Below are 57671 nucleotides of genomic sequence, written 5' to 3' on the forward strand. Positions count from 1 at the left end.
GATAAACCACAATAGGACCATTTTCTGTAATTGCAGTTGCAGTACTACAACAATCGCATACTCTGGCATCTAATTCTGTTTCTTTTGTGATTACCCCTTCTGCAGTGACAAAAGCATTTCGCAAGGTCATTTGATTTTTATAACGATCTTTATTTTTTGTATTTCTTCCATCTAGCCAGCTTACAGAAAAACCATCATTGTATGGTTTACTGGAAACAAAACCATGCTCTGCTGCAATGCCATCGGTATTCAAAAGTATATTTGAATTTCTAGAACGCTTTCGCGAAAGCGTATCAAAAACACTCAACTTGATATCGTAATCGTAAGTTCCTTCAGCAGATTTTTCTAAAATATTAGCAAGTACTTTGTCTCCATTCACAGAAAGTGACGGAAAATCTGCCCAGTTTATAAACCAGTTTGTACCGGAAGTAACGGTTTTTGGTATACTCCACGTATCATTTTCAAACCATGCATATTTTAAAATAGAAAGGCTGTCCTCCTCCTCAACCCAAGACATATGCAATTTATCTTTTGTGCTATAAAGTCTAGGTAGGTGAGAAACTCCTTGTTGAGGAAGTGCGATAGATCTTAAAAAAAACTTAGATTCCTTTTGATGCGTCAAAGACGCATTTGTTTTTGATGATTGGTTACAAGAAAAAAGCAGCCCTGTTATAACTAATGAGATGATCTGTATACGCACAATCTATAAATTTGATATATTGAATTCAAATTTAAGAAAAGAAATACCTAATTATTTACTTTGAGAATGAGCAGCCCTTTTTGCATGTAACGGCTGTGGTTTTTCTAACGTTGTCACAGGTGTTGCATAAAGGTCAAAATCTTCTGCCTCTGTAATAATTACTTTTGTGTAATCGCCTATTTTTAAATAGTGAGTTGTGGCGTCAACCAGCACTTCATTATCTACGTCTGGGCTATCAAACTCTGTACGACCAATAAAGAAATTACCCTCTTTACGATCTACCACTATTTTAAATTCTTGACCTATTTTTTGCTGATTGAGCTCCCATGAAATTTGTGATTGTATTTCCATGATTTGATTTGCACGATCCATTTTCACCTCATCAGGAACATCATCTTCTAAGTTATACGCATGCGTATTTTCTTCATGAGAATAGGTAAAACAACCAAGACGCTCAAAGCGCTGATCTTTAACCCATTGTTTTAGGATTTGAAAATCCTCTTCAGTCTCTCCTGGATACCCAACAATAAGCGTAGTTCTTATGGTCATTCCTGGTACGCTTTCGCGAAAGCGTTCTAGCAATGCATTCGTTTTTGCCATAGTAGTACCACGGCGCATAGATTTTAATATCGAATCTGAAATATGTTGTAGTGGGATATCAATGTAGTTACAAACCTTTGGCTCACGGCGCATTACATCAAGCACATCGATAGGGAATCCAGTTGGGAATGCATAGTGCAGTCTAATCCACTCAATACCTTCTACCTTAACCAAGTTTTCTAATAACTCTGCAAGGTTTCTCTTTTTGTATAAATCGAGCCCATAGTAGGTGAGATCTTGTGCTATAAGAATTAATTCTGAAACACCGTTTGCTGCTAGTTTTTGAGCTTCTGTTACTAAATGCTCAATCGGTTTTGACTTATGCTTACCTCTCATAAGCGGAATTGCACAAAATGAACACGGACGGTCACAGCCTTCGGCAATTTTTAAATAGGCATAGTTTTTTGGTGTTGTGGTAAGACGCTCTCCAATAAGTTCATGCTTATAATCTGCTCCTAGTGCTTTTAAAAGTCCAGGCAACTCTGTAGTCCCAAAATACTGATCTACATCTGGAATTTCTTTTTGAAGATCTGGCTTATAGCGTTCAGAGAGACATCCTGTAACAAAAACCTTATCAACTTCACCTTCTTCTTTTTGTTTGACATACTCCAGAATAGTATTTACAGATTCTTCCTTTGCATTATCAATAAACCCACACGTATTAATTACCACAATGTTTCCTTCTTCTTCATGAGCAACATCCATCTCATTTGCTTTGAGTTGGCCCATTAAGACTTCACTATCATAAACGTTTTTTGAGCAACCTAAAGTAACAACGTTTATCTTATTCTTTTTCAGTGATTTCGTACGCATTTCCTTTGTATTTTGGGAGTGCAAAGATAGTTTAAAAGAATGAGCTGGAAAGAATGATTATCTTAGGATATTATTTTACAAATTTTTATATAAGTTCTCGCTACTAAGTTCTATTCAAACTTTTTACAGAAGGATTAGTCCAATTTTCATCATTAACAGATACATATGCGCTTTCTAATCATACCAATACTTCTCTTCTTTTCATGTACAACCACAGATAATCTAGATGATGTTGCCAGCGATGAAGATTCTGCATCTCTATATTTTCCACCTATAGACGATACTTCGTGGGAGACCGCTAGTCTTGATACATTAGAATGGAATGAAACAGCGCTAGAAGAGCTCAACTCTTTTCTTATCGCGTCCAATACTAAAGCATTTATTATCCTCAAAAATGGTAAAATAGTAGTTGAAAATTATTATCAAAATACAGATTCCAATACTAATCATAGGTGGAATAGCGCAGCAAAAACGCTTACTGCTGCGACTGTTGGTATTGCTCAAGAACAAGGCTTCTTACATATAGAAAACCCTAGCAGTGATTATTTAGGGGAAGGATGGACCTCAATGACTACAGAACAAGAAGCAGCTATAACTCTAAAAAACCAACTCACGATGACTACTGGTGGGGAGTATATGGTAGATAACTTAAATTGTACAGATCCCGAATGTCTCTCATATAATTCTGAAGCAGGCGCTAGTTGGTATTACCACAACGCATTTTATATCCTTATTCAGGATGTAATTTCTAACGCCACAGCGCAATCCTTCGATACCTATTTCAATACACAATTACAAGCAAAAATTGGCATGAATGGCTTTTGGTTTGACTTTGGTTATCTCAAGTTATTTTCAAGTAATGCTCGAGACATGGCTCGGTTTGGATTGTTAAATCTCAGTAATGGGATTTGGAATAGCGAACAGATTATTCCAGCTTCATTTTTTACAGAAATGACCACAATATCACAATCACTCAATAAGGCATATGGTTATTTGTGGTGGCTCAACGGTCAAAGCGATTATAAACTTCCAGGAAGCAATATTACCTTCTCTGGAAAATTAATTCCGACGGCTCCAGATGATTTAATTGCCGGATTAGGCAAAGACGATCAAAAACTTTATGTTGTTCCTAGCGAAAAGCTAGTCGTAATAAGACTAGGCGACGCAACAGATTCTTCCACACAAGGACCATCTGGATACGATACAGAACTGTGGGCTAAAATTATGGCGGTAATTGATTAAGGTCTCGCTTTCGCGAAAGCGAACATTATCCAAACGGATTAATCCACATTAAAAATCCGTAGATATACATTTTAAAAAATTCAAAGAAAAATACACTTAAAATTGGCTTATACCAGCGTTTGATAATATCAGTGCTTCTTAAATACATCCAAATAATGATTACTATATAAATATAGAATAGGATAAAAATAAAATGAGGAAAGGCAGTATAAGATCCCAGTGTTTCTGGAAATAGTGGATTTTTTTCTACGCTATTATATGATTTATAGACACTCCAAAAATTGAGAACTATAAACCCCAAACATAATACTGCAAGTATTCTTAAGACAAATTCGGGAAACCAATTAAAACTAGATTTCATTCAAGTCTATATCAAAACTGCTCTACTAAAATTAAATTTTAAAGATTATTTAAAAAATGAATCTACAAACTCTACTTTATTAAACACTTGTAAATCTTCGATACCCTCTCCTACACCAATGTATTTCACAGGGATTTGAAACTGATCAGAAATTCCAATAACAACTCCACCTTTTGCTGTACCATCCAGCTTTGTAACTGCTAGCGAGGTTACTTCTGTTGCAGCGGTAAATTGTTTTGCTTGCTCAAAGGCATTTTGACCCGTAGATCCATCAAGTACTAAAAGCACATCGTGTGGAGCATCACCTATAACCTTTTGCATCACACGCTTTACCTTAGTAAGCTCGTTCATTAAGTTTACTTTATTATGTAAACGACCTGCTGTATCTATAATAATGACATCTGCATTTTGATTAACGCCACTTTCTACAGCGTCAAAAGCTACAGAAGCAGGATCACTGCCCATTTGCTGCTTGACAATAGGAACATCAACACGGTCTGCCCATACTTGTAGTTGATCAATAGCCGCTGCCCTAAAGGTATCTGCCGCTCCAAGAACCACTTTTAAACCTTGTTTTTTAAATTGATAGGCAAGTTTACCTATAGTTGTAGTTTTCCCTACCCCATTAACTCCTACCACCATAATGACATGTGGTTTATTACCAGAAGGAATCTCAAAATCTGTCGCATTACCCTCGTTAGTCTCACTTAAGAGACCCGCTATTTCCTCACGTAAAATTTGATTGAGTTCATCTGTCCCTACATATTTATCACGCAGTACACGTTCTTCAATACGAGTAATCACCTTAAGAGTCGTTTTTACTCCCACATCACTAGTTACTAAAACCTCTTCAAGGTTATCAAGTACGTCGTCATCAACTTTAGACTTTCCGGCAACTGCCTTACTCATCTTATCAAAAAAGCTTGTTTTAGTTTTCTCAAGACCTTTGTCTAGAGTTTCCTTTTTTTCTGGTGAAAATATGTTTTTAAAAAAGCTCATTATTGATGGTTTGTATGTTACTAAGAACAGTTAAAGAGAATTCTCCTCCACTGCTTGATTCTATCGATTTTGATTTGACAAAAATAGTGCCTTTTAATGAGAATGTCGTTATGGCAGTTTGTACGCTTTCGCGAAAGCGTAATCTTCACTATAAAATCCTCTATTTCCTAAGGAAATTATCTTCTAAAATCTTATTTTTACGAGAAGGCACGATTGTAAAATCTGAAGAATTATTGATACGTAGACCTTAAAATTTAACCGAAAGAAATTAAAAGTTTTCTGGCCTTTTGAAAGGTGTTTCAAAATATTAATAATTTTTTTTGCAGATACTTAGTTTTAGAATTAAACTACAACTTATACTAAAAAAGATATATGAATATTCATTTCATAGCCATTGGAGGAGCCGCAATGCACAATTTAGCATTGGCTTTACATCACAAAGGAGAAACAGTAACAGGTAGTGATGACACTATTTTTGACCCTTCAAAAACACGTCTAGAAACCTATGGTTTATTACCAGAAACTTTTGGATGGTATCCTGAAAAAATTACTAAAGATTTAGATGCTGTAATCCTTGGGATGCACGCAAAAGAGCACAACCCAGAACTTTTAAGAGCGCAAGAATTGGGATTAAACATTTACTCTTATCCAGAATTTTTATACGAGAGTGCAAAAGATAAAACACGAGTAGTGATAGGAGGATCTCATGGAAAGACTACCATCACCTCAATGATATTGCATGTAATGCACTATTGGGATAAAGAGGTAGATTATATGGTAGGAGCACAACTTGAAGGCTTTGACACCATGGTAAGAATGACAGCTGATGCAGATTTTATGATTCTAGAAGGAGATGAATATTTAAGTAGTGCTATAGATCGCAGACCAAAATTTCACTTATACAAACCTAACATCGCTCTTCTAAGCGGCATTGCATGGGACCACATAAATGTATTTCCAACATTTGAAAACTATCTAGAGCAGTTTCAGATATTTGTAAACTCTATGACCAATGGTGGCGCCATGGTGTATAACTCTGAAGACGAAGACGTAGTGCAAGTTGTAGAAAATGCTACTGCACACATAAAAAAATACCCGTATGTTACTCCTGAGTACACAGTACAAAATGGAGAAACATTACTACAAACACCTGACGGACCAATGCCTATTGAGATCTTTGGCAAACATAATCTAAATAATCTAGCCGGTGCGAAGTGGATCTGTCAACATATGGGAGTTGTAGAAGAAGATTTTTATGAAGCAATTTCAACATTTAAGGGCGCTAGTAAACGACTAGAGAAAATTGCAGAAAATGATAAAACTGTTATATATAAAGATTTTGCACACAGTCCATCAAAAGTAGAAGCTACCACTATCGCAGTAAAAGAGCAATTTCCAGAACGTAAACTAGTTGCTTGTCTAGAGCTTCATACATATAGTAGTCTCAATCCAGAGTTTTTAAATGAATATAAAGGAGCTCTGGATGCTGCAGAAGTTGCAGTTGTATTTTACTCTCCACACGCTGTTGAATTAAAAGGTCTTGAGGCTATTGATAAAAAACAAATAGAAGAAGCTTTTAGAAGGCAGGATTTAATTATTTATACAAATCCACTTGATTTTAGAACATTTTTGTTTGGTCAAGAACTTAGTGATAAGTCCATCTTATTAATGAGTAGTGGGAATTATGGAGGGTTAGATTTTGAGGATTTAAAGGGGCTGATGTAACAATATCTAACAATCTACACTAACCATAGTAACTAATCAATAAAACAACTTAAATGAAATTTATTATTACATCAATAGCGCTATTTTTTATCGCTGTAGCTTCTCACAGTCAAGAGATAAAAAAAATATCAAGAGACTGGACTTCTTTTTCTCAATCTATAAATATTTCTACTGATTCACCTAGAAAGTTTATTCTCAAAGGTAGTATTAGAGTAATTCCAAAAGATAGCATGTCTGGAGCTGGATTATGGGCAAGAGTTGACAGAAGTGATGAAGAAAGAGGTTTTTTTGACAATATGAGTGACCGATTAGTTCAAAGTTCTGAATGGAAAGAATACACGATCGAAGGATCATTTAACAAGAATGCAAAAAAATTGGTTTTTGGAGGGCTTGTACATAACGATGGAGAATTTTTTTATGATAATATATCGTTGCAAATTGAAGATGAAGAAGGAGAAATGAAGTTAGTAACCTTAGGGAATCCAAGTTTTGAGAGCCCTTTAAAAAACGGAATTATTAAAGATTGGTCACCAGGAATCTCAAAGAACAAAACAGTATTAGTCAATGAGTATAAAATGAGTTCTAGTAAAAATGCAGTTGATGGATCCTTTTCATTACTAATTAAAGGAGAAGGTACAGAACCTGGATATTCTCCAACCCGTATAGGCGAAATAGAGGGATACACACCTCAAGTTGGGGCACTTATCACTATGCTTGATGATTTAAAGAGCAGAGTAAAAGATAGAGTAAAAAATCTATCTCAATATGAGGTAGATCACTTACACGATGAAGAAGCAAATCGGATAGGAGCTTTAATAATGCACCTAGCAAGTGCAGAGGTGATTTACCAAAACCTTACTTTTGAAGGAAGAGAGTTTAATGAAGAAGAGAAAGAGAAATGGGAACCAGCGTTGGACTTAGGAAAAAAAGGTCGTGATACCTTCAAAGGAAAGCCTATCTCCTATTACCTTAAAGAATATGACAAAGTAAGAGCTCGAACTAAAGAGCTTTTTAAAACGGTTGACGACGAGTGGCTTATGCAGGAAATTCCTGCAGGAGGAATTACAAACTTTTTCTCTTGGTTTCATGTAATGGAACATCAATCCAGTCACTTAGGACAGATCTTATTTTTAGCAAAACGGATACCACCAGAAGCTGAAATTCTAGCTCCAGAAGAAATTAAAAATTAAATATACCTGTGAAAATTCTAATCAGTATTACCCTCTTTTGATCTTTCGCGAAAGCGTAATTATATTTTAAAAAAAGAACCATTCCTAGATAAAGGTTTTTCCACAAAATGTTGATAACTTCAAGGCTTTGCAGCTGTATTCACAGAGCTACTGCAAAGCCTTTCTTTATATTTGTTTGTTACACGATTTAAGACAATTTTAAGACGAATTATATGAGCGACGACGCTAATAAGAAACAGTACTCGGCAGATAGTATCCAGGCCCTAGAGGGTATGGAGCACGTACGCATGCGCCCATCGATGTATATAGGTGATGTAGGAGTACGAGGATTGCACCACTTAGTATATGAAGTAGTAGATAACTCTATCGATGAAGCGATGGGAGGTTATTGTGACGCCATAGATGTCACCATAAATGAAGACAACTCAATTACAACTCGTGATAATGGGCGAGGAATTCCCGTAGGGATACACAAAAAAGAGGGCGTTTCTGCACTACAAGTAGTTATGACCAAGATAGGTGCTGGTGGAAAATTTGATAAAGATTCTTATAAAGTATCTGGAGGTCTCCACGGTGTAGGTGTATCGTGTGTGAATGCACTTTCAAACCACTTGAAAGCAACAGTTTACAAGGAAGGTAAAATTTGGGAGCAAGAGTATGAGCGTGGTAAAGCACTATACCCTGTAAAGACTGTTGGAGAAACAGATTTTACTGGTACGGAAGTTACTTTTTTACCAGATGATTCAATTTTTCAGCAAACTACAGAATATAATTATGACACTCTCGCATCTCGTATGCGCGAGCTAGCTTATCTTAATAAAGGAATTACCATAACGCTTACTGACAAACGTCAAGTCAATGATGATGGAACATTTGAGACGGAGACTTTTCACTCAGACGAAGGTCTATCTGAGTTTGTTCGTTTTTTAGACGGTAACAGAAATCCTATCATAGGAAGTGTTATCTCTATGGAAGGGGAGAAAAATGGCGTACCTGTAGAAGTAGCAATGATATATAATGATAGTTATGCCGAAAATCTACATTCTTACGTAAACAACATCAACACACACGAAGGAGGTACTCACCTTGCTGGCTTTAGAAGGGGTCTTACAGGATCTTTAAAGAAATTTGCAGATGCTTCTGGAATGCTCGACAAATTAAAATTTGACATTGCTGGTGATGATTTCCGCGAAGGTCTTACAGCAATCATTTCTGTTAAAGTAAGTGAACCTCAATTTGAGGGTCAGACGAAGACAAAACTAGGTAACAGAGAAGTTACTTCTGCGGTTTCTCAAGCTGTTGCAGAGATGATTGAAATTTACATGGAAGAGAACCCTAACGATGCTAAAACTATCGTTCAAAAGGTTATTCTTGCCGCACAAGCTCGTCATGCAGCCAAAAAGGCTCGCGAGATGGTGCAACGTAAAACAGTCATGAGCATCGGCGGATTACCTGGAAAATTATCTGATTGTTCTGAAACAGATCCCACGCTTTGCGAAGTCTTTCTTGTTGAGGGAGATTCGGCAGGTGGAACAGCAAAACAAGGTCGTGATCGAGAATTTCAAGCAATCTTACCACTAAGAGGTAAGATTCTTAACGTGGAGAAAGCTATGCAACACAAGGTTTTTGAAAACGAAGAAATCAAGAATATTTTTACTGCTTTAGGAGTCACTATAGGAACTGAAGAGGATAGTAAAGCACTAAACTTATCAAAACTAAGATATCACAAAGTAGTTATCATGTGTGATGCCGATGTCGATGGTAGCCACATTTCTACGCTAATACTCACGTTTTTCTTCAGATATATGAAGGAACTTGTTGAAAATGGCTATGTATACATCGCCACTCCTCCCCTGTATCTTGTCAAAAAAGGTCAAAAAAAGCAATACGCATGGAACGATAAAGAACGTGACGCCATAGCAGAACGTATGGGTACTCAAGGAGTTTCCATACAACGATACAAAGGTTTAGGAGAGATGAACGCAGAACAACTTTGGGACACTACGATGAACCCAGAATTCCGCACACTTAGACAAGTTGCCATTGATAACGGGACAGAAGCAGATCGTATTTTCTCAATGTTAATGGGGGATGAAGTACCACCTAGAAGGGAATTTATAGAAAAGAATGCAATCTATGCAAATATTGATATTTAACATTCGCAAATAGCTGTATTTTGGTTTAAATCTTACAAAATGATAAATAAAATCATCTTGTTATAAAGAAATTTAAATACTGTTTTATAGAAATTAAAATTTATAATTTACTATAAATCATTTACTTATGATTATTTTCAGTTTTGCACTTTATAAAATTTAAAATCTATCAATTTCATTTTCAATGATTTATTTGGATTTTATTTGTAAGAAAGTGTATCTTTCGCCTGTGAGAATTAAGTAATTGTTTTTAAACATATACTTTCACTTCTAATCTCGATAATTAAATGTAGGGGTTTAATTTGAAGGGATTAGAACAATAAGATGCCCTGCCATTAACTAATGGTAGGGTTTTCTAGTTTTAAACGCAAAAAAGCTTCCTAAGATAGATTCTCACAATTAATTAGATCTGATTTGAGATGAATCCAAAAATTTTCTTTCTCAAAACTACCTCTCAACTATTTCAAATAGATCTTATTTACAAATTCTAACCTGGTTATATGATCACGTCAATGTTTTTGAAAATTAGAATTTTCTTTTAAACATCTCTTTAACATGCAATGACCTTCATTATTTATTATTGAATTAATATGTCTATTTCACAAATGAATGGACTAGAGATTCTTTAAAATATAGACATCAAAAACATTGAGATATTGTATTTTCGCAAGAGCTTAAAGGCTAAACACTAGAACTATAAATTTTAAAATAATAAATCATGAAAGTTACTGTAGTAGGTGCTGGAGCTGTAGGAGCCAGTTGTGCAGAATATATTGCAATTAAAAATTTTGCAAGTGAAGTTGTATTAGTTGATATTAAAGAGGGATTTGCTGAAGGAAAAGCAATGGATCTTATGCAAACAGCATCTCTTAATGGTTTTGACACAAAGATCACTGGAACTACTGGTGATTATTCAAAAACTGCTGGGAGTGATATTGCAGTTATAACTTCTGGAATTCCTCGTAAACCAGGAATGACTCGTGAAGAATTAATAGGAATCAACGCAGGTATTGTTAAATCTGTCGCTACTGAACTAGTTAAAGCTTCACCTAATGTAATTTTAATTGTGGTTTCAAACCCAATGGATACAATGACCTACTTAGCACACAAAGCTACAGGTCTTCCTAAAAATAGAATTATTGGTATGGGCGGAGCTCTTGACAGTGCTCGTTTCAAATACAGATTAGCAGAAGCCTTAGATGCGCCTATTTCTGATGTTGACGGTATGGTGATAGGAGGGCATTCTGACAAAGGAATGGTACCCTTAACTAGGTTAGCTACTCGGAATAGTGTTCCAGTATCTGAGTTTATCTCAGAAGATCGTCTCAATCAAGTAATGGAAGATACTAAAGTAGGAGGTGCAACCCTTACTGGGCTTTTAGGGACTTCTGCTTGGTATGCTCCTGGAGCTGCAGTATCAGGATTAGTTCAAGCCATTGCTTGTGATCAAAAGAAAATTTTTCCTTGTTCTACACTTCTTGACGGGGAGTATGGTTTATCTGATCTTTGTATCGGGGTTCCAGTTGTATTAGGAAAAAATGGTATTGAAAAAATTGTAGAAATTAATCTCAATGACGCTGAGAAAGCCCACCTTGCTGAAAGTGCTGAGGGCGTTAAGAAAACAAATGGTTTGCTTGAGTTATAGAGCCATTTAAAAAAAGTTTAAGTCGCCTGTTATTTTTTATATGACAGGCGACTTTTTTTTACGCTTTCGCGAAAGCGTAATTAGCACCTCTAAGATTAATAAACTCAGAACTTATAATAATTAAATAAGTACATACCAAATTATTTGCTACTTAGACTGATAATATTATATTTGTGCGCTTGCTGAATAAATAAATAAGTTTGTGAGAAACAAGTGGTTTTTAAGTGCGTTTGTAATTGCCCTAGCTATATTAGGAATAAGCTTGGAGCAAAAAGATGTGCCTAATCAGGAGATTCTCATTACATTTTCGACTTCACAAAAAGGGCCTAATACTACTCATGACGCAATTGCTCTAGTTACTAGTAAATTACAAAGCACGGGCGCAAGTAATATAAAGGTTGAAGATCTACTGGACGGCACCTTGAAACTCAGCTACCACAGTAAGCTAGACGTTTCTCAAATCCAAAATATTTTTAACGAAATAATTGAGAATAAGTCGTATACTTCCTCCTGTAAAAATTCCTTCCCTACTGAAAAAAGCACTATTTACTATGAGTTAGATATTTACAAAATTCAATACTCAAGCGATTTTGATGGTCCCGTGGGGCATATCATTGAATCAAAATCAGAAACAACACGTGCTACTAGCTTTGATAACTATGCTTTTATTAGTAAGCAGAAAGCCAAAGAAAAAAATCTTTACAAGGCTAAAACAAAGGCAGTTCATCTATACACCGCACTTGTAATTAAAAATCTCCAGTACAAAATACCAGAGGTACGTGCTGGTCCTATTTCTTAAATTCTTACAAGATTATCTTACACCTAAGTTTTTTTATACTTATGGTCTTATCACCCGCTCAACTTCTTCGATGAAATAGGGCGCCTATTATTAATTATATTATCAATCTATTTAGGCAAGTACTTATAATACTTGTTTAAATTACTACAAACATTAAAAATGCAAAACAAAGGACTCATTAGATTTTTTGCGATAATTTTTGGTTTGGTATGTATTTACCAACTATCATTTACGTATTTCTCTAATAAAACAGAAGATGAAGCTAAGGCCTATGCCGTGGCGCAAGCACCAGGTGACGCAGATAGACAAGACTATCTTGAGCGTTCGTATTTAGACAGTATAGGAGCAAATCCAATCTTTGCTGGTATCACCTATAATGACGCAAAGGAAAAAGAACTTAATAAAGGACTTGACCTTGAAGGAGGTATTAACGTAATACTGCAAATTTCTGTACGTGATATTTTAGGTGGTCTTGCAAATAACAGTACAGATCCAGCTTTTATTGCCGCACTAGACGCAACTGATCAAGCTCAAAAGGATAGTCAAAATACCTATTTTGAAGATTTCTTGACAGAATTTAATGATCAAGGAGGAACACTAGCATCACCAGATATCTTTTCAAATGTTGTTTTAGAAGGTAAGGTGGATACTTCTATGGATAATGATCAAGTAGCTACAGTACTTGAAAAAGAAATTCAAGAAACTATAGGCTCTGCTTTTGAAACGCTACGTAATCGTATTGATAAATTTGGAGTTACCCAACCAAATATTCAAAGTTTAGGGGACAACGGACGTATTCTGGTTGAACTTCCAGGCGCAAAGGATATTGACCGTGTGAGAGGGCTTCTTGAAAAAACAGCACAACTTGAGTTTTACGAAACACATTATGCAGGGGATGTAATTAACTATCTAGGTCAAGCAAATGAAGCATTACGTGCTATCGTTTCTCCAGAAGTGAAAGAAACTGAAGTTGAGAAAGATAGTACGCTAGACGATAGCGTTTCTGATCTTTTAAAAGATGTGGACGAAGAAGAAGTAGAGGAGCAAGATTTTGGACCCCTATTTAAAATTTTTAGTCCTAATCAACAAGCGTTTCAATTCAGTCAAGTTCCTACTGTAGGTTTTGCAGCTGTAAAAGATACTGCAACGATTAATTCTTACTTGAGAAATCCTGCAGTTATTAAAAAACGCCCATCTTCATTACGTTACGCAAAATTTGCTTGGGGTGTACCTGAAGATGAAGGAGCTGATATTGTAGCACTGTATGCTTTAGAATCCAACAGGCAAGGTGCTCCTTATATGAATGGAGACGTTGTGAATGATTCTCGCCAGCAATTTACGCAAACTCAACAGCCTTCTGTTGGACTTGATTTTGAGGGACAAGGAGTGAACCAATGGGCAAAAATGACACGTGAAGTTGCTCAAAAAGGAAACGCTATTGCGATTGTACTGGATAACAATGTATACTCTGCTGCGACCGCTCGTCAAGAAATTAAAGGTGGAAGTACAGAAATCTCTGGAAACTTTACAGTAGCAGGTGCACAAGATCTTGCAACTGTACTTAATGCAGGTAAATTACCAGCCTCCTCAAAAATTATTCAGGCAGAGGAAATAGGACCATCATTAGGCCAAGAAGCAATTGATTCTGGAATTTTATCATTCTTAATTGCACTATTATTCGTGCTTTTATGGATGGTATTTTACTACGGAAAAGCAGGCCTTTTTGCAGATATCGCTTTGGTAGTAAACATCCTCTTTATTTTTGGAGTACTTGCTGGACTAGGTGCTGTTTTAACACTTCCTGGTATTGCAGGTATAGTACTTACTATAGGTATGTCTGTAGATGCAAACGTACTTATATTCGAACGTATTAAAGAAGAATTACGAAAAGGTAAGTCTCAAAAAGATGCTATTAAAGATGGTTTCAACAACGCGCTATCATCTATTCTTGATGCGAATATTACTACGTTCCTAACAGCATTAATTCTATTCTTATTTGGAACAGGTCCTGTACAAGGATTTGCTACAACGCTTATGATAGGTATTGCAACTTCTCTATTCTGTGCAATCTTCATAACACGTTTATTTATTGACGGTTACGGTAAGAATGGAAAATCACTTGAGTTTGCCACAGGAATGACTAAGAATCTTTTTGTAAATAACAAAATAGATTTTTTAGGAAAACGTAAGATTGCTTATGCTATCTCTGGTCTTCTAATTGTTGTTGGATTAGCAGCATTATTTACTGGCGGTCTTAATGCTGGTATTGACTTCGTAGGAGGTCGTACCTTTACAGTTCGTTTTGATCAACCTATGAATGCACAAGAGGTGGAAGATGCTTTAGTTGCAGAATTTGAAAGTGCAGATGTCAAAACATTTGGAGCAGATAATCAATTAAAGATTACTACCAAATATCGTATTGATGAAACAGGTACAGATATAGATGCTGAAATTGAAAGACAACTATTTGGCGCATTAACTCCATACTTACCAAATGGAATGAGCTACGAAGCATTTGCAAAAAGCTCAGATGACAAGCAAGTAGGTAAGATGGAATACTATATGGTAGGACCTACGATTGCAGATGATATTAAGAAAGGTGCATTATTTGCAGTTATCGGTTCTTTAATTGTAGTGTTCTTATACATCTTATTACGTTTCCGTAGATGGCAGTTCTCTCTTGGGGCAGTTGCTGCTGTTTTCCATGATGTATTATTAGTACTCGGTGTATTTGCAATTTTCAAAAATATCATGCCGTTTGATATGGAAGTAGATCAGAACTTTATTGCCGCTATCCTTACGGTGATTGGATACTCCCTGAATGATACCGTGGTTGTTTTTGACCGTATACGTGAGTATATTAAAGAACATGGATCAACAAGAGGGTTTGGTAAATTAATAAACCAAGCACTTAATAGTACATTAAGCCGTACACTTAACACCTCTGTAACTACTTTAATAGTACTACTAGCGATCTTCTTCTTAGGAGCTCCATCTATTAGAGGATTAATGTTTGCATTAATCGTAGGTGTGATTGTTGGTACATATTCATCACTATTTATTGCAACACCAGTGATGTTTGATACCGTACAGAAAAAAGGTTTAAAAGAACCAAAGAAAGATGAAGAACTAGAAGCATAATTCTTAATCTCTATAAATATTAAAATCCGCTACTATGACAGTAGCGGATTTTTTTGTGCGGTAAAATAAGTTTTGGATACGTACGCTTTCGCGAAAGCGTAATCCAACAAATTACATAATCTGCATTTGGTATATCTGATAGTATCGAAAGCTTTGGAAAAGCTAAAACTATTTTTCTAAGGGATATTTAAATATTTGTGAGTTTGTAGACTCACCTTCCATTTAGGGTTTGCCATCACATAATCTACTATAAGAGGTACTATTTTATCCCGTACAGACCATTCTGGCTGTAAATATAAAATACAATCATCCCCTACTTGCTCTGCATGTTTCTCTGCAAAAGTAAAATCAGATTTGTTGAAAATAATAACTTTAAGCTCGTTTGCTTTTTCTAGAACTGAAGGTGTTGGGAGCATTCGCTTTTTTGGTGATAAACAAATCCAATCCCATTCTCCAGAAAGTTGATAAGCACCAGAAGTTTCTATATGAGTTGTAAGTCCAAGGCTTTTCAACTTTTCAGTAAGTGGGTTCATATCCCACATTAAAGGTTCCCCTCCTGTAACAACAATTGTATCAGAGTATTTTGCTGCATTTTGAGCAATAGTATCTGCACTGGTAGGTGGATGTATTGCAGCATCCCAGCTTTCCTTTACATCACACCAATGACAACCTACATCACAACCGCCTACACGAATAAAGTATGCAGCTGTCCCTTTATGAAAACCTTCTCCTTGAATGGTATAAAATTCTTCCATAAGAGGAAGCATTTCCCCGAGATCTACCTGTGCCTGTATCGCTTCTGAAGCTTGTTTTGTCATAGCTGGCAAAGATAAGGAGTACTTTTGAGATAATTGCTTTTTATCTGGCTTAGGGAAATCTTGTGAAAATTTGTTTCAAAAATTGAGTTACACTTTCGCAAAAGCGTGATCACATAAAAAAAACCCACTTCAAAATATGGAAGTGGGTTTAGTATTATGTGAAAATTGATTTTTATCTACCCCATTTACCTCCACCTACGAAGAAGCCTAAAGAAATTCCTAAATAGCCATTTTTAGTAGTTCCTACCACGTCACCATTAAAATCTTGAAGATCACTCTTACCAACAATATTGTAGTCTAATGTCATTTTAAAACCTGCCCAATTAAAACCACCGCGAATCATGGCACCAAATTTACCACTCCCTTCCAAATCTGCGGTTCCTGAGCTATTCCCATCAATAGCAACGCTAGCTACAGAATAATATCCCAAACCTCCGCCAACAAAAGGTGCAAATGAAGACGACCCGTCGTTAAAATAATAATCATACGTTCCTACATAAGAACCATTAACACCAACTTCAGCTTCAGCCTCTTGATTGTTGTCAGAGTACTCTATATTTTTTACCAGCGCAGCACCACCAAATCGTAAACCTACGCTCATATTATCTTCAATGTTCCATTTTGGTTCTAGATAAAAGGCTACCCCGCCACCGCCACCTCCTTGTGGAATTGCGTACCCTAAATCAAAATCGAAACGAAATTTATCTGCTTCCTGTGCATTCATTTGTACAATTGTCCCTATAAAAAGGACTGCTACTAGTAATAATTTTCTCATTCTTTTAATATTATTCAATTAGTATGACTCTTATTAAGCGTGACAAATATAATTTCACTTCTTACATACACAACTAGATAAATGTTAAAATTTTAACGAATTCATTTTCTAATGAAGTTTCTTTCACTTCAATTCCTACAATATAGGTCTAGCAAAATCCCTATTTTTATACAAGAAATAAGATAGCTACAGCCATTTGTATGAAATATGAAAATAATCTCGCTTTTGCGAAAGCGCAAGATCAGCAAGACCCATTAAAATCGTATAGAGATCAATTTTACATTCCAGTAGACAATGATGAGAATGAGCTCATTTATTTTTGCGGGAATAGTCTAGGCTGCCAGCCAAAAGTTGTTGCTCAATATATAGAACAAGAACTAAACGACTGGGCAAACCTAGGTGTAGAAGGACATTTTGATGCAGAAAATCCTTGGATGCCGTATCATGAGGAACTAGCAAAACCCATGGCAGAAATCGTGGGCGCAAAACCACATGAAGTTGTAGTCATGAATACGCTCACAACTAACCTTCATTTGATGATGGTTTCCTTTTATAATCCTACAAAAAAGCGTCATAAAATCGTTATCGAGAGCGACGCTTTCCCGTCTGATAAATATGCGGTAGAAAGTCAAATAAGACAGCGCGGTTTTAATCCAAATGACACCTTAATATTATGGAAACCTAGGGAGGGAGAAGAACTTTGTAGATATGAAGATCTTGAGGCAATAGTAAAAGAACATGGTGAAAGTATTGCATTGTTGCTAATTGGTAATACTAATTACTATTCGGGTCAATTTTACCCTATTCAAAAAATCACTCAATTAGGACATGCTAATGGCAGCAAAGTAGGTTTTGACCTCGCGCATGGTGTAGGTAACATTATGCCTAATTTACATAAAAACGGACCTGACTTTGCTGTATGGTGTACCTATAAATACCTCAACAGTGGCCCTGGAAGTTTAGGTGGATGTTTTGTACATGAGCGCCATCATAAAGATGAAAAAATTCAGCGTTTTACGGGGTGGTGGGGACAAAATAAAGATACGAGATTTAACATGCGCAAAGGATTTGACCCAATCCCAACAGCCGAAGGATGGCAATTATCAAACCCTCCTATCTTGAGTATGGCTGCTGTGAAGGCAAGCTTAGCTATTTTTGCTCAAGCGGGTATGAAAAACATACGTGAAAAGTCAGAAAAAATTACAGGGTATCTTGAGTTTCTCATCGATGACTTAAACAACGATAGGATTTCTATCATCACTCCTTCTGACCCTACACAACGTGGGTGCCAGCTAAGTATTCAAGTGAAAAATGCCGATAAAAGTTTGCATGAGCAGCTTACAAATGCTGGAGTAATTTCAGACTGGCGTGAACCAGATGTCATACGCGTGGCACCAGCACCATTATATAATAGCTACCAAGATGTATTTGAAATGGTAGAGCGCCTTAAAAATATTCTTTAATGTACATCCCAGACATTTATAAGAACGAAAATGCGCAAGAAATTCGCACGTTTTTAAAAGCAAATGCCTTTGGAATTTTTGTTACGAATAAAGATGGTAGGTCTTGTGCTACCCACATTCCTTTAGAAATTACCATGCGTGAGGACGGGAAAGAAATCTTACACGGTCATATTTCAAAAATGAATGAGCAAGTGGAGCATCTTATAGATGGTGTAGAAGCACTTGGTATTTTTAATGGTCCACATAGTTACATTTCGGCAAGCTGGTATGATTTTGAAGAAGTGTCTACTTGGAATTATATTGCTGTACAAGTGAGAGGCGTTTTAAAAATTCTTGACAGAGAAGGATTATATAACTCTGTAAAAGCATTGATGAATACATATGAAAAACCTCAAGAGAACCCTGTCAACATGGATTCTTTATCAGAGAAAACAATGCGCCAACTCGATGGCATAATAGGTTTTGAAGTAGAAATTAATAGTATTGAGGCTGCAAAAAAAATGTCTCAAAATAGGGATGTAAAGAATCATAATCAGATTATAGAACGCTTGCGCGAAAATGGCAACCCACAAGAAGAAGCCGTCGCAAAAACAATGGATCAGAACAGAAAGTAACTGAACGCTCAACGAGATCAAAAAGAATAATGAAACAAAAAGAACATATATTAATCATAGGCGCGGGCCTTTGCGGATCCTTACTTGCTTTGCGCATGGTACAACGAGGCTACAAAGTGAGTCTAATGGAAAAGAGGCCTGACTTAAGAGCTGTGCATCAAGATGCTGGAAGATCCATCAATCTTGCGTTATCAGATAGAGGGCTCAAGGGGATTCGGTTAGTGGGCTTAGAAGACCGAGTAAAAGAATTATGTATCCCAATGAACGGCCGAATGTTGCATGATGAAAAAGGCGACACGTTATTCAGTCCATATTCTGGTAGAGAAAACGAGTATATCAATTCTATCTCTCGTACCGATCTCAATATTTTATTATTAAATGCGGCAGATGAGCATGACACACTACAAGTATATTTCAATCAGTCATGTACTTCTGTAGATCTTAAGAATGCCACAGCAACTTTTACAGATTACCTCACCAAAGAAGAGCAAACCATAACCGCAGATATTATCCTAGGTGCAGACGGTGCAGGTTCTGCGGTACGTAAAAGTATGTATATGAGCAAGGACTTCTTATTCAGCTTTTCGCAAGATTACTTAGGGCATGGGTATAAAGAATTAAGCTTCCCTCCTGCTCCAGATGGAGATTACCAGACCGAAAAGAACGCACTACACATCTGGCCAAGAGGTCGCGATATGATTATCGCATTGCCTAACGTTGATGGAAGTTTTACAGTAACGCTTTTTCTAGATTATAAAGATGCTCTAGACAGTTTTGAATCACTTTCTAATCCTGAGGCTATTAAGGAGTATTTTACAAGACAATTTCCAGATGCTGTGGCGATGATGCCAGATTTAGTAACAGAATTTAAAGAAAACCCCGTAGGTCCTTTAGGAACGATAAAGTGTCATCCGTGGAGTGCATTTGGAAAAACATGTATCATTGGTGATGCTGCTCATGCCATCGTTCCATTTTATGGACAAGGAATGAATGCCAGTTTTGAAGATGTTGTTGTTTTTGACGAAGCATTAGAAACGTTTGGAGAGCAAGGATGGGAGAAAGTGTTTCAAGAATTTGAAAAGACTAGAAAACCAGATACCGATGCCATTGCAGATCTCGCTGTAGACAATTTTCATGAGATGAAAGAACATACCGCACACCCTATGTTTCAAGAAAAGAGAAAGCTAGAAACGATGTTTGAAAAAGAGTTTCCAGAAACGTATTACTCTAAATATAGTTTGGTAACTTTCAACGAGGATATAGGATATAGAGAAGCCATGCTTCGTGGAAGAGCTCAAAATAAAGCGATTCTCAATTTACTGGACGATGGACTACTTCCAGATACACTTTCGCTTAAAGCGAAATTAAATAAAGTACAACAAGCGACACAGAATGTCTTAGACGATGACAACGTACTAAGGAAATAAAATAAATTAGAATGAGTGATAAAGAATTAGATTTAAGGTTAGAAGGAGATCCATTTAATGAGAAAAAAGTTAAACCGCGTGGAGCATATCCGCTTATTAAGCGTGCGGGAGATTTTCTTTTAATCTCTGGAACTAGTAGCCGTAGAGCAGATAATAAACTTGCTGGCGTGCATGTAAAAGATGAAATGGGAACTATGCATCTGGATATTAAAGAACAAACAAGAGCAGTTTTAGAAAATATCAAAAAAACACTTGCCACTGCTGGTGCCACTATGGAAGATGTGGTTGATGTCACTTCTTTTTTAGTAAACATGAATGATTTTGGCGGGTACAACGAAGTGTACGGTGAATTTTTTAATAAAGTGACTGGACCTGCTAGAACCACCGTTGCGGTGCACCAATTACCTCATCCTCATCTTGTGGTAGAGATAAAGGTGATGGCTTATAAACCTGAATAATTAGCATTTCTAAATTCAGCAATTGCTTCAAACTTTATGAAAATAAAAAATTACATAAACGGCGCTTATCAAAAGCCATTATCTAATGACTGGCTAGACAATTATGATCCATCTGTGGGTGAAGTTTATGGGCAAATACCCAATAGTAATTCTCATGATGTTGAGGAGGCTACCGCTTTCGCGAAAGCGGCATTCCCGGCTTGGTCATCTACCACACTGGAGGAGCGCAGTCGTATATTATTAAAAATTGCAGAAGGCATTGAAGCACAACTCGAAAAATTAGCTGAGGCCGAAAGTAGAGATAATGGAAAACCCATTTCACTTGCTACAACAGTAGACATACCGAGAGCGGCTAGTAACTTTCGATTTTTTGCTAATGCTATCACCCAGTTTGCTAGCGAAAGTCACGAGAGTACTGGTACAAACACCATAAACTTTACGCTAAGAAAACCCATAGGCGTTGTGGGATGCATTTCGCCGTGGAATTTACCATTGTATCTTTTTACGTGGAAAATTGCACCCGCAATTGCTGCAGGTAATTGCATCATTGCAAAGCCAAGTGAAGTAACCCCAATGACAGCTTACCTACTAGGAGAAATTTGTACAAATGCTGGATTGCCAGCAGGCGTTCTCAATATTGTTCATGGATTAGGAAATACTACAGGAAAGGCTATTTTAGAACATCCAGATATTAAAGCAATCAGTTTTACGGGAGGAACAAAAACGGGAGAACACATCGCTCGCACTTGTGCCCCAATGTTTAAAAAACTATCCTTAGAACTTGGCGGTAAAAACCCCAACCTCATTTTTGCAGATTGTAATTATGAAGAGATGCTCTCTACTACCCTACGCAGTTCTTTTGCAAATCAAGGGCAAATTTGCCTCTGTGGTAGCCGAATTTTTGTTGAAAGGTCTATTTATGCGAAGTTCAAGAGGGATTTCATTAGTAGAGTTGAAGAACTAGTTGTGGCTCATCCAGCACAAGAGAATGCAAACTTAGGAGCACTTGTATCTAAGTCGCATTTAGAAAAAGTTGAAGACTACATCAAGCATGCTGAAGATTACGGTGGTAAAATACTTTCTGGTGGTAAACGAGTAAATGTTGATGGCTATGAAAAAGGATATTACTTACAACCAACTGTAATTGAAGTGTCAAATAATCATTGTAGATTAAATCAAGAAGAAATCTTTGGCCCCATCGTCACCATCATGCCTTTTGACAAAGATGATGAAGCCCTAAGGCTAGCAAACGGAACCAAGTACGGACTTTCTGCAACAGTATGGACGCAAAACTTAGATAGAGCCATGCGACTAGGAAATACTCTTGAAGCAGGAATCGTTTGGATAAACACCTGGATGAATCGGGATTTACGTACCCCTTTTGGCGGAGTTAAGGCCAGTGGTGTTGGTCGCGAAGGTGGTTTTGAAGCATTACGATTTTTTACAGAGGCTAAGAATGTGTGTATAAAATATAATTAAAAAATGGCTGGAATATTATCGAGCCTTACAATAAGTTACTATGAAGTTAAATCTAACTAATAAAAATGCCCTTGTTTGCGGTTCTACTGCAGGAATTGGAAAAGCTACCGCAATTGGACTAGCCGAAGAAGGAGCAAATGTGACTCTCGCAGCCCGAACAGAGGAAAAGCTAAAAGCCGTACTTGCAGAGTTACCAAATAATGGCAATCAACAACACAGTTACGTAGTTGCAGATTTTACAAATCCGCGACAGGTGGCAGAAGCTGTTTCAGCAACTGAAAATGTATATCATATTCTAATTAATAATACGGGTGGACCTCCAGGTGGACCCATTGTAGATGCTGATGTAGACGCTTTCGCGAAAGCGTTCACTCAACATTTACAAACCAATCACTTATTAGCACAAACGGTAATTCCTAGCATGAAATCTGAAGGTTACGGTAGGATTATCAATGTGATTTCTACTTCTGTAAAGCAACCTCTCGATGGTCTAGGCGTGAGTAACACCATACGTGGTGCCGTGGCAAACTGGAGTAAAACCATGGCAAATGAGCTCGGGCAATTTGGTATCACTGTAAACAATGTACTTCCAGGAGCAACTGCAACTGGCAGACTTTCTGAAATTATTGAGAATAAAGCAAAGAAGACAGGAAAGACTGTAGACGAAGTTTCTAAAACAATGGCTAAAGCTTCGCCAGCAAATCGATTTGCAAAACCTGAAGAGGTAGCAAATGCAATTGTTTTTCTAGCGAGTGAAGCCGCCTCTTTTATCAATGGAATAAATGTGCCTGTAGATGGTGGACGTACTAAATCTTTGTAAATTTAACCTATGACTAAAAAACTGCGTATAAACGGGCACTCGCATCTACTTCCTTATCCAGAAGAGATTCCTCAATTTATGAAGGATAAAGGGATTTTTTGGGTGGATAAGGACCGAAAGTTTATGCTCCAAAAAGATTGGAGTCGACCAGTTACTGATTCTAGTTTTTTCTTACACGAAAAATTAGAATGGATGGAGCGCAACAAAGTCGATCACGCTGTGGTGCTGAATTTGTCGCAACTGTACGGAAATGGGTTGCGCATTGAAGAAATGAAGCAAGCGCTTAAATTTCAGAATGATTTTAATGCTAGAGTTCAAAAAGAACATCCAGATAAGTTTACGACCGGTTTTGTAGTGCATCCAGGTTTTGTACGTGGTGCTTTATGGGAAATAGAACGCTGTGTGGAAGTTTTGGGAATGGATTTATTATGCCTCCCAACTCACTATATGGATACTATAGGTACGTGGCGCTGTATTTTTGATGAAGAGAACGAGCCTATTTTTGAGCTTGCGAGTAAATATAATCTTGCTGTAGAAATTCATCCGTATGATGGAGAGAAGTTTATCAAACTTGAAAATACAAGTTGGAGATTTCACCTTATATGGATGCTTGCACAATGTGCAGATGCATATCATTTTCTGACCTTAAATGGCTATGCAGATAAATATCCGGGTATGAGAGTATGTTTTGCGCATGGTGGCCAACTTGCTCAAATCAACTTAGGTCGTAGGATACAAGGTTTTGATGGACGTCCAGATCTATTTGAGGGTAAATCACACCCACGAAAGTCTGTTGGCCACCCTAACATTTTCTTCGACACATTAGTTCACGATACGAATAGCTTACAAATGGTTATCGAAAATCAAGGTAGCAAACAAGTAGTTATGGGTCTAGATGATCCTTACCCTCTTGGAGAGATGGAAAGTACAGACCAAAGTAGCTATCCTGGAAAAATATTAGATCTCGCCTTAGAACGCAAAATCATTAATCCAACAGAATACGACCAAATATGGGATGACAACGTTGTGCAATGGTTATACGGAGATGATGAAAAGCGTAAAGAAGCATTTAGGAAAAGGATTATGAATGAATCATAGCAGTACCTCAATGTTTTGATTACCTAACTTTTATCGAACAAAAATGGTGTTTTGTCGATTAAAATATAGTATTATTGTGGTTTAATTTTAAATCTTCTCCCAATGAATTTATCCAAATTTATTTTTGTTTTACTTCCATTGCTTATCATTACAAGTTGCACTGTTGATAATAGTGGTGACATAGTGACTAACAGAGATGGTCAATTTTTTGCCTCTGTAGATGGCGAACTCTTTACAGCTAGTGGAGCAAGAGCCAATGCTCGTTTTTCTGGAGGCAGCCTGAGTATTGATGGAACTAATAGTGGCGGAAATATTATATTCCTAACCATCCCAACATTTCAAGGAGAGGGTAGTTATGATCTTTCAACATCAGCTTCGATTGGTACTGGTGCATATTTTGCAGTAGGAGATGACACAACATATCTCTCTATCGCAGATGGAGGTTCTGGGTCAATAACTATTACAGAATTTAATTCTTTAGAGGGCTATGTATCTGGTACTTTTAATTTTACAGCAATACAAGAAAATATTGATATCAATACACAAGAAATCACTACAGAGACCGTAGTAATCTCCAGTGGTAGTTTTACAGATTTAAACCTACAAGGTATTCTTACAGAAGGAAATACTAATAACACTCTCGAAGCAATAATAGATGATGTAGCTTTTAGCGCAAATAATGTTGCAGCTTTTGATTCTGAAATGAACGGCGTAATTAGTAAGACCATCATTGCAAATAATACAAATACAAACCAGAATATCACTATTACCTTAAATGGTGCTATTGCGATTGGAACCTACGATCTCTCATCTACAACCTCTTCTGCAAATTCAACTGCGCTTTACACTCCTGATATAACTAGTGGAGGTAGTTCATATGTAGCTCAATCTGGCGGAACAGTAACCATAGATAGTTATGATGATGTCGCTGGGTCAATGAGTGGTACGTTTCAATTTGTAGCAGAAGATATTTTACAACAAACCACTGAAACATATACTATCACAGAAGGATCATTTTCAGTTACTTTTCAGTAATAATACTTCCATATTTAAAATTGAGAATAGTTTCTTTAAGAACTTCTAGTTAAACCCACAATAAATATGAAAAATTTTAAATTTCCACAGGTACTATTCCTTGTGATGCTTTTTATTATAGGCTGCTCATCTAATGATGACGATAGCACACAAATAGCTGATCGTGGAGAAATTGTTGCCACCATTGATGGTGATACTTTTGCGGCTTCTGGTAATTCTGTTGGGGCAAGTCTTCAATCTGGTGTACTAAACATAACAGCATCAAATACCGGTGCTGATACTATATCTATCAGTATAAATAATTTTATTGGGGAGGGTACTTTTGACCTTTCTGGATTTACTGTGGAAGGCACAGGAATATATCTTCCAGCTGGCGATAATCGTTTTTTTAATACGGAGAATGAAGGTGGAGAAGGCTCTATAACTATTACCTCTTACACTGAATCTTCTGGTTTAATCTCTGGAACTTTTGAATTTGTTGCAGTAAGAAGTAATTCCTCTGGTGCTAATGAAATTGTAACCATTACAAGTGGTTCTTTTAATGATATTTCAGTCACAAATTCATAAAAGTAAAATTAAATTACTATTATACGTAAGAGCTAGAGATTATTTAATCGACTACTATGCATTTTTTACCAGAAGAACTCGATGATTATGTAGTGAGGCACTCGGCAAATGAACCCGAGCATTTGAAAAGACTCACAAAAGAAACTTACCAAAAGATTTTACAACCTAGAATGCTCTCTGGACCTTACCAAGGAAGGGTATTAAGTATGATTTCTAAGCTCCTACGACCTATATCCATTTTAGAAATTGGAACTTTTACAGGCTACAGTGCATTGTGTCTCGCAGAAGGCTTAAAAAAAAATGGTCTTTTACATACCATTGACATTAAAGAGGAAATGGTTGACTTTCAACGGAAGCACTTTGATTCTTCACCTTACGGTGAAGTGATCATACAGCATTTAGGGATGGCAATTGACATCATCCCTACAATTAATACTACTTTTGACTTAGTTTTTATTGATGCAGATAAGTCTAATTATATTAATTATTTTAATTTGATCATTGATAAAATGAATCCTGAAGGTGTTATTCTCACTGATAATGTTTTGTGGAGTGGCAAAGTCACAAAACCTTTAAAAGATAAAGATATAGATACTGCGGTGTTACTAGATTATAACAAAATGATACACGAAGACCCACGTGTGGAGACAGTTATACTTCCTATTCGTGACGGTTTAACTATAAGCAGAGTTTTTAAACGTTAGCTTTCGCGAAAGCATAAAAAATCCTGCGAAGCTAGCTACGCAGGATTGATCTAATTATTGAATCATTGTCAACCTATTTTAGGACGACTAAAAATTTTATAAAACTATTGTACGGCTGCGCTTGCATCTAAATTTCCGTAACCATAGTTGCTACTTGTATTACCATATAGGTCAGAAGTACTACGCATCTTATTCAACACCTGTGCTCTAGACCAAGAGGGATACTTTGACCAAACTAATGCTGCTATACCCGCGGTAGTGGCCGTCGCTACAGATGAACCCCCTACATAATCAGATTGACCATTATTAAAACCTAATACTGGGCTATTCCTACTATCATCACCGTCACGCTCCATAACAATGGTGAATTCTATTTCGTTTCCGTCGTGACAGATATCACATTTTCTATACCCTCCATTATAATCCGTAATTCCCGTAACTGCTATAGCCTCAGACATACTCGCAGGGAAAATTACTGGATACCAATTTGTTAATGACGTTGAAGTTCCTCCAGCTGCAAATATGAGCTTACCTTTACTATAAGCATACTTAACAGCATCTTCTACATTTCCAATACCCCAAGGGTAGCCGATAGACATGGATATAATTTTTACATCACTTCTATTTGCAAGTGCCTTTAGTGCATTAGAAACCCCCTTGCGCTCATGGTAATCATCTAGTACAACATCTGCAGTTCCTCTATACATAACCAGGTTTGCATCGTAGGCAACTCCTACTGGCAGACCGTCATTATTTCTAGGCGCTACTGCTGCAGAGGCCATGCTCGTACCGTGCCCACACTGATCGTTAGGGCCATCAATATTATTAGACCACCACCAAGCGGAGTCGATGTATGTTCCGTATTTTTCTACTGTACGATTATTTATAGATGCTCCATCCCCAAAATTTGAACCAAGTAACGGTTGATTAGGAGATAATCCGGTATCTATAATACCAATGGTAACACCTTTACCTGTAGATTGAGACCAAGCAGATTCAATATTGTGATAATCAAAGGTCCAAGGAAGTTTTGCTCCTGGAGATATTGATCTATAATCATTATTATTTAAGGCCTGTCCATTTGTATCACAGCCAGCACTTCTTTGTTGAGAAGCACTTTTTTCTTGCTTTAATTGGTAAAATGAATATCCATTAGGTTCTAAATAACGTAAATTTTGAGTTGCTCGAAGCTCCCTTACTGTCTCTAGTAATGTAACTTCAACATCAATAACATTAAGAACATCATCAGACTTCACCTTTAGAGTAGATTTTGTTTTTCCTTCTTTCTCCTGTACAAGTTGTATAAATTCATTTTGTATAGAGGATATACGAGAATTTTTTTCCTCATGAAAGCTTTCATTCTTTTTACCATATCCTATGGTTATCATATTACCTCCATGCACAGCGGCACTCCAGAGTACATTAGTAGCTACATCATCCCACGAAAAAGATTTTTTTTCATAAAAAGACTTATCAATAATCTTGTTTATTTCATCTATTGATAAAAATTTACTTGACTGTTGTAAATCAATTGTGATATCTTCTGTAAAGTCGGTAGGGGTTAACTCTTCTTCGTTAGTACAAGAAAGAGTTACTAGCAGGATAGCTCCTGCAAGATACATTTTTGATCTTTTCATATTTAGTTGTTTATGTTTGAAGAGATCAATATATTAAAATAATCTTAAAATAAAGCTAAAATATTACGATTTCAATAATATCAAGCAGTCATAAATCCATTTACCGCAAATAAATAAGAAAACTATTGAATTTTATACAGGATTATTTTCAGATTATCAATAAATACTACCTATGATTTTAATGCATATGAAGTCGAATATATAAACGTAATAGATATTAGTGAAGACGAAGAAGTTATACTTATTCTGGCATTAATTTTTAAATTCCAGAAAAAAGGATTTATAGCGAGCGCTTAATAGGGCCAGTGATATCATTAATATCTTCCTTTGCCTTATCAATTTCCTTTCTTATATCTTTAGTTACATCAAGATCAATGTCGTTACGCTCTGCAGTTTTTGTAATCTCAGATTTAATATCATTAGTAGCATCTTTTAGTTGACGCATTCCTTTACCTAAGCCACGGGCTATTTCTGGGACTTTATCTGCACCAAAAACCATTATCACTATAAAGATTATAAAAGCGATTTCGGCTCCTGATATAAAAAGTGGAAGTGATATCATAGGACGCAAAGGTATTTAATCTTATGTGGCTTTAAAAATTTTTGAGAATCTTCTCCACAAAAATTTGAATGATCAAATTAGACTTATAAATAGTTTTAAGTGAATTATTTTTCTCACTAACATTGAAGAATTTTATGAGAGTGTATACAAGAAAATTTTACTAAGAATAGGTGTTGGAACCCTATATAGAGTAACGGCTGAAAGTATAATTTTTTTTTTATTTAAAAAAAACTTTAAGTTTTTTGTAACATTTTGCACATTTGCTACGTATAACTACTACAATACCCTAACCCAGATTTATAATAAGAATATGAGACAGCTTAAAATTACTAAGCAAGTTACTAACCGTGAGACAGCTTCTTTAGACAAATACCTTCAAGAAATAGGAAAAGTAGATCTCATTACTGCAGACGAAGAGGTAGAACTTGCACAACGCATAAAAGCCGGAGATCATCGAGCTTTAGAGCAGCTTACAAAAGCTAACCTACGTTTTGTTGTATCCGTTTCAAAACAGTACCAAAATCAAGGACTTACCTTACCTGATCTTATAAATGAAGGTAATTTAGGGTTGATCAAAGCAGCACAACGATTTGATGAAACGCGAGGTTTTAAATTTATCTCCTACGCCGTATGGTGGATTAGACAATCTATTTTACAAGCCTTAGCTGAGCAGTCTCGTATTGTAAGGTTACCACTCAATAAAATTGGTTCTATTAATAAAATTAATAAAACCTATGCATTTCTTGAACAAGCTAATGAGCGACCTCCCAGTCCTGAGGAAATTGCAAAAGAGCTTGACATGACAATAAGTGACGTAAAAGAATCATTAAAAAATTCTGGAAGACACGTCAGTATGGATGCGCCACTTGTAGAGGGTGAAGATTCTAACCTTTATGATGTATTAAACTTTGGTGAATCTCCAAATCCTGATCGAGAGCTCTTACAGGAATCATTACGAACAGAGATTGAGAGAGCGCTAGAGACTTTAACTCCACGAGAGGCAGATGTTGTACGTTTATATTTTGGACTTGCAGATCAACAACCTATGACGTTAGAAGAGATAGGTCAAACCTTTGACCTTACCCGTGAAAGAGTAAGACAGATTAAAGAAAAAGCAATACGTAGATTAAAACACACCTCACGCAGTAAAATATTAAAGACTTATTTAGGTTAAGATGTGTTATTTCTATAAAATGTTAACACGACTCGTTAACATTTACTAAAGTGGTACACACCCTATAAAAGGTTTCGTATATTTACCTCATACTAAAAATGCATTTTACGCTTAGAGCGACTAAATAACCGCAACAACAGTTTATCATAACTGTTCGTTTTTTGATTGATGAATGAATCCCCGGCTGATTACCGGGGATTTTTCATTCCATAGAGTCAGCTAAAATTTATATTTGTAATACATAACAAGTTTTGTAGGATCTTGTTATGCTTTCGCGAAAGCGTAAACGTAAACCCCATATTCCTCCTCAAGATCAATTCCTTTATCTTTACCTAAAAAATCCATGAGTTCAAAAATGATTGCGCCTTCCATACTCGCAGCAGATTTTGCAAATTTACAGCGAGACATTGAGATCATCAATAAAAGTGATGCAGACTGGTTTCACATTGATATTATGGATGGAGTTTTTGTACCTAATATCTCTTTTGGTGCACCCGTTCTTAAAGCTATTAAAAAATACGCTACAAAAACCATCGATGTACATTTAATGATTGTAGATCCAGATCGTTATGTTGATACTTTTGCAGAACTTGGCGCAAATATTTTAACCGTACATTATGAAGCGTGCCCACACCTACACAGGACAATTCAAGCAATTAAATCTGCTGGAATGAAGGCTGGAGTGGCACTTAACCCGCACACAAATGTTAACCATTTGGAAAATATTATTCATGATATAGATCTCGTTTGTGTGATGAGTGTAAACCCTGGATTTGGTGGGCAACATTTTATAGAAAACACCTATAATAAGGTAAAATCTCTCAAAGCACTTATTAAAAATAAGAATGCTGATACTCTAATAGAAGTTGACGGGGGTGTTACTGATCAAAATGCCCAAAAGTTATTTAATGCGGGAGCTGATGTATTAGTCGCTGGAAGCTTTGTTTTTAACGCAAACAACCCCTCTGAAGCGATCTCCTCCTTAAAATATTCAGATTAACTAATAGAAAAATCTATAACCAAAAAGCGCCTTTATTAAATAAAGGCGCTTTTTGGTTAATCTAAGTTTAGGTTTTAATCCCTAGACATAAATATTCTCAATATATACCAAAAAAGCAGCATTAAAGAAGCAAATAATCCGAGTGCAGCTGCTACATATTGTTCTTCTTTGTATTTATGTACCATATTAGATGTCGTATACAGGATGGATCCAGCTGCCAAAGCAACCATTGCCACACTAAACCACAATCCTAAGTCAAATCCAAAAATAGTCCCTGCGATCATCAATCCTATTGCGATAAAAAAGCCTAGGGTGAGCCCCGCTCTTAAAAATGAAAAGTCTTTTTTTGTAAGTATTACTACTGCAGAAAGACCCGCAAAAAGTGAGATTGTCATAACTGCTGCCTTTTGCAAGATTTCAACGCCATCTACCATAGTAAATGCCATAAGTAATAAAGGTACAAATATAAATGCCTCTGCTATTACATAAATGCCAAGAGCTACATAATGCGTATTACGATCTCTAGACTTTAGCGCAAGTCCCTCGGCATAATTAGTCACAATCATAAAGCCGCCTAATAATAGCAGCCAGCTCCATCCACCTGTAAGAGAAATAGCAAAATTTACTATAATAGGAGATTGAAAAAATAAATATTCAGTGACAATAAATAATAATACGGCTAATGCAACATGTGTGTATGTCTTCTTATAAAAATCAACACGTCGATCCTCAGCTAGTGAACTTACTGGTACAATTTGGGATTGAAATTCTTCCATAAATATGTTTAAATCTTTAATAATATAAAATGCCTACTTTATATAACTTACTATATGATATACGCTTTCGCGAAAGCGAAAAAACAAATGTAATGTCTTTAACAATTTAATATAGGATCTGTCTTAAAAATTTCTAAGATACATTTAGAATCAACTATTGAAAACATAAAATAACGGATTGCTATTAAAGTGTGCATCACTGATTTTTGACATTTACTCCAGAATGGACTGAATAATGATTTTATTTTCTTTAACATTTTTAACTTTTCTGTAAGATTTTATTTACAAAAATAAAACTGTGCAAAAACTTCCTAAGTACTCCTGTGATGGCAAACTCAAGGTATTTAACTACTCAAATTAACTGTAAAAGTGATTTTCTATTAGTGCATTTTAAGATTGAGTTAACAGTTATTTAACTACATCACGAAAACCGATACGAAAATTCCAGCGTATGTTAGAGTAAATAAACACAATACCATGAAAAAATTACCTAAGATTTTAATTGCTGGAGCTTTAGTACTAGGAGTTGGTGCATTAATTGCAGCCGATCACCTCGATGCTCCTGCCGTAGGCGGATCGACCGCAGACATTACAGATTATTTTGCTTTTGAAAGTACAGAAAACGCAAATAACACCGTTTTTGTAGCCAATGTGCAAAGCTCACTTGCTGGCACTGATGCCACTTTTGATGAAAACGTTTTAATTGAATTTAACATCGATAATGATGGAGATTTAATAGAAGATAGAGTTATTCAAGCAATTCCTCGTGATGGAAATATGTATTTCTTTGGACCTTACGAGATTTCTACTCCCGGACTTAATAGTACAGTAGACGAATCTCAATTTATAGGATTTGTAGAAATTAGTACTGGAGCAACTCCTATTGTAACTACCACTAATAATGGAAGTAAATTATTTGCTGGCCCTAGACAAGATCCTTTCTTCTTTGATTTTACAACCTATAATGCTGTAATAGGTGCAGATCCTGGAGATTTCACTGGAACAACTGGACCTAATGGCGGTTTTAAAACAGCAGATAATGCTACAGACAGTTTTGACGGGACTAACGTATTATCAATAGTAATTGAAGTTCCAAACCAATCTTTAGGAGAAACTTTTGCGCACCCAGCTGGAACCAATGTCCAAGTGTGGAATACGTGGGTTGAAGCTAAGGTGAAACAATAAATTTAAAAAAGACATTTATTATGAAATTACATACACTTAAATATTTACTAGCAGGTATCATTCTAACTGGATTTGCATCTTGCGGTAACGACGACGATTTTACAATACCAGAAGTTTCAGTAGAATTTACTGGAACTTACGCTCAACAAGATCAAATGGGACGTGCAGCTATTAATACGGTTCTAGGAGGTTCTAGTGCAGATAAGAATGAATTTAATGTAACTATACCATCAAATATGGTCGCAAACTTTCAACAAGATTTTTTACAAAAAGCTGTTGATTTACATGGCGCTTTTGGTGTAGAATATGAGACAAATATTCTAAACCTTGATGCTCCTGCATTGACAACTATCTTAGCTCAAGATGTGTTACAAGTGGCTCCAGAAGGTGTAACTACTTATTACGATGGAGCAAATGTATTGACCGGAAGACAACTTACTGACGATGTTGTAGATGTATCTTTAATATTACTTTTCGGAGGAATGAATGGAGATAGGTTTAATGGTCAAGATACTGATAATGATGGTAATCCTGATTTACCTATATTAGTTACTGATAATGTAAGTTATACAGGAGACGCTCCTAGTGCAACTTTTCCATATCTACAAAGTCCAGAGTAATCTAAGACATTTTAAATTAAAAGGGTTTGAAATTTTCAAACCCTTTTTTATATTAAAAAAATACCACCTCTTATGAAATATTATTTTCTAAATATTCTGGCAATTGCACTTTTACTGTCATGCTCAAATGAACAGCAAGTGCACAACCCTGAAGATTATAATCAATACTTGACGTCAGATAATAAAAATTCAATTGCAAAATCAGTAGAAGAACTTGCATTTTGGAATAAACGCATTAAAGAAGATAGTCTGCAACTCATTGATTTATCAAAAAGTGCAGGTGTTCAAAGTCGTATCTTCCAAGAAAATGCAGATATAGAACAACTCAAAAAAGCAGAAAAAAACCTAACTAGAGCATCAAAAATTGCAGCAGTAGGGAAAGACACTTACCTACTCTCTCTAGCTCAGAATTATATAACTCAACACAAATTTAAGGAAGCAAAAATTGTGGTAGATAGTGCACGTGTAGCAGCAGGTGGAGACACACCTTCCGTAAACCTAGTTGCATATGATGTTGCAATGGAGTTAGGCAATTATAACCAAGCGCAGAAGTATCTCCAAAAGGAAACTGACTTTTCAGATTACAATTATTTAATAAGATTAGCAAAATGGGAAGATTATCAAGGAAATCTTGATAAAACAATCCAACATATGGAAAATGCTAAACTTATTGCAGAAAGTGGAAAAAAGAAAGATCTCCTTATTTGGGTATATACAAACTTAGCAGATTACTATGGGCATGATGGCCGTATTCATGATGCTTACGCACATTATCTAAAGGCCTTAGAGATAAACCCAAGTAATGCCTACGCTAAAAAAGGAATCGCCTGGATAGCTTATGCGTATGATAATGACCCAAAAGAAGCGATCAGAATTATAAATTCTATAGAACCCCAAACGATGAGCCCAGACTTAGGTTTACTTAAAGCTGAAATTTTTGAATATATGGGTGACGAAATAAAAAGTAAAGAGCTTACAGATCAATTTATAAAAGCGTCGAGCGACCCTAGGTATGGCGATATGTATAATGCGTATCACATCGAAATCTTGTCGAGTAATGAACAGACAGCTGCTCGTGCGGTGGCTATTGCAAAACGTGAAATCAAGAATAGAGCAACTCCAGAGACGTATGATTTGCTTTCCTATGCCTACTTAAGTAATGGTGATCCAGAGAGAGCACTAGAAATACAATCTAATCATGTAATTGGAAAAACATATGAACCTGTCGCTCAATTACATCTTGCACAAATTTATAAGGAGCTCGGTATTGCTAATAAGGTAGTTCCTCTTAAAAATGAATTACTGGAAGCCTCTTTTGAACTAGGGCCAGTAATAACAAATACTGTTAAAAAATTATAAATAAGAAACCGTCCACTTCTTTAATTCGTAAGTATTTACAAATAGAGAAACTATTAGTAAATGTCGTTAGGTATTTACTTTATAGGTTGGATAGTTTTTTTGATTTTGTTTGTTTGGCGATCTACTTTCAATAAAGTAGATCGCTTTTTTATTCTAACTCTATATAAGCCTTATTGGTTATTTACATTTCTAAATAGCATTAACTATATTATTCTGAAAGAAATCCAAAAAGGTTTCAGAGTTAATCTTCCTTATAATCTTTAAGATTAGCTAGATATTGACTCCTAATTACTTATAACGTATTTGAATAATTGAAAGTCACCATTTTTACAATAGTGATCTAACAAGTAACAGATTATTTAATAACTGTATGTATTACTTAAAAAGCCCTTTTCACATGTGTGAAAAGGGCTTTTACAATAGTCTATTGAATTACTTGTTACATTTAAGAAGTTTGCACAACACCTAGCGTATACAATTGCTCTAGCGTAGGTGATACACTACCACCTGCTGGTTCTAGAGTAATTCCAAAAGCTTCTGAACTATTTGGGTTGCTAAATTCAAATAGCTGACTACCCTGGGTATCGAATTCATTTAATACACCTAAACTCGTGGGTGTTAAAGGCTCAAGAGTGAGCGACCATACTTGATACACTTTTCCCTCTGGCGGCTCTGGCAAACCTTTTACATCTATATAGGCTTTATTATTTTCTTTATCCCAAAAAACAGAGGCATATGCTTCGGGTGCAATTTCTTGTCCTGCTAGCGGTATAGAAATTACATTCCGAGCACGAACGACATCAAGCAACGATTTTGTTTGCTCTAAATTTTCTTCAGCAACTAGCGTTTTACCTTCTTGTAACAAGAGCTCTCGTTCTGTATCAACAATACGGTTTTCAAGTTCGGATTTTTCTGTGTAAACATATGCTAACCCAAAGAGTAATACCAATGCCGCTGCCCATCCAAGGTAGGAAGTAATAGGTGTTCGCTTTCGCGAAAGCGGTATTACATCTTCATCCTTCTCAAAGGAGATGTTTAGATTTTTAAATTTTGGTTTATACGGTGCTGCAGCACTTGAAAGCTGCATCAGTGCACCTTCTATTGAAACAACTTCATCGAGAAGAGTTTTATTTTCAAGTACTTCATGAGCAACCTTTACCATCTCGTCTTCTGGGAGAGTTCCATAAACAAAAAGTTCTAAAACCCCTGAATCTATATATGTGTTTTCATCTTTCACGATACTCCTACTATTTCTCTTAGTTTATTAATACATATTCTATTTCTAGTTTTTACAGTTCCTAATGGTATTGCTAATTCTTCAGCAGTTTCCTTTTGGGTGTACCCTTTAAAAAATAAGAAATGAATAACTTTTTTGCAAAGTGGTTCAAGCGCTTCAATATATTTTTTGAGACCTATGGCATCTACTGAAGTAGTAAAACTTCCCTTTGCTTCGAGAATATCTACGAAGTATTCTGAGGTATGGTTCTTTTTTTGGTTTTTAAATGCCTTAGACCTAGTCTTATCTATAGCTCCATTACGAGCTATATTGAGCATCCATGTGAAAAACCTTCCTTTTGAAGGATCATATTTTCCAGATTTCTCCCAGATCTTTACAAAAGTATCTTGTAAAACTTCTTCTGCGACTTCTTTGTCGTGCACTACGCTATTTATAACGCCAAAGAGGCTCTCGCTGTAGAGATCGTATATTTTTTCGAAAGCAACAGCATCTTTTTCGAGAAACTGTGCAATAAGTAGGTCTGGTTGTGTCATCATAATTTACAAGTAGCAATTTAGTAATAAATGCTAACTTTTGCACAACAATTACTCACAAAGAAGCTGTGCAAAACCTCTGGTATTTTCTTAAGTATCTAGAAAAATCCTGTTACCTTAAAAATATTATTATGAATAGAATAGAGTATTGACAGTAATTTTGCCCTCTATATAAGTAACTTTGCTAGTATAGACCTCTCAAATTTTAAAACAAATGCTTCAAGAACTTCAGATCTTTTATGGCTCTCAATTTGAACACGCTTTATTGGAAGAAATAAGCAAAGTAGGAATTTTAAAAGAATTTCCTGAGGGTAGTGATTTAATTAAACCTGGAGAATATATAAGATCAATGCCTCTCTTACTTTCAGGTAGTATAAAAATTATGAGACCTGACGATCAAGGAGATGAACTTCTATTATATCATCTAGAGAAAGGGGACACTTGCGCAATGACTATGACCTGCTGTATGGGCAATACTAAAAGTGAGATACACGCCATTTCAGAAACACCATCTAGATTATTAATGATCCCAATAGGTAAAATGGAAGAATGGTCAAGTAAATACAAAACGTGGCGCAATTTTGTTTTTGCAAGCTATCACACACGTATGATGGAACTTTTAGAAAGTGTAGATAATATTGCGTTTAATAATATGGACGAGCGACTCGAGCGTTATTTTGATGATAAAATGAAAATTCTCAATAGCAAGCATATTTATACCACACATAGAGAAATAGCTGCAGATTTGCACACAAGTAGAGTTGTTATCTCTAGATTACTTAAAAAAATGGAGCACAAGGATAAAATAAAACTACACCGCAGTTTTATTGAGGTCTTGTAACATCTGTTACAAACCAAGGGTTCAAAGCCTTCTATATTTGCATTAAAATTACGTTTTTATGGAAATAATAGATTTTTTAGGCTATTTTGGTGCTCTTCTAATTGGTATCGTACTAGGATTGATAGGAGGTGGAGGCTCTATTCTAACTGTTCCTATCCTTGTATACATCCTTGCTTTTAATCCTGTTATTGCTACAGCCTATTCATTGTTTATTGTGGGAACCACATCTCTTGTAGGTGCGATTAAAAACATGATAAAAGGAATGGTTGATCTAAAAACAGCCATTATTTTTGCTATTCCAGCATTTATTGCTGTGTATAGCACTCGCGCATTTCTGGTTCCTGCAATCCCGGAAGAACTTTTTAATATTAATGGATTTATGGTTACAAAGAATCTTGCGATCATGCTATTCTTTGCCATAGTTATGTTATTTGCTTCTGTTTCAATGATTCGTAATAAAAGTAAAGAATCAGATGAAAATACTGAAATTACATACAATTATCCACTCATCATAATTGAAGGTTTAGTCGTAGGAACAATTACAGGTATCGTAGGTGCAGGCGGCGGTTTTTTAATTATACCAGCGTTAGTATTGTTTGCAAAACTGCCTATGAAAAAAGCAGTTGCTACATCCCTATTTATAATTGCAATAAAATCACTAATAGGTTTTATAGGGGATGTTCAAAATCTAGTGATAGATTGGCCATTTCTATTATCATTTACGACACTTTCTGTTGTAGGTATTTTTATCGGAATTTATCTTAATAGGTTTATTGATGGTAAAAAATTAAAAAAAGCATTTGGTTGGTTTGTCCTAATTATGGGCGTGTACATCATCATAAAAGAACTTTTAATGTAACTTTTGTTACCTTAAAAGTCTACTGTTCTCATTATTTTTATAAAAATTAGAAAAATGACTATAAAACAATTCGAATATAAGCCTCTAGCTCATTACTCTTACGCTATCATAAGCGATGGCAAAATGGCGGTAGTAGATCCAGAGAGAGACCCTTCACAGTATTACGCTTTCGCGAAAGCGAATAATGCAGAAATAGTAGCAGTAATTGAAACTCATCCCCATGCAGATTTTGTGAGCTCACATTTAGAAATTCACAAAACAACTGGCGCTACTATATATAATAGTGAAGAACTAGGCGCAGATTATCCTCACAAATCTTTTGATAGTGGTGATCACATTGAACTAGGACAAATAACACTTAAGGCAATTAACACTCCAGGTCACTCACCAGATAGCATCACAATTGTAGCAACTCAAGGTGATGAGACTGCCATGTTTACTGGTGACACTCTTTTTATAGGTGACGTAGGTAGACCAGATCTCAGAGAGAAAGCAGGTAATATGCAAGCTAAGAGAGAAGAGCTAGCAGAGATGATGTATGAAACAATTACAACAAAATTTACTGATTTGCCAGATGATGCTTTGGTATATCCTGCTCATGGTGCAGGTTCATTATGTGGTAAAAACCTAAGTGATGCAAATAGCAGTACATTAGGTAATGAGCGCATGGGAAATTGGGCCTTTAAAAAGCAGACTAAAGAGGAATTTATGGATGTGCTTCTTGATGGTCAACCATTTATACCATCTTATTTTGGTTTTGATGTAGATCTTAATAAAACGGGAGCAGATAATCTTGAATCATCAATTAATGGTGTACCATTATCTGAAGGCACAACCGCAACCGGAATTATTGTAGATACTAGAGATGAGGAATCTTTTAAAAATGGCCACTTAGAAGGTAGCTTTAATATACAAGCTGTTTCTGATAATGCTAAATTTGAAACTTGGTTAGGTTCTATTATTAAACCTGAAGAAAAGTTTACGATGGTGCTTGATCACAAAGATTCTGAAAAGAAACTATTAAATCGTATTGCAAAAATTGGCTATGAGAAAATTATTCTCAAGACTATAACCTTACCTAAAGATTTTCTAGCTATTACAGAAAAATTAGACGTCCAAGATTTTGAAAAAAATCCTGACAATTATACCATCGTAGATATACGTAATACAAGTGAAATTGAGGAAGGGAAAATTTTTGAAAGTGCTTTACCTCACCCACTTAATGAACTGAGAGACACTGCTAGTGAAATTCCTACTGATAAACCTATTGTTGTTCATTGTGCAGGAGGTTATAGAAGTGCTGCTGGAAGTAGTATACTACAAAGCATACTTGAAGATGTCACGATTTACGACCTAAGTGATGATGTGAAAAAATTTCAAGACTAAAATTAATTTAAGAAATAAAATTATATGGATGTAATTTATGAACCATGGCCATGGTATGTTGCGGGGCCGCTCATTGCCTTAGTAATGTTTCTCCTGCTTATCACTGGTAAACAATTTGGGATGTCATCAAACTTACGTACCGCTTGTAGTGCTGTAGGCTGTGGCAAATTTTCAGATTTCTTTAAATTTGATTGGAAAGCACAACGATGGAACCTAATGGTTGTTCTAGGCGCAATTATAGGTGGCTATATAGCATCAGTATTTCTTAGTGACAATACAGTTGTTATTAATCCTGAGATTGCACAGCAACTGGCAAATGATTATCAGATAACTAGTGCTGGAGAAAGTTACTTACCACCAGAGATTTTTGGTTACGATGCGCTTTCAAATCCTGGAACTAATATCCTTTTACTTATAGGTGGATTACTTGTAGGTTTTGGCGCTAGGTATGCTGGCGGATGTACATCTGGACATGCAATATCTGGTTTAAGTAATTTACAACTGCCGTCGCTTATAGCAGTGATTGGTTTTTTTATAGGTGGACTCGTAATGATTCATTTAATTTACCCCTTAATATTTTAAAGTAATGAGATATTTTATCTATTTAATAATTGGAGTGTTTTTCGGGATTGTGATGTTCAAATCTGAAGCTGCTTCTTGGTTTCGTATTTATGAAATGTTCCAATTTGGGAGTTTTCATATGTATGGTATTATTGGTTCTGCTCTAGTGCTTGGTGTATTGGGTGTACAGATCATTAAAGCAAAGAAAATTAAAACACTAGATGGTAGCGAGATGAGTCTCAAACCAAAGGATAAAAGCATATCTAGATATCTTTTTGGAGGCGTAATATTTGGTCTTGGCTGGGCGCTCTCTGGAGCTTGTCCAGGCCCTATGTATGTTCTTGCGGGTGCAGGTTATGGATCTATACTTATCGTAATTTTTGGTGCGTTATTAGGTACTTTTCTTTATGGAATAGTAAGAAAATATTTACCACACTAATAGTTTTGATGGTATTGTAGATTTTCTATTCTGAAACTCCATAAAGCAAATCACTTTGAAGATTCTTATCACTGCTATGTAGTACAGACATATCTCCTGTACTTTCAAGCACTACCGCATGTACTTCTGAAAAGTTCAAAACATTTGCTTCTCTAAGTTTAGCGATCAAATCACCTTTGCCAATGTTTGTTTGTTCAAGATTCTCATATAGTATGACTCCATCTTTCATTAAAAGTTTTGGGTCATTTGTAGCCATATTTTTAAAGAAAGAAAATTTTCTTACAAGATATGCAAAGGACTTCTGAAATAACACAATCCCTGCAAGAGCCGTAGCACCTTTAAATATAGACTGATTGTTGTTCATTACTACAGCAGCAAGAACTGATCCAATTGCAATAGTAGATGCAAAATCTATACTTGACATTTTTGCAAATGTTCTTAGACCTGAAATTCTAATTAATAGAATCATAATGATATAAATAGCTACGATTGACAAAACAACTTTTACTATTGCTGGCAGAGATGCTATAATCCAATTTTCCATTTTAGGTGTTTTTTTCGACAATGTAAAAACAAAAACATTCACACTAAAAATTTAACAAAATAGAAACGTTTGATATTTTTAGTTGTGGGCTTTTAATTTAATAAATATTAAGATGCCTGAGTTAAACATTACTAATTCAAATTCTGTTCGTCAATCTTCATAGTAATTTAGCTGTATAACAAAAAAAAGAAAAGCTATGAAAACATTAACTGACCTATTTGAACACCAACTAAAAGATTTATACAGCGCTGAAGATCAAATTGTAAATGCATTTCCAAAAATGGTGGAAAATGCAACGGACACAAAGCTTAAAGAAGCTTTTGAAAGTCACCTTTCTGAAACTAAAAACCAGAAAGATCGCCTTAAATCAATCTTAGATACACTAAATATAAAACCATCTGGTGAAAAGTGTAAAGCGATGGAAGGTATTATTAAAGAAGCAGAGCATTTTATTAAAGAAGATGCTGCAGATGATGTAAAAGATGCCGGTTTAATAGCTCAAGCGCAACGTGTAGAACATTATGAAATTACTGGATATGGAACAGTGATAAGATATGCCAAAGAACTTGGACATGATGATATTGCTTCAAAATTACAGAAAACTCTGGATGAAGAATATGGTGCAGACAATAAACTTACTGATATGGCAGAGGACAGACTTAACAGAAAAGCCAAAAGCTAATTCAATTCAGTACAATTTTGAAAAGCCTGATTTACTAATCAGGCTTTTTTATGCCTTAACTTTTTAAATAATAGAATTCTAGAATAAAAATAAAGCCCTCAATTTTGAGGGCTTTAATGAGTTTTAAATTCTATAGGTTTATTGCTTAGATCTTATTTCAGCATCTTTATGTGCGTGGTCCTGTACAGCATTTGCTTTGTTTGAAATGGTACTGGACTCATTAGCATCATCTTCACTAGGATTAATTTTTCTTTTTAGAGTTTCATCATCTTGAACGCCATATTGATTTATGTGCTCATCTTTTTGGGGACCTAAATCAATCTCCTTTTGATCTTTTTTATTTATTTTCTCTTTCATGACCTTAGATTTTAGTTACTACTCTGCCCTGTTGATATGGTATCATTGGCTTCACTTTCTCTCATTTCGTTTACAGTAGCCTTTTCTTTAATAAATGTTGCATTCTTCTCCTTTGAAGAAGTTTCTTTCTGTCTCTCTATCTTCTCACGATTTTCTGCTTTATTACTTTTTTTAACTTCCATAAGATTTATCATTTAAATTAATTTTCTCTTCAACTTTTTGAGATTTGGAACGAATTCTTCTTTAAAAGAACGTTTGTTTTTAATCCAATCATAGGTATAGTAACCCAGTTGTAATACAGTTACAATTCTAAATAATTTGTTTACCTGTTTCATAGTTTTTTTATTAAAGTTAATTACTAACACAAATATTAAATACCATCTTAAAATACTTTAACGTCAATACGTTAAAAATTACTAACTTAAAAGATCTAATTAAGGTCCTGATTACGCTTTCGCGAAAGCGTAATTAGACAATCACATATCTCTAAACTTTAATTTGGAAAATAAGAATTCATATACAAGAGCCAATCGTGTGTATACATATGCCATTAAAAACACCTTTAACTATATAACGATGAAGATTATTCTGTTCTTAGTTATGACTCTACTTTCTCTATCGCTGTACAGCCAAAACTTTCATACAAAATATGAGCACAGTTATAGCAATAATGAAAAAGTGATTATTGAAAATAGCTTTCCTAAGGGTGGGTTTATTTATGCTACAATAACAGGCAAAAAATATTCATACGTAGTTTTCCGGAGCCATATAACAAATAACACAAATTATGATTTAGAGCTACACATTGATGCGTCTCATCAAACATTCAAAATACCAGCATCACCAAGGGTAGGTTTTAAGATGTTTTTTCCAAAAAATTTCGAGCAATATGGTAGACAAAATTTACAGGATTACGGCTTTAATGTAAAGGAGTTCTTGGACTCTAATATACACAAACCATCCTTTTTTACTGAAATCATAAAGGCTGGTGATTCGCATGGATTATACAGTGTAGTGTTATCAGATAACGGCGTTAGTGGAGTTATGCGCGCAGGATTAGTGATAGGTGGAAAAGATTTAATCTATAAAGTGAATGGTTTGAAATTATGTGTTGGTTATTTAACACCTAATTTATAAGTTTTTACTACTAGCTATAATTGGTTTGACGGTCTTATAGTGACTGTTAGATTCAGCACCCAGTACTAGTAGTTTGTTTAATTCACTGAATTTTTATAGGTATTAATTAATTAAAATTGAATCAGTATGAGATCTTTTTTTACTGCGTAATTATGTTCACCCACAGCTCCTTTTCTATATAATAACCAATATAGATAAATGGACTTTAAGGACCTTTTTTCATCCTAATAGAACTTGGAAATAATTGCCCAGTATTCACTATGTTTCTAAATACTACTGGAATAGTTTATATAGTATGCACTTAGCATTATCTCATTTATATCATTCAATTTAATAATTCAAGGTTACCTCACTAATAGAAATAAAAAAGAGAGCAACTTTTAAAGCTGCTCTCTTTCTATTATAAGATGTAAAATAATTTAAATCTTAAAAGTTTACGAAATTAGTGTTTTATAGAATAGGCAATAATACTTGATCAATTACGTGAACCACCCCATTAGTTGTTTGTACATCAGGGATTACCATATTAGCTGGGCTATCATTTCCAGAACCACTTACAGTAAGTACACCGTTAGTATATTCACCTAAAGTGATATCATCATCGCCAAGCGCATCAAAAGAACCTGCATTCAATTCAGATGTAAATTTGTCTGCACTCACATCTGCAAATACGTGATTTAAAAGTACCGCAGTTACTAAATCTTTGTCAAGTTGTCTAATATCAGCTGGCTCTGTAAATGTCAATCCAAGCGCCGTGCCTAAATCTATAAAAGCTTGATCATTAGGTGCAAATACCGTAAAATTTGCATCAGGATTACTTAATGCCTCTGCAAGTTCCGCATACAACACAGCCTCTACAAGATATGAAAGTTCAGATGTTTGAAAAACTTGAGCACTTTGTAAGGCTATAGCAGATTCTACAACGTTTCCACCAGTGGCGATCATCACCTTATCAATTACGTGTATCGTACCATTTTCAGCTTCGATATCTGTTGCTAAAATTCTTGATCCATTCACAAATAGAGAACCATCACGCTCAACAAATCTTCTTGTAAGGCCTTGCAGAGCAGAGCTTGATGTAGAGCCATCTATAATATCAGCACCCCTTAAATTTCCATTAGAAACATGATACAATAAATCATTAGTTAAAAAACCTTGTTGTAGTACACCTATAGTAGATTCTGTGAGCCCTAAACGCGCAAAAGCGGCATCATTTGGTGCAAATACAGTATAATCTCCTGATGGATCATTTGGGTTAGCATTACTTAAAACACCTGCAACATTGCCGTAAACAGCTGCTGCTTCAAGTGTACTAAAATCTGGATTTGCAACCGCTATTCCAGAAATTGAGCTAAGCTCATCTTCGTAAATACTTGATGTTTCACAAGATGTTAGAGTGATTGAAATAAATGCTATTAAAAGCATACTACTATATATATATGATTTTTTCATAATTTTTATAAGTTTTAAATTTTATTAGAATGAATACGTTAAACCTGCATAAGAACCAATAGCCTGTCCTATATTTCTACCAGCAACATAAGCATTAGTACCTGCAGATATACCAAAACCTTGGTAAATGGGCACAAATGCGTTTAACCCTAATCTTGTATAATTTACACGAGTAAGTGGAAATGCTCCTGTAAAGCCATCTCGTAAGATATCCACACCATCTTTATCAGACAATTGATTTGCTACATTAACATCTATGTAAAATTTTGTTGCTGCATATCCTAATTTCAATTCACTAATTAGTGCATTTGGCACATCATCACCTTTTAAGCTATATCCCATTTGACCTATTACAAACAAACCTGAATTATCCTTATAGGTTGCGATACCTAATCCAGTTACTTCTGTAGCTCTATTACCTATAGCAATAATAGATTGAAGACCTTCATCTACACGATAATCACCCAGTGGAAATTTTACTCCGGCAGCCCCTATAAAATCTATAGTACCATTTAATACTGGTGTTGAATAAATATTATACTTTCCATACACCCCGAGATCTTGGATACCGCTACGTTCATTCTCAAAACCGTTATTAGCTAAAGTAGCCTCAGTAGCCTCTCCTTTAGACTTTATATATGGTAAATTAACTACAACATTGAAATTATCTGCAATACCATATTCTGCATAAAGTGTTACAGAATTTCTAGTGACCTCATTAAAAACGGGTACTTCCTCAACTTTTTCAGGAACTAAGAATACATCGCTGTAATTTTCTGAAAAATAGGAGACTGTTGCACTACCTTCTCCTTTTGCTTTCATAAAGCCACTTACAGGGCTTTGAGCTGAAATAATACTCGGAATGCACAGTGCGACAATTCCGATAAAAAGTAAATTTAACTTCATAATTTTATTTGATTTTGTATTTATACATCTATGTACGTAAAAAGGTTCCAAGCGGTTTTTAAAAAGTTATATAAAACCTCATCAAGGGATTTTACGTATATAAAATAAATGAATTAACATATGATGTTTCTAAGATTTATACTACTAGTATGTACCACTGTTTGCTTCTCCCAAACTGACAAGATATATTCTAAAATATATTATGACGGAGAAATACTAAAATCGGAAGGCTGGCTTCAAAATGACAAAAGAGATGGCTATTGGTTTTTTTATAACAAGGAAGGAGAGTTATTGAAAGAAGGACATTACTCTCAAGGGAAAAGAACCGATTGGTGGATTTTATATGGTAAAGATAATACGATCACCAAGGTTCAATATAATGATGATGTGAAAGATGGCTATGCACTCCTATATAAAAATGATAAGTTGTATAAAGCAAAGAAGTACAGTGGTGACCAATTGACCGGCACTTGGACTAGTTTAAAAAAGTTTAAAAGAGATAATTACTTTTAAAGTTATTAGGAGTATCTCATGATGCTATTTTTTCCCAATAGTTCAAGTACATATTTTATAAGGACATAATTAATGAAGAATTTCTGCAGTGGTTCCTCAGGGCTCCGCCCTAAAAATAGAAAAGCTCTACTTACAAATTTAAGTGAGCTTGATTTGATGTAAAACTTTTCTATTTATTTGTGACCTCGAAGGGATTCGAACCCCCAACCGTCAGAGCCGAAATCTGATATTCTATCCAGTTGAACTACGAGGCCTTTTTTGCTTTCGCGAAAGCGTAAATGTAACTTTTATAAATTACCTATCTGATTTTTAATTTTTTAAAATTTTAAGTTAGTCTCGCCTTTACTATAGTACTAATTGTTTTTCCATCTGCCTTGCCTGCAAGCTTGCTGTTTACTTGACCCATCACTTTCCCCATATCTTTCATTCCAGAAGCTCCAGTAGTTTCAATAACCTCATCTACAACAACAGCTATCTCTTCATCACTTAATTGTGCAGGTAAAAATTGAGCGATGACGGTTGCTTGTTCAATTTCAGGTTCAGCAAGATCTGTACGACCTTGTTCAGAAAAAATAGCTGCGCTATCTTTACGTTGCTTTACAAGCTTTTGTAGTATTGCTAATTCTTTTTCCTGTGTGAGTTCTTCTTTTGAGCCACTTTCAGTCTGAGCAAGTAAAATCGCTGATTTTATAGCCCTCAAAGACGTTAAGGCATTTTGATCTTTTGCCTTCATTGCCTCTTTCATCGCAGTCATAACCTTTGTAGATAAACTCATATTTTCTATAATTTTCGCTTTCGCTACGTTTTAATTTGTCAATTTCTATTATTTTTCAAAGATACAATATAGCAATGGCTAGGTCAACTATCTGTAAGGTTGCAGTCACCTACTAACTAACGATTGTTTGGTCTAAGAAATAAGAAAACCCGACCATCTAAAAAAACGGTCGGATTAAGAGTATAAAATGGAATCTTAATCTACATTATCGTGTAGAAAAGAGTTGTTACGTCTCAATTGTATTTCATCATTATCATCTGTAGAGATACTCGTTCTTGATAAACCTCCATCTTTATGAGGTGCATCTTCTAAATTTATACCCATACGCTTATATGCAGGTTGTTTTTCTATCTCATCTATACGCGACTGGTTGTGATGAAATTTATAATTAAACTCCTTCATTTTACGTTTACGTTCAGCTGCTCGATCAATAAGTAATTTAGAAATAGGACTATTCATTGGGTCTACTTCTTCATCTGTCTCTTCATGCCTAGGTGTTGCAGGAACTGTTTTGGTTTCAAATACGATGTTTTCCTCATTAGAATTATCATCCTCACATTTTGGTTTTGCGTTAGATAAATTTTCTTCTAACTCCATATAGTCCTCAAGGCTGTAAGTTGTTTTACCACTATTATCTGTGTTTGTTGTCATAGGCACAACTTCTACAGGTTCGTTTACTTCCATGTTAGATATACCCTCTTCTTCATCGAGACTAAACTTTATCATTCCGTCTTGAGTAGTTTCTTGAGTAATTTCATTTTTTTGAGACTCTTTATGGAGTGGCATATCAAAAAATAACATCCCGTCGCTATCTTGATGATCTTGATTTATGTTCTTAGTTTCTTTACGAGAAGTGGTGTCTATGATCTCAAAATCCTCTTCTCGCTCTGCCAATACTTCATCGTATGTGACTTCAATATTGCGTAAAACTTCATTTGAAGGAATGATATCCATTGAAAGTTGAGACGCATTGCCTGTCGCTTTTGGGAGTGCAATCTCATCACGCTCAGCAGGCACTTTTTTTCTTTCGCTAGTATTTACAGTAGGTTGATAATTGTTAAACAACCCTGATTTTGTGCTCTCACTCGGATTTTCTGGTTTACTCTTAATATTAAGTCTACCAGCTTTATCCGTTAAATTATCTACCTCATCTAGGTTTAAAGTATGTATAATTTTTTGAGGTGGAGTAGGCTTAGTGGGCGAAACAGGAGCTTCAGTAGGAATTTCTACAGTAGCATCTGGCATTAAATCTTGTTGCGCTTTTTGCTCTTCTTCTAATGTATGTATGATTTTCTTAGTTTCAACATTTACAATCTCATTTTGTTGTTCTGCATTAAAACCAGTAGCAATTATGGTTACAGAAATCGCATCTCCTAAAGACTCATCTTCACCAACACCCATGATTATGTTTGCACTATGACCTGCCTCAGCTTGGATATGATCGTTTATCTCCCCTATCTCATCAATAGTAATCTCGTCACCACCAGATACAATAAGCAGTAATACGTTCTTTGCACCTGTAATTTTATTGTCGTTAAGTAGTGGTGAATCTAATGCTTTAGAAATTGCTTCGTTAGCCCTACTTGTTCCACTGGCAGTTGCACTACCCATGATGGCTGTTCCTGACTTACTAAGTACTGTTTTTGCATCACGAAGGTCAATATTTTGGGTGTAGTGATGCGTAATAACCTCTGCAATACCTCTAGATGCGGTAGCAAGTACTTCATCTGCTTTGCTAAAACCAGCTTTAAACCCTAGGTTTCCGTAAACTTCACGTAGTTTGTTATTATTTATAACAATTAAGGAGTCTACTTGTGCACGTAAACGATCTACTCCTTTTTGAGCTTGCTCATTACGCATCTTTCCTTCAAATTGAAACGGTATTGTAACTATCCCTACGACTAGGATATCCAATTCACGTGCCATTTTTGCGATTACTGGAGCAGCTCCAGTACCCGTACCACCTCCCATTCCAGCGGTGATAAATATCATTTTGGTATTGGCTCCCAACATTTGTTTGATATCCATCTCACTCTCAATAGCTGCCTGCTCGCCTACCTCTGGATTTGCACCAGCACCTAGCCCTTCCGTTAACCCAACTCCAAGTTGTATTTTATTAGGTACTGTGCTATTTTCAAGTGCTTGTGCATCTGTGTTACAGATAACAAAATCCACTCCATTTATTCCTTGCTGGAACATATGGTTAATTGCGTTACTGCCTCCCCCACCTACACCTATCACTTTAATGACGTGGCTTTGGTTCTTAGGTAAGTCAAATGTTATGTTATCAAATTGTGTCGTACTCATATCAATATATTTTTTGCCCCTTTTGTATTTTTATGACCTGTGTCACCTATGCACTGTAATGCCTGTAGCCTTACTTTTCTTAAAAAATTATTTCTTACTCTGCATTGTCTAAAAAGTCCTTGAACTTATCTGCCCAGCGGTCAAATATGCTTTTTCTTGGCATTTCTTTTTCCTCTGTCCGACCTTCTACGTCTGTTTCTGGAACTTCATTTATTGTATCTGTAAAAGCATCTTCTTCTTGAGCGATTACTTCTTCTTCGGAATTACTCTTGTAATTCCTATGTTCTAAACTGTTCATCACAAGTCCTACAGCTGTTGCATACAATGGACTTGTAGTATCACTATCACTGTCACCAGCAAGGTGTTCATTTGGATATCCTATACGAGTATCCATTCCTGTGATATATTCTACTAATTGCTTGAGGTGTTTAAGCTGGCTTCCACCGCCAGTAAGTACAATGCCTGCAATTAATTTTTTCTTTTGCTCCTCATGACCGTAATTCTTAACCTCGAGATATACTTGTTCAATAATCTCCACGACTCGTGCGTGGATGATTTTAGAAAGGTTCTTAAGTGTTATTTCTTTAGGCTCTCTCCCTCTCAATCCTGGGATTGAAACGATTTCATTATCCTTATTTTCTCCTGGCCAGGCAGATCCAAATTTAATCTTGAGTAATTCTGCTTGCTTCTCGATAATAGAACATCCTTCCTTAATATCTTCAGTAATGATATTACCACCGAAAGGAATCACAGCTGTATGGCGGATAATTCCATCTTTAAAAATGGCTAGGTCTGTTGTTCCACCCCCTATATCAATTAGAGCTACTCCTGCTTCTTTTTCTTCTTGACTCAATACTGCATTTGCAGAAGCCAAAGGTTCTAATGTGATACGATCTAGCTTGAGTCCCGCACTTTTTACACACCTTCCTATATTGCGTATGGACGCAACTTGACCTACAACAACATGAAAGTTTGCTTCTACTCGACCTCCATACATCCCAATAGGCTCTTTGATCTCACTCTGTCCATCCACTTTATACTCTTGTGGTAAAACATGAATAATCTCTTCACCTGGTAACATAACTAGCTTATGCACTTGATTACAAAGTGCATCAATATCTTTTGCGTCTATTACTTCTTCTGAGTTATTACGAGTGATGTAGTCACTGTGTTGCAATGATCTAATATGTTGACCTGCAATACCTACCACAACATCTTCTATTTTAATTCCAGAGACATCCTCTGCCTCTTGTACTGCTTGCTGTACGGACTGTATGGTTTGTGTGATATTATTTACCACACCTCTGTGTACTCCTAAACTTTTGGACTTCCCAATACCTAGGATTTCTACTTTATTGTACTCATTGTACCGCCCTATCATCGCCACGATCTTCGTGGTCCCTATGTCCAGTCCTACTGCGATATTTTGATTTTCCATACTATTAGTTTCTTGCTTTTTACAAGGTATTCTTCTTATTCCTTTTTTTGCTTTCGCGAAAGCGTATTTATGTTATTTTAAAAACGCAATTTTACAAATCATATGCTGTTGTAACCTGCCAACTCACTGTTAAAATTATTTACAAATTGCTTCTTTATTTTTTCTCACAAACGACCTGTCCATCATACTTAAGCGATATTAGTTTATAGTTATTTAAACTTTTATCTTTCAAAGCTTTTTGGTAAAATGCTTTATAATTACTAAAACGTTTATTCAAATCTTTAATAGCACCTAACACGATCTTATACTCTTGTTTACGTGCTTCTAGTATATACTCTCCTTTTTTATCACGAGTAATACCAATAATGTGTTTTAAAAGAAATGCATCATTTCTTATATAGGTTGCAAGTTTATATACTTGCAAAGTATCTTTTTTACTAGTTCCTGACACTAAGGGAACGTGTGCAGAAAAATTTTTTGACAGTGGCATTAATTCCCCAGAGCTATCCATATAAAAAGGTGGATTTCCATTGATACGTGCAATAGGCTTACGCTGCTCTATAGAAACTCCTATTTTTCCAGACATTGTAACGTAAACATCTGCACTTTTGATAATTGGATGCGCCGTGATACGCTTTTCCAAGGTACTCAAAGCTAAATTTTCTTTTGCGTTACTTGCACCGTTTTTAGAACTTACTATCAACAATTTATTAACGGTCTCGCGGGTTACAAAAGGTGCGCTCTCATCACTAAAAGCTATAGTAACATCTTGAACTTCACGTTGTTCATTTCTGCGTACAGTAAAAACTACTAGGAAGATTGTAAACCCTAGTAAAATCAGCATTTTTATATAAAACCAATTAATTTTCACCCGTTAATTTTCTTGTTACTTTTAATATTTCAACACCTATATCTCCAGCGCCCATCATTACAATTATTTTTTGTGTTGCTGCACTTACTGTATTATAAAGCTGTTCTTTAGCAATAATTTGCTTTCGCGAAAGCGTCATTTTAGATAATAGCACATTACTTGTCACTCCTGAAATAGGAAGTTCTCTTGCAGGATAAATGTCCAGTAATACAACCTCGTCAAACCCGCTTAACTCACGAGCAAAATCTTCCATAAAATCTTTTGTACGTGAGAATAAATGTGGCTGAAATATAGCCATCACCTCTTCCTTAGGATACATCTCTCTTACGCTTTGGTGCACGGCGGCTATTTCTGTAGGATGGTGTGCATAATCATCTATTAAAACAAGATCCGTTCTTTTAACCCTATAAGTAAAACGCCTGTTTACACCTGTATAACTCAATAAAGCGGCGTGTAATTGTTCTTTTTCTGTTCCGTATGCCATTGCCATTGCTAATGCTGTGATAGCATTAAACAGATTATGCCTGCCAGGTAAATTACTTCTAAGACCTATAAGTTCTCCCTCTGGGTATTTTAAATCAAAAACATATTGTCCGTCTTGCACCTGTATATTTTGTGCACAGTAATCTGATGCATCTTCAATACCTACTGTATTTCCTTCCAGCGGAAGTCCGTTTTTGATAAATCGATTTTTTGAAGGAACTAGTAAACCAAATTCTTGGAATGTGCTTATTAGTTCATCTTCACTAGCATATATATCCAGATGATCTGCATCCATTGATGTTATACAGATAAGATTAGGCTTAAGTTGAAGGAATGAACGGTCAAACTCATCTGCTTCTACTACAACAACTTCGTTTCCTTTTTGAATCAAGTTGCCATTGTAATTATTTGTGATCCCTCCCACAAAAGCTGTGACAGGAGCACCAGTCGCGGCGAGTAAGTGTCCTAAAATACTTGATGTAGTGGTTTTTCCGTGTGTTCCTGCTACGGCTAAACTATAAATGCCACGAGTAATTAGACCAAGTACTTCTGCACGTTTCTTTATGTTATACCCGCTTTTGCGAAAATATTGCAATTCGCCAAAACTATCAGGTACAGCTGGAGTATACACAATCAAAGTGTCGTCTATAGATTCAAATCCCTCTACTACATTTGACCCATTATCTTCATAATGGATAGCAATTCCAGAGCTTTCTAAATCGCGTGTAATATCTGACGGCGTTTTATCGTAACCGGCAACTCTATTACCTTCATTATGAAAATATACCGCTAAGGCACTCATGCCAATACCGCCTATACCTACAAAATAAATATTTGATATGTTATCTAGTGATCGCATGGTTATTTAGTATTCTTTATGATTGCCTCTACCTCATCTACAATGTCTTGCGTCGCATTAGGCAGTGCTAGTTTTTTTATGTTTCGTCCAAGTTTTAACCGCACTTTTTCATCATTTATAAGTCCAGTAAAAACAAGATCAAATTTTTTATCAAGTTCGTTTTCTGAAATTAGGATAGCGCCATCCTCCTTTTCTATCGCACGAGCATTTTTAGTTTGATGGTCTTCTGCAACGTTTGGTGAAGGAATAAAAAGCGTTGCTTTACCAACAATACACAACTCTGAAACACTACTTGCTCCTGCTCTCGATATTATAATATCAGCGGCAGCGTAAGCAAGATCCATTTCATTTATATAGTCCATCACACGTACAGTGTCACTTGCAAGATGCATATATGTATCTATGTACAGTTTGCCTGTTTGCCATAATACTTGAACTCCTAGTTCCTTAAATAGCGGGAGCTGTTTACTTATTAACTCATTAATAGCTCTTGCACCTAAACTACCTCCTAAAACTAATACCACTCTATTGGCTGAAGAAAAACCATATTTGGTAAGAGCTGCAGTTCGTTTACTATCTATATCTAGAAGGTCAGATCGGACTGGATTACCTGTTTTAACAATTTTTGACGCAGGAAAATAGGTTTCCATATTGTCATATGCCACGCAGATTTTTTCTACACCCTTGCTCAATAATTTATTGGTAATACCTGCGTAAGAATTTTGCTCTTGCACTAGGGCAGGAATATTGTTCCACACGGCAGTTTTTAATAGTGGACCACTAGCAAAACCTCCCGTCCCTATAACCACATCAGGCTTAAATTTTCTAATAATTTGATGTGACTTCCAAAGGCTACTTATGAGCTTAATAGGAAACATTAAATTATCTACCGTGAGCTTTCGTTGTAATCCTGCAATCCATAAACCTTCTATATCAAATCCAGCGTTTGGAACTTTTTCCATCTCCATACGATTACTCGCCCCCACAAATAGAAACTGCGCGTCTGGATGACGCGCTTGTATTTCTTTTGCAATAGCAATAGCCGGGTAAATATGCCCGCCTGTTCCTCCTCCTGATACTATAACTTTATATGGTTTCACTTAGTACGTCTAATGGATTTAATTCATTTTCTTCTTTTTGTGGTGTAAACTTACGTTTTGCACTCACACTTAATACAATACCTATGGCAAGGCAGGTCATCCATATAGATGAACCCCCACTACTCACTAATGGTAAAGTTTGTCCCGTTACAGGAAATAATTCTACCGCAACTGCCATATTAATTAAAGCTTGAAATACAATAGGCAGTCCCACCCCTACAACAATAAGCTTGGCAAAAATTGTCTCTGCCTTATGTGCTATCACGGTTATTCGAAATAGTAATAGCATATATGCGCTAAGTAATAAACCTGCGCCCATTAATCCCCATTCTTCTACAATAATCGCATAAATGAAATCTGATGACGATTGTGGTAAAAAATTCTTTTGTACACTTTTTCCTGGCCCTTGACCAAATAGTCCACCAGAGGCGATGGCAATTTTTGCTCTTTCTATTTGATAATCTGCATCTGCATCTACCTCATCATTAGCAAAGTTTTCAACTCTACTTATCCACGTGTCTACCCTATTAGGGAATACTCCTGGAAAAGCTTTAACAACTAAAACAAAAAATAGTAACGCTATAAGCCCTGTCACCATAACAATACCTAAATACTTGAGCGGATATCCTCCTAGAAATACCAAGGTAACGACCATTAATGCGATGATTGCAGTTGTAGAGAAATTTGCAGGTAAAATAAGGGCTAAAACACAAGCCACTGGTAACCAAAGCGGTACTAAAGTCTCTTTAAAAGTAACTTCTTTATCTTGAATTTTTGCTAGGTACCTCGCAACATAAACCATCAATACTACACCCGCAAAGGCAGAAGTCTGGAAACCTATTCCTATTATGGGTATATGTATCCACCTACTTGCATTTGCGCCACCCATAGTTGTTCCTTGTGCTAGGGTCACAATAAGTAAAACGATTACAAATGGTATTGCAATATAGGAAAGCCCCTTAAAGTAATGATACGGTATTTTATGAACCCCATAAAGCATACCAAACCCAAGGACTAAATGCATCCCGTGTTTTACTAAAAAACCAATGGTATTCCCATCGCCTTTTGTGTAAGCTAGATTACTTGCGGCGCTGTACACTGGCATAAATGAAAACAATGCAAGCAAAGCAACAATAGCCCAAATGGCTTTATCCCCTTGCAATCCAGCAAATATGTTCTTAAATGATGTACTCACAATACTTGTTATATATATTTACTAACGCTTTTGCTTTCGCGAAAGCTTAACTCTAAAAGCTGAAGTAGCCAGTCAACATAATTACGGGGGAATGTGACTGGCTTTTCAAATCAGCCTTAACTTTATAGGTCTCTTACAGCTTCTTTGAACTGACGACCACGATCTTCATAATTATCAAATAAATCAAAACTTGCACACGCTGGAGACAACAAAACATTATCACCGCGCTCTGCTACTTTATATGCAATTTTTACAGCCTCCTTCATAGAGGGTGTCTCTACAATAACATCCACCATATTGCTAAAATGACTCATCAACTTTGAGTTGTCTACCCCTAAACAAATGATAGCCTTAACTTTCTCATTAATAAGAGGGTAGAGATCTCTATAATCATTTCCTTTATCTACCCCTCCCACAATCCATACGGTGGGTTCACTCATACTATCTAAAGCATAGAACGTAGCATTTACATTAGTTGCTTTACTATCGTTGATATACTGCACGTTATTAATTTTAAGAACTTGCTCTAACCTATGTTCTACTCCTTGGAAACCTTCTAGACTCTCTCGAATTGTAGCTTTACGGATTTTAAGCAAATTTGCTACTGTAGATGCAGCCATTGCATTTTTTGTATTATGTTTTCCTCTAAGCGCTAGATTTTGAGTTGCCATGGTAAATGTGTTGTTATCTATGTTTGTAAACAAATTGTTGTTTTCTATGTAAGCTCCCTCTTTAAATGTTTGATTCATTGAAAATGGAAGTAATTTTGATTTTACTGGATGTTTTTCTAACCAGTTTACGATTACGGGATCATCTGCATCATAGATGAGATAATCTGTTTCTTTTTGATTCATCGCTATTCTGAATTTTGAGGCGATGTAGTTTTCGAATTTATTATCGTAACGGTCTAAATGATCTGGACTAATGTTTAATAAAATTGCTATATGTGGAGCAAAATCCTTAATACCGTCTAACTGGAAACTGCTTATCTCTAGCACATACGTATCAATCTCTTTCTCTAGAACCATCTTAGCAAAACTGTCACCTATATTTCCAGCGATTCCTGTATTAAGGCCTGCTTGCTGTAAAATATGCCCTGCAAGTAGTGTTGTAGTGGTTTTACCATTACTTCCAGTAATACCTATGATAGTAGCATCTGTAAACTGCGCCGCAAACTCTATTTCTGAAACAACCAGAATGCCCTTTTCAAGAAGCTGTTTTACGATAGGTGCCGTATCAGGAATGCCCGGGCTTTTCATCACAACAGCTGCATTTAAAATTTTAGCTTCTGTGTGTCCATTTTCTTCCCAATCAAAATTATACTGATTTAAAACAGATTTATACTTAGCTTTTATTTCCCCAAAGTCAGAAACAAAAACCTCATAGCCTTTAGCATGAGCTAATATGGCCGTACCAACACCGCTTTCTCCCGCTCCTAATATGACAAGTCTTTTTTTCATTTTTGCTTTCGCGAAAGCGAATTATCTAATTTTTAATGTTATAATTGACAGGACCGCAAGTAAAATACCTACAATCCAAAATCTGGTGACGATCTTACTCTCGTGGACTCCTTTTTTTTGGTAATGATGATGGAGAGGTGACATCAAAAAAATACGTCTACCTTCTCCTGTTTTCTTTTTGGTATATTTAAAATATCCTACTTGCATGATCACAGATAAATTCTCCATTAAAAAAATTCCACATAAAATAGGAATAAGCCACTCTTTACGAGTAGCAATTGCCAAAACAGCGATAATACCGCCGATAGTTAGACTACCCGTATCTCCCATAAAAACTTGCGCTGGATAGGCATTATACCACAAAAACCCAATTAGAGCCCCCACAAAGGCTGCAATAAATATGAGCATCTCTCCCGTACCAGGTATATACATTACATTGAGATAATCACTAAAAATGATATTACCTGAAACAAAAGCAAAGATTCCAAGCGTAAGTACAATTATCGCACTTGTTCCCGCAGCTAGACCATCAATACCGTCTGTAAGGTTTGCCCCATTAGATACTGCAGTTATAATAATTATTACAATAGGTATAAATAGCAACCAGGCATAATCTTTCCAGTCTTCATTAATGGCAGTAACAATAGCCTCATAGTCAAACTCATTGTTCTTTGTAAATGGCAGTGTGGTTTTTAAACTTTTTACTCCCTTAGTGAATTTATCACTACGCTTTTCTTGAGTTATTTCTACTTTTTCTGATCCTTTGTAACTTTTTATTTCCTCCCTAACTGTAA

The 57671-nt window shown here is 35.8% G+C and carries 55 protein-coding genes and 1 tRNA gene (2 of these 56 cut by a window edge); 31 read left to right on the top strand and 25 right to left on the bottom strand.

Translation table 11 applies throughout. From position 1 onward, the window contains the following. Both OD90_RS05385 and rimO read right to left on the bottom strand, forming a co-directional pair. A protein-coding gene (locus tag OD90_RS05385) for a sialidase (protein ID WP_144667668.1) crosses the window boundary here: on the bottom strand, positions 1-622 show its 5' portion. The gene continues 551 nt to the left of window position 1, outside the view; 622 of the gene's 1173 nt are visible here — the first part of the coding sequence; its start codon is at positions 620-622; its stop codon lies beyond the left edge, outside the window. Between the two features lie 129 nt (positions 623-751). Next, entirely contained in the window at positions 752-2113 is a 1362-nt protein-coding gene (gene rimO / locus OD90_RS05390) for a 30S ribosomal protein S12 methylthiotransferase RimO (RefSeq protein WP_144667671.1), read from the bottom strand. A gap of 165 nt (positions 2114-2278) precedes the next feature. Here rimO and OD90_RS05395 point away from each other — a divergent pair, with 165 nt between their 5' ends. Continuing rightward, positions 2279-3355, top strand: coding sequence for a serine hydrolase domain-containing protein (locus OD90_RS05395; protein WP_144667674.1), 1077 nt, complete (start codon positions 2279-2281; stop codon positions 3353-3355). A gap of 406 nt (positions 3356-3761) precedes the next feature. Here the strand turns inward: OD90_RS05395 and ftsY are convergent, their stop codons facing one another. Continuing rightward, positions 3762-4715 carry a signal recognition particle-docking protein FtsY gene (gene ftsY, locus OD90_RS05400; RefSeq protein WP_144667677.1) on the bottom strand — a complete coding sequence of 318 codons (954 nt, stop codon included), beginning with the start codon at positions 4713-4715 and terminating at the stop codon, positions 3762-3764. Between the two features lie 14 nt (positions 4716-4729). Between ftsY and OD90_RS05405 the strand changes: the two genes are divergently transcribed. The 7 genes from OD90_RS05405 (at position 4730) to secDF (ending at position 15371) form a co-directional block, all read left to right on the top strand. Further along, positions 4730-4966, top strand: coding sequence for a hypothetical protein (locus OD90_RS05405; RefSeq protein ID WP_144667680.1), 237 nt, complete (start codon positions 4730-4732; stop codon positions 4964-4966). A 121-nt stretch (positions 4967-5087) separates the two neighbouring features. After that, positions 5088-6440: a UDP-N-acetylmuramate--L-alanine ligase gene (gene murC, locus OD90_RS05410; RefSeq protein ID WP_144667683.1), complete on the top strand. Its 1353-nt coding sequence runs from the start codon at positions 5088-5090 to the stop codon at positions 6438-6440. 53 nt (positions 6441-6493) lie between these two features. Beyond that, positions 6494-7630 (top strand): DinB family protein, encoded by a 1137-nt coding sequence (locus tag OD90_RS05415; RefSeq protein ID WP_144667686.1) that lies wholly within the window; start codon positions 6494-6496, stop codon positions 7628-7630. Between the two features lie 212 nt (positions 7631-7842). Then, a complete protein-coding gene (gene gyrB, locus OD90_RS05420; RefSeq protein WP_144667688.1) occupies positions 7843-9786 on the top strand; it encodes a DNA topoisomerase (ATP-hydrolyzing) subunit B in 1944 nt (647 codons plus the stop codon). Positions 9787-10504: 718 nt separating this feature from the next. After that, on the top strand, positions 10505-11431 hold the full coding sequence (gene mdh, locus OD90_RS05425; RefSeq protein ID WP_144667691.1) for a malate dehydrogenase: 927 nt from the start codon (positions 10505-10507) through the stop codon (positions 11429-11431). Between the two features lie 202 nt (positions 11432-11633). Then, complete coding sequence (locus OD90_RS05430; protein ID WP_144667694.1) at positions 11634-12230, top strand: hypothetical protein; 597 nt, start codon at positions 11634-11636, stop codon at positions 12228-12230. Between the two features lie 159 nt (positions 12231-12389). Continuing rightward, positions 12390-15371 carry a protein translocase subunit SecDF gene (gene secDF / locus OD90_RS05435; protein ID WP_144667697.1) on the top strand — a complete coding sequence of 994 codons (2982 nt, stop codon included), beginning with the start codon at positions 12390-12392 and terminating at the stop codon, positions 15369-15371. Between the two features lie 176 nt (positions 15372-15547). On the opposite strand, the gene OD90_RS05440 is transcribed toward secDF, so the two are convergent. Continuing rightward, positions 15548-16189 (bottom strand): 7-carboxy-7-deazaguanine synthase QueE, encoded by a 642-nt coding sequence (locus OD90_RS05440; RefSeq protein ID WP_144667699.1) that lies wholly within the window; start codon positions 16187-16189, stop codon positions 15548-15550. 172 nt (positions 16190-16361) lie between these two features. Next, positions 16362-16964: a hypothetical protein gene (locus OD90_RS05445; RefSeq protein ID WP_144667702.1), complete on the bottom strand. Its 603-nt coding sequence runs from the start codon at positions 16962-16964 to the stop codon at positions 16362-16364. A gap of 200 nt (positions 16965-17164) precedes the next feature. Between OD90_RS05445 and kynU the strand changes: the two genes are divergently transcribed. From kynU to OD90_RS05495, 10 genes are all read left to right on the top strand, one after another. Beyond that, complete coding sequence (kynU, locus tag OD90_RS05450; RefSeq protein WP_144667705.1) at positions 17165-18427, top strand: kynureninase; 1263 nt, start codon at positions 17165-17167, stop codon at positions 18425-18427. Beyond that, positions 18427-19041, top strand: coding sequence for an FMN-binding negative transcriptional regulator (locus OD90_RS05455; protein WP_144667708.1), 615 nt, complete (start codon positions 18427-18429; stop codon positions 19039-19041). Before kynU ends, OD90_RS05455 begins: the two co-directional genes overlap by 1 nt. Positions 19042-19070: 29 nt before the next feature. Further along, positions 19071-20468 carry an FAD-dependent oxidoreductase gene (locus OD90_RS05460; protein WP_144667711.1) on the top strand — a complete coding sequence of 466 codons (1398 nt, stop codon included), beginning with the start codon at positions 19071-19073 and terminating at the stop codon, positions 20466-20468. Between the two features lie 11 nt (positions 20469-20479). Then, entirely contained in the window at positions 20480-20926 is a 447-nt protein-coding gene (locus OD90_RS05465; protein ID WP_144667714.1) for a RidA family protein, read from the top strand. A 36-nt stretch (positions 20927-20962) separates the two neighbouring features. Further along, positions 20963-22405: an aldehyde dehydrogenase gene (locus tag OD90_RS05470; RefSeq protein WP_144667716.1), complete on the top strand. Its 1443-nt coding sequence runs from the start codon at positions 20963-20965 to the stop codon at positions 22403-22405. 40 nt (positions 22406-22445) lie between these two features. Further along, the gene (locus OD90_RS05475; RefSeq protein ID WP_144667718.1) at positions 22446-23225 is read left to right on the top strand and encodes an SDR family oxidoreductase; all 780 of its coding nucleotides are present in this window, start codon (positions 22446-22448) and stop codon (positions 23223-23225) included. Between the two features lie 9 nt (positions 23226-23234). Continuing rightward, entirely contained in the window at positions 23235-24323 is a 1089-nt protein-coding gene (locus OD90_RS05480) for an amidohydrolase family protein (RefSeq protein ID WP_144667721.1), read from the top strand. Between the two features lie 102 nt (positions 24324-24425). Further along, a complete protein-coding gene (locus OD90_RS05485; RefSeq protein ID WP_144667724.1) occupies positions 24426-25358 on the top strand; it encodes a DUF6252 family protein in 933 nt (310 codons plus the stop codon). Positions 25359-25424: 66 nt separating this feature from the next. Then, entirely contained in the window at positions 25425-25925 is a 501-nt protein-coding gene (locus OD90_RS05490) for a DUF6252 family protein (RefSeq protein ID WP_144667727.1), read from the top strand. 56 nt (positions 25926-25981) lie between these two features. Beyond that, complete coding sequence (locus OD90_RS05495) at positions 25982-26629, top strand: O-methyltransferase (RefSeq protein ID WP_144667730.1); 648 nt, start codon at positions 25982-25984, stop codon at positions 26627-26629. A 104-nt stretch (positions 26630-26733) separates the two neighbouring features. Here OD90_RS05495 and OD90_RS05500 read toward each other — a convergent pair whose 3' ends face one another. Beyond that, positions 26734-28266, bottom strand: a complete 1533-nt coding sequence (locus OD90_RS05500) for a S8 family peptidase (protein WP_144667733.1) — start codon at positions 28264-28266, stop codon at positions 26734-26736. A gap of 280 nt (positions 28267-28546) precedes the next feature. Further along, entirely contained in the window at positions 28547-28828 is a 282-nt protein-coding gene (locus tag OD90_RS05505) for a twin-arginine translocase TatA/TatE family subunit (protein WP_144667736.1), read from the bottom strand. Between the two features lie 310 nt (positions 28829-29138). On the opposite strand from OD90_RS05505, the gene OD90_RS05510 reads away from it, so the two are divergent. Further along, a complete protein-coding gene (locus OD90_RS05510) occupies positions 29139-30002 on the top strand; it encodes an RNA polymerase sigma factor RpoD/SigA (RefSeq protein WP_144667739.1) in 864 nt (287 codons plus the stop codon). A 343-nt stretch (positions 30003-30345) separates the two neighbouring features. Beyond that, entirely contained in the window at positions 30346-31002 is a 657-nt protein-coding gene (rpe, locus tag OD90_RS05515; RefSeq protein ID WP_144667742.1) for a ribulose-phosphate 3-epimerase, read from the top strand. Between the two features lie 74 nt (positions 31003-31076). On the opposite strand, the gene OD90_RS05520 is transcribed toward rpe, so the two are convergent. Next, on the bottom strand, positions 31077-31778 hold the full coding sequence (locus tag OD90_RS05520; RefSeq protein ID WP_144667745.1) for a Bax inhibitor-1 family protein: 702 nt from the start codon (positions 31776-31778) through the stop codon (positions 31077-31079). A 477-nt stretch (positions 31779-32255) separates the two neighbouring features. On the opposite strand from OD90_RS05520, the gene OD90_RS05525 reads away from it, so the two are divergent. The 3 genes from OD90_RS05525 (at position 32256) to OD90_RS05535 (ending at position 34942) form a co-directional block, all read left to right on the top strand. Then, the gene (locus OD90_RS05525) at positions 32256-32963 is read left to right on the top strand and encodes a DUF4331 family protein (protein WP_144667748.1); all 708 of its coding nucleotides are present in this window, start codon (positions 32256-32258) and stop codon (positions 32961-32963) included. 20 nt (positions 32964-32983) lie between these two features. Next, complete coding sequence (locus OD90_RS05530) at positions 32984-33583, top strand: DUF4331 family protein (RefSeq protein WP_144667751.1); 600 nt, start codon at positions 32984-32986, stop codon at positions 33581-33583. 72 nt (positions 33584-33655) lie between these two features. Further along, complete coding sequence (locus OD90_RS05535; RefSeq protein ID WP_144667754.1) at positions 33656-34942, top strand: tetratricopeptide repeat protein; 1287 nt, start codon at positions 33656-33658, stop codon at positions 34940-34942. A gap of 445 nt (positions 34943-35387) precedes the next feature. Here the strand turns inward: OD90_RS05535 and OD90_RS05540 are convergent, their stop codons facing one another. Then, positions 35388-36179 carry an anti-sigma factor gene (locus OD90_RS05540; protein ID WP_261374464.1) on the bottom strand — a complete coding sequence of 264 codons (792 nt, stop codon included), beginning with the start codon at positions 36177-36179 and terminating at the stop codon, positions 35388-35390. Next, positions 36176-36715 (bottom strand): RNA polymerase sigma factor, encoded by a 540-nt coding sequence (locus OD90_RS05545; protein WP_144667756.1) that lies wholly within the window; start codon positions 36713-36715, stop codon positions 36176-36178. Before OD90_RS05545 ends, OD90_RS05540 begins: the two co-directional genes overlap by 4 nt. Positions 36716-36926: 211 nt before the next feature. Here OD90_RS05545 and OD90_RS05550 point away from each other — a divergent pair, with 211 nt between their 5' ends. The 5 genes from OD90_RS05550 to OD90_RS05570 are packed head-to-tail and all read left to right on the top strand — an operon-like array spanning position 36927 to position 40798. After that, positions 36927-37553 carry a Crp/Fnr family transcriptional regulator gene (locus OD90_RS05550; protein ID WP_144667759.1) on the top strand — a complete coding sequence of 209 codons (627 nt, stop codon included), beginning with the start codon at positions 36927-36929 and terminating at the stop codon, positions 37551-37553. Positions 37554-37611: 58 nt separating this feature from the next. Then, positions 37612-38412: a sulfite exporter TauE/SafE family protein gene (locus OD90_RS05555; RefSeq protein ID WP_144667762.1), complete on the top strand. Its 801-nt coding sequence runs from the start codon at positions 37612-37614 to the stop codon at positions 38410-38412. A gap of 54 nt (positions 38413-38466) precedes the next feature. After that, complete coding sequence (locus OD90_RS05560; protein ID WP_144667765.1) at positions 38467-39798, top strand: MBL fold metallo-hydrolase; 1332 nt, start codon at positions 38467-38469, stop codon at positions 39796-39798. Positions 39799-39822: 24 nt separating this feature from the next. Beyond that, positions 39823-40380 carry a YeeE/YedE family protein gene (locus OD90_RS05565; protein ID WP_144667768.1) on the top strand — a complete coding sequence of 186 codons (558 nt, stop codon included), beginning with the start codon at positions 39823-39825 and terminating at the stop codon, positions 40378-40380. 4 nt (positions 40381-40384) lie between these two features. Beyond that, positions 40385-40798: a DUF6691 family protein gene (locus tag OD90_RS05570; protein ID WP_144667771.1), complete on the top strand. Its 414-nt coding sequence runs from the start codon at positions 40385-40387 to the stop codon at positions 40796-40798. A 25-nt stretch (positions 40799-40823) separates the two neighbouring features. On the opposite strand, the gene OD90_RS05575 is transcribed toward OD90_RS05570, so the two are convergent. After that, positions 40824-41342 carry a DUF421 domain-containing protein gene (locus OD90_RS05575; protein WP_144667774.1) on the bottom strand — a complete coding sequence of 173 codons (519 nt, stop codon included), beginning with the start codon at positions 41340-41342 and terminating at the stop codon, positions 40824-40826. Between the two features lie 196 nt (positions 41343-41538). Here OD90_RS05575 and OD90_RS05580 point away from each other — a divergent pair, with 196 nt between their 5' ends. Beyond that, positions 41539-42024, top strand: a complete 486-nt coding sequence (locus OD90_RS05580; RefSeq protein WP_144667777.1) for a ferritin-like domain-containing protein — start codon at positions 41539-41541, stop codon at positions 42022-42024. Positions 42025-42162: 138 nt separating this feature from the next. Here the strand turns inward: OD90_RS05580 and OD90_RS05585 are convergent, their stop codons facing one another. Together OD90_RS05585 and OD90_RS05590 are read right to left on the bottom strand one after the other, a co-directional pair. Continuing rightward, entirely contained in the window at positions 42163-42381 is a 219-nt protein-coding gene (locus tag OD90_RS05585; protein ID WP_144667780.1) for a hypothetical protein, read from the bottom strand. Between the two features lie 11 nt (positions 42382-42392). Then, the gene (locus tag OD90_RS05590) at positions 42393-42575 is read right to left on the bottom strand and encodes a hypothetical protein (RefSeq protein ID WP_144667783.1); all 183 of its coding nucleotides are present in this window, start codon (positions 42573-42575) and stop codon (positions 42393-42395) included. Positions 42576-42879: 304 nt separating this feature from the next. Here OD90_RS05590 and OD90_RS05595 point away from each other — a divergent pair, with 304 nt between their 5' ends. Next, complete coding sequence (locus tag OD90_RS05595; protein ID WP_144667786.1) at positions 42880-43518, top strand: hypothetical protein; 639 nt, start codon at positions 42880-42882, stop codon at positions 43516-43518. A gap of 450 nt (positions 43519-43968) precedes the next feature. Here the strand turns inward: OD90_RS05595 and OD90_RS05600 are convergent, their stop codons facing one another. Continuing rightward, positions 43969-44970: a fasciclin domain-containing protein gene (locus OD90_RS05600; RefSeq protein ID WP_144667789.1), complete on the bottom strand. Its 1002-nt coding sequence runs from the start codon at positions 44968-44970 to the stop codon at positions 43969-43971. A 24-nt stretch (positions 44971-44994) separates the two neighbouring features. Next, positions 44995-45876 carry a hypothetical protein gene (locus tag OD90_RS05605; protein ID WP_144667792.1) on the bottom strand — a complete coding sequence of 294 codons (882 nt, stop codon included), beginning with the start codon at positions 45874-45876 and terminating at the stop codon, positions 44995-44997. A 120-nt stretch (positions 45877-45996) separates the two neighbouring features. On the opposite strand from OD90_RS05605, the gene OD90_RS05610 reads away from it, so the two are divergent. After that, the gene (locus tag OD90_RS05610; RefSeq protein ID WP_144667796.1) at positions 45997-46389 is read left to right on the top strand and encodes a toxin-antitoxin system YwqK family antitoxin; all 393 of its coding nucleotides are present in this window, start codon (positions 45997-45999) and stop codon (positions 46387-46389) included. A gap of 180 nt (positions 46390-46569) precedes the next feature. Here OD90_RS05610 and OD90_RS05615 read toward each other — a convergent pair. The 10 genes from OD90_RS05615 to mraY form a co-directional block, all read right to left on the bottom strand. Next, positions 46570-46643: transfer RNA gene (locus OD90_RS05615), tRNA-Arg, on the bottom strand. A gap of 71 nt (positions 46644-46714) precedes the next feature. Then, positions 46715-47164: a GatB/YqeY domain-containing protein gene (locus OD90_RS05620; protein WP_144667799.1), complete on the bottom strand. Its 450-nt coding sequence runs from the start codon at positions 47162-47164 to the stop codon at positions 46715-46717. Between the two features lie 195 nt (positions 47165-47359). Further along, on the bottom strand, positions 47360-49471 hold the full coding sequence (gene ftsZ, locus OD90_RS05625) for a cell division protein FtsZ (protein WP_144667802.1): 2112 nt from the start codon (positions 49469-49471) through the stop codon (positions 47360-47362). 94 nt (positions 49472-49565) lie between these two features. Then, entirely contained in the window at positions 49566-50909 is a 1344-nt protein-coding gene (gene ftsA / locus OD90_RS05630) for a cell division protein FtsA (RefSeq protein ID WP_144667805.1), read from the bottom strand. Between the two features lie 154 nt (positions 50910-51063). Then, positions 51064-51753, bottom strand: coding sequence for a cell division protein FtsQ/DivIB (locus tag OD90_RS05635; protein ID WP_261374465.1), 690 nt, complete (start codon positions 51751-51753; stop codon positions 51064-51066). Between the two features lie 16 nt (positions 51754-51769). Further along, on the bottom strand, positions 51770-53122 hold the full coding sequence (murC, locus tag OD90_RS05640) for a UDP-N-acetylmuramate--L-alanine ligase (RefSeq protein WP_144667811.1): 1353 nt from the start codon (positions 53120-53122) through the stop codon (positions 51770-51772). Between the two features lie 2 nt (positions 53123-53124). Next, entirely contained in the window at positions 53125-54222 is a 1098-nt protein-coding gene (murG, locus tag OD90_RS05645; protein ID WP_144667814.1) for an undecaprenyldiphospho-muramoylpentapeptide beta-N-acetylglucosaminyltransferase, read from the bottom strand. Further along, positions 54209-55417: an FtsW/RodA/SpoVE family cell cycle protein gene (locus tag OD90_RS05650; RefSeq protein ID WP_144667817.1), complete on the bottom strand. Its 1209-nt coding sequence runs from the start codon at positions 55415-55417 to the stop codon at positions 54209-54211. The genes murG and OD90_RS05650 overlap by 14 nt, the downstream gene beginning before the upstream one ends. Positions 55418-55539: 122 nt before the next feature. Continuing rightward, positions 55540-56877: a UDP-N-acetylmuramoyl-L-alanine--D-glutamate ligase gene (murD, locus tag OD90_RS05655; RefSeq protein ID WP_144667820.1), complete on the bottom strand. Its 1338-nt coding sequence runs from the start codon at positions 56875-56877 to the stop codon at positions 55540-55542. A gap of 21 nt (positions 56878-56898) precedes the next feature. Then, on the bottom strand, positions 56899-57671 hold the 3' portion of the coding sequence (mraY, locus tag OD90_RS05660; RefSeq protein ID WP_144667823.1) for a phospho-N-acetylmuramoyl-pentapeptide-transferase. 466 nt of this gene lie beyond the right edge of the window; only the last 773 of its 1239 coding nucleotides appear in the window; its start codon lies beyond the right edge, outside the window; its stop codon occupies positions 56899-56901.

The organism is Dokdonia sp. Hel_I_53 (genome assembly GCF_007827465.1).
GTDB lineage: Bacteria > Bacteroidota > Bacteroidia > Flavobacteriales > Flavobacteriaceae > Dokdonia.

Bases quoted from the DNA above. Each gene is read 5' to 3' on its own strand.
- rimO (WP_144667671.1), bottom strand. From the start codon at position 2,113: ATGCGTACGAAATCACTGAAAAAGAATAAGATAAACGTTGTTACTTTA.
- OD90_RS05395 (WP_144667674.1), top strand. From the start codon at position 2,279: ATGCGCTTTCTAATCATACCAATACTTCTCTTCTTTTCATGTACAACC.
- ftsY (WP_144667677.1), bottom strand. From the start codon at position 4,715: ATGAGCTTTTTTAAAAACATATTTTCACCAGAAAAAAAGGAAACTCTA.
- OD90_RS05405 (WP_144667680.1), top strand. From the start codon at position 4,730: ATGTTACTAAGAACAGTTAAAGAGAATTCTCCTCCACTGCTTGATTCT.
- murC (WP_144667683.1), top strand. From the start codon at position 5,088: ATGAATATTCATTTCATAGCCATTGGAGGAGCCGCAATGCACAATTTA.
- OD90_RS05415 (WP_144667686.1), top strand. From the start codon at position 6,494: ATGAAATTTATTATTACATCAATAGCGCTATTTTTTATCGCTGTAGCT.
- gyrB (WP_144667688.1), top strand. From the start codon at position 7,843: ATGAGCGACGACGCTAATAAGAAACAGTACTCGGCAGATAGTATCCAG.
- mdh (WP_144667691.1), top strand. From the start codon at position 10,505: ATGAAAGTTACTGTAGTAGGTGCTGGAGCTGTAGGAGCCAGTTGTGCA.
- secDF (WP_144667697.1), top strand. From the start codon at position 12,390: ATGCAAAACAAAGGACTCATTAGATTTTTTGCGATAATTTTTGGTTTG.
- OD90_RS05440 (WP_144667699.1), bottom strand. From the start codon at position 16,189: ATGACAAAACAAGCTTCAGAAGCGATACAGGCACAGGTAGATCTCGGG.
- OD90_RS05445 (WP_144667702.1), bottom strand. From the start codon at position 16,964: ATGAGAAAATTATTACTAGTAGCAGTCCTTTTTATAGGGACAATTGTA.
- kynU (WP_144667705.1), top strand. From the start codon at position 17,165: ATGAAATATGAAAATAATCTCGCTTTTGCGAAAGCGCAAGATCAGCAA.
- OD90_RS05455 (WP_144667708.1), top strand. From the start codon at position 18,427: ATGTACATCCCAGACATTTATAAGAACGAAAATGCGCAAGAAATTCGC.
- OD90_RS05460 (WP_144667711.1), top strand. From the start codon at position 19,071: ATGAAACAAAAAGAACATATATTAATCATAGGCGCGGGCCTTTGCGGA.
- OD90_RS05465 (WP_144667714.1), top strand. From the start codon at position 20,480: ATGAGTGATAAAGAATTAGATTTAAGGTTAGAAGGAGATCCATTTAAT.
- OD90_RS05470 (WP_144667716.1), top strand. From the start codon at position 20,963: ATGAAAATAAAAAATTACATAAACGGCGCTTATCAAAAGCCATTATCT.
- OD90_RS05475 (WP_144667718.1), top strand. From the start codon at position 22,446: ATGAAGTTAAATCTAACTAATAAAAATGCCCTTGTTTGCGGTTCTACT.
- OD90_RS05480 (WP_144667721.1), top strand. From the start codon at position 23,235: ATGACTAAAAAACTGCGTATAAACGGGCACTCGCATCTACTTCCTTAT.
- OD90_RS05485 (WP_144667724.1), top strand. From the start codon at position 24,426: ATGAATTTATCCAAATTTATTTTTGTTTTACTTCCATTGCTTATCATT.
- OD90_RS05490 (WP_144667727.1), top strand. From the start codon at position 25,425: ATGAAAAATTTTAAATTTCCACAGGTACTATTCCTTGTGATGCTTTTT.
- OD90_RS05495 (WP_144667730.1), top strand. From the start codon at position 25,982: ATGCATTTTTTACCAGAAGAACTCGATGATTATGTAGTGAGGCACTCG.
- OD90_RS05500 (WP_144667733.1), bottom strand. From the start codon at position 28,266: ATGAAAAGATCAAAAATGTATCTTGCAGGAGCTATCCTGCTAGTAACT.
- OD90_RS05505 (WP_144667736.1), bottom strand. From the start codon at position 28,828: ATGATATCACTTCCACTTTTTATATCAGGAGCCGAAATCGCTTTTATA.
- OD90_RS05510 (WP_144667739.1), top strand. From the start codon at position 29,139: ATGAGACAGCTTAAAATTACTAAGCAAGTTACTAACCGTGAGACAGCT.
- rpe (WP_144667742.1), top strand. From the start codon at position 30,346: ATGAGTTCAAAAATGATTGCGCCTTCCATACTCGCAGCAGATTTTGCA.
- OD90_RS05520 (WP_144667745.1), bottom strand. From the start codon at position 31,778: ATGGAAGAATTTCAATCCCAAATTGTACCAGTAAGTTCACTAGCTGAG.
- OD90_RS05525 (WP_144667748.1), top strand. From the start codon at position 32,256: ATGAAAAAATTACCTAAGATTTTAATTGCTGGAGCTTTAGTACTAGGA.
- OD90_RS05530 (WP_144667751.1), top strand. From the start codon at position 32,984: ATGAAATTACATACACTTAAATATTTACTAGCAGGTATCATTCTAACT.
- OD90_RS05535 (WP_144667754.1), top strand. From the start codon at position 33,656: ATGAAATATTATTTTCTAAATATTCTGGCAATTGCACTTTTACTGTCA.
- OD90_RS05545 (WP_144667756.1), bottom strand. From the start codon at position 36,715: ATGATGACACAACCAGACCTACTTATTGCACAGTTTCTCGAAAAAGAT.
- OD90_RS05550 (WP_144667759.1), top strand. From the start codon at position 36,927: ATGCTTCAAGAACTTCAGATCTTTTATGGCTCTCAATTTGAACACGCT.
- OD90_RS05555 (WP_144667762.1), top strand. From the start codon at position 37,612: ATGGAAATAATAGATTTTTTAGGCTATTTTGGTGCTCTTCTAATTGGT.
- OD90_RS05560 (WP_144667765.1), top strand. From the start codon at position 38,467: ATGACTATAAAACAATTCGAATATAAGCCTCTAGCTCATTACTCTTAC.
- OD90_RS05565 (WP_144667768.1), top strand. From the start codon at position 39,823: ATGGATGTAATTTATGAACCATGGCCATGGTATGTTGCGGGGCCGCTC.
- OD90_RS05570 (WP_144667771.1), top strand. From the start codon at position 40,385: ATGAGATATTTTATCTATTTAATAATTGGAGTGTTTTTCGGGATTGTG.
- OD90_RS05575 (WP_144667774.1), bottom strand. From the start codon at position 41,342: ATGGAAAATTGGATTATAGCATCTCTGCCAGCAATAGTAAAAGTTGTT.
- OD90_RS05580 (WP_144667777.1), top strand. From the start codon at position 41,539: ATGAAAACATTAACTGACCTATTTGAACACCAACTAAAAGATTTATAC.
- OD90_RS05585 (WP_144667780.1), bottom strand. From the start codon at position 42,381: ATGAAAGAGAAAATAAATAAAAAAGATCAAAAGGAGATTGATTTAGGT.
- OD90_RS05590 (WP_144667783.1), bottom strand. From the start codon at position 42,575: ATGATAAATCTTATGGAAGTTAAAAAAAGTAATAAAGCAGAAAATCGT.
- OD90_RS05600 (WP_144667789.1), bottom strand. From the start codon at position 44,970: ATGAAAAAATCATATATATATAGTAGTATGCTTTTAATAGCATTTATT.
- OD90_RS05605 (WP_144667792.1), bottom strand. From the start codon at position 45,876: ATGAAGTTAAATTTACTTTTTATCGGAATTGTCGCACTGTGCATTCCG.
- OD90_RS05610 (WP_144667796.1), top strand. From the start codon at position 45,997: ATGATGTTTCTAAGATTTATACTACTAGTATGTACCACTGTTTGCTTC.
- OD90_RS05620 (WP_144667799.1), bottom strand. From the start codon at position 47,164: ATGAGTTTATCTACAAAGGTTATGACTGCGATGAAAGAGGCAATGAAG.
- ftsZ (WP_144667802.1), bottom strand. From the start codon at position 49,471: ATGAGTACGACACAATTTGATAACATAACATTTGACTTACCTAAGAAC.
- ftsA (WP_144667805.1), bottom strand. From the start codon at position 50,909: ATGGAAAATCAAAATATCGCAGTAGGACTGGACATAGGGACCACGAAG.
- OD90_RS05635 (WP_261374465.1), bottom strand. From the start codon at position 51,753: ATGCTGATTTTACTAGGGTTTACAATCTTCCTAGTAGTTTTTACTGTA.
- murC (WP_144667811.1), bottom strand. From the start codon at position 53,122: ATGCGATCACTAGATAACATATCAAATATTTATTTTGTAGGTATAGGC.
- murD (WP_144667820.1), bottom strand. From the start codon at position 56,877: ATGAAAAAAAGACTTGTCATATTAGGAGCGGGAGAAAGCGGTGTTGGT.